The organism is Acinetobacter ihumii (assembly GCF_900625095.1).
Classification (GTDB): domain Bacteria; phylum Pseudomonadota; class Gammaproteobacteria; order Pseudomonadales; family Moraxellaceae; genus Acinetobacter; species Acinetobacter ihumii.
Map to the genome: position 1 here is coordinate 2,725,871 of NZ_LR130760.1, position 57,671 is coordinate 2,783,541.

The 57,671-nt window shown below is 39.4% G+C and carries 53 protein-coding genes, 1 rRNA gene and 4 pseudogenes (2 of these 58 running past the window's edge); 32 read left to right on the forward strand and 26 right to left on the reverse strand.

Annotated features, from left to right (window positions below; genetic code table 11):
- The 4 genes from tig to E0D95_RS12865 all read left to right on the forward strand — a co-directional run.
- Positions 1-1,222, forward strand: partial view of a trigger factor gene (gene tig, locus E0D95_RS12850; RefSeq protein WP_130804235.1) — the 3' portion only. Its footprint begins 113 nt before the window's first position; 1,222 of the gene's 1,335 nt are visible here — the last part of the coding sequence; the start codon falls outside the window, past its left edge; it ends in the stop codon at positions 1,220-1,222.
- Positions 1,223-1,417: 195 nt separating this feature from the next.
- Positions 1,418-2,023: an ATP-dependent Clp endopeptidase proteolytic subunit ClpP gene (gene clpP / locus E0D95_RS12855; protein ID WP_130804237.1), complete on the forward strand. Its 606-nt coding sequence runs from the start codon at positions 1,418-1,420 to the stop codon at positions 2,021-2,023.
- A 26-nt stretch (positions 2,024-2,049) separates the two neighbouring features.
- Positions 2,050-3,360 (forward strand): ATP-dependent Clp protease ATP-binding subunit ClpX, encoded by a 1,311-nt coding sequence (clpX, locus tag E0D95_RS12860; protein WP_130804239.1) that lies wholly within the window; start codon positions 2,050-2,052, stop codon positions 3,358-3,360.
- Between the two features lie 159 nt (positions 3,361-3,519).
- Entirely contained in the window at positions 3,520-4,233 is a 714-nt protein-coding gene (locus tag E0D95_RS12865) for a DUF2846 domain-containing protein (protein WP_130804241.1), read from the forward strand.
- A 177-nt stretch (positions 4,234-4,410) separates the two neighbouring features.
- On the opposite strand, the gene E0D95_RS12870 is transcribed toward E0D95_RS12865, so the two are convergent.
- Together E0D95_RS12870 and E0D95_RS12875 are read right to left on the reverse strand one after the other, a co-directional pair.
- On the reverse strand, positions 4,411-4,977 hold the full coding sequence (locus tag E0D95_RS12870; RefSeq protein WP_130804244.1) for a DUF2059 domain-containing protein: 567 nt from the start codon (positions 4,975-4,977) through the stop codon (positions 4,411-4,413).
- 163 nt (positions 4,978-5,140) lie between these two features.
- The gene (locus E0D95_RS12875) at positions 5,141-6,667 is read right to left on the reverse strand and encodes a fumarate hydratase (protein WP_130804246.1); all 1,527 of its coding nucleotides are present in this window, start codon (positions 6,665-6,667) and stop codon (positions 5,141-5,143) included.
- Between the two features lie 157 nt (positions 6,668-6,824).
- On the opposite strand from E0D95_RS12875, the gene E0D95_RS12880 reads away from it, so the two are divergent.
- The 3 genes from E0D95_RS12880 to E0D95_RS12890 all read left to right on the forward strand — a co-directional run bounded on the left by E0D95_RS12880 (position 6,825) and on the right by E0D95_RS12890 (position 8,706).
- Positions 6,825-7,439: a class I SAM-dependent methyltransferase gene (locus tag E0D95_RS12880; protein WP_130804248.1), complete on the forward strand. Its 615-nt coding sequence runs from the start codon at positions 6,825-6,827 to the stop codon at positions 7,437-7,439.
- 167 nt (positions 7,440-7,606) lie between these two features.
- A complete protein-coding gene (locus tag E0D95_RS12885; protein ID WP_130804250.1) occupies positions 7,607-8,248 on the forward strand; it encodes a hydrolase in 642 nt (213 codons plus the stop codon).
- Between the two features lie 209 nt (positions 8,249-8,457).
- Positions 8,458-8,706, forward strand: coding sequence for a DUF2789 family protein (locus tag E0D95_RS12890; RefSeq protein ID WP_130804252.1), 249 nt, complete (start codon positions 8,458-8,460; stop codon positions 8,704-8,706).
- A gap of 40 nt (positions 8,707-8,746) precedes the next feature.
- Here the strand turns inward: E0D95_RS12890 and E0D95_RS12895 are convergent, their stop codons facing one another.
- Both E0D95_RS12895 and E0D95_RS12900 read right to left on the reverse strand, forming a co-directional pair.
- On the reverse strand, positions 8,747-9,274 hold the full coding sequence (locus E0D95_RS12895; RefSeq protein ID WP_130804254.1) for a hypothetical protein: 528 nt from the start codon (positions 9,272-9,274) through the stop codon (positions 8,747-8,749).
- A gap of 106 nt (positions 9,275-9,380) precedes the next feature.
- Positions 9,381-9,992: a 2OG-Fe(II) oxygenase gene (locus tag E0D95_RS12900; protein WP_130804255.1), complete on the reverse strand. Its 612-nt coding sequence runs from the start codon at positions 9,990-9,992 to the stop codon at positions 9,381-9,383.
- A 140-nt stretch (positions 9,993-10,132) separates the two neighbouring features.
- Here E0D95_RS12900 and E0D95_RS12905 point away from each other — a divergent pair, with 140 nt between their 5' ends.
- From E0D95_RS12905 to rrf, 4 genes are all read left to right on the forward strand, one after another.
- A complete protein-coding gene (locus E0D95_RS12905) occupies positions 10,133-10,990 on the forward strand; it encodes a 23S rRNA (adenine(2030)-N(6))-methyltransferase RlmJ (protein ID WP_130804256.1) in 858 nt (285 codons plus the stop codon).
- Positions 10,991-11,025: 35 nt separating this feature from the next.
- On the forward strand, positions 11,026-11,859 hold the full coding sequence (gene pssA / locus E0D95_RS12910) for a CDP-diacylglycerol--serine O-phosphatidyltransferase (protein ID WP_130804257.1): 834 nt from the start codon (positions 11,026-11,028) through the stop codon (positions 11,857-11,859).
- A 24-nt stretch (positions 11,860-11,883) separates the two neighbouring features.
- Complete coding sequence (locus E0D95_RS12915) at positions 11,884-12,957, forward strand: DUF6670 family protein (protein WP_130804258.1); 1,074 nt, start codon at positions 11,884-11,886, stop codon at positions 12,955-12,957.
- Between the two features lie 213 nt (positions 12,958-13,170).
- Positions 13,171-13,285, forward strand: a 5S ribosomal RNA gene (rrf, locus tag E0D95_RS12920).
- Between the two features lie 137 nt (positions 13,286-13,422).
- Here the strand turns inward: rrf and E0D95_RS12925 are convergent.
- Positions 13,423-14,802: a dihydrolipoyl dehydrogenase gene (locus E0D95_RS12925; RefSeq protein ID WP_130804259.1), complete on the reverse strand. Its 1,380-nt coding sequence runs from the start codon at positions 14,800-14,802 to the stop codon at positions 13,423-13,425.
- A gap of 202 nt (positions 14,803-15,004) precedes the next feature.
- Here E0D95_RS12925 and E0D95_RS12930 point away from each other — a divergent pair, with 202 nt between their 5' ends.
- Positions 15,005-19,336, forward strand: a complete 4,332-nt coding sequence (locus tag E0D95_RS12930; protein WP_130804260.1) for a hypothetical protein — start codon at positions 15,005-15,007, stop codon at positions 19,334-19,336.
- A gap of 137 nt (positions 19,337-19,473) precedes the next feature.
- Here the strand turns inward: E0D95_RS12930 and E0D95_RS12935 are convergent, their stop codons facing one another.
- Positions 19,474-19,809 carry a protein tyrosine phosphatase family protein gene (locus E0D95_RS12935; protein WP_130804261.1) on the reverse strand — a complete coding sequence of 112 codons (336 nt, stop codon included), beginning with the start codon at positions 19,807-19,809 and terminating at the stop codon, positions 19,474-19,476.
- Between the two features lie 125 nt (positions 19,810-19,934).
- On the opposite strand from E0D95_RS12935, the gene E0D95_RS12940 reads away from it, so the two are divergent.
- From E0D95_RS12940 to E0D95_RS12955, 4 genes are all read left to right on the forward strand, one after another.
- The gene (locus E0D95_RS12940; RefSeq protein WP_130804262.1) at positions 19,935-20,831 is read left to right on the forward strand and encodes an alpha/beta hydrolase; all 897 of its coding nucleotides are present in this window, start codon (positions 19,935-19,937) and stop codon (positions 20,829-20,831) included.
- A 1-nt stretch (position 20,832) separates the two neighbouring features.
- Positions 20,833-21,270, forward strand: coding sequence for a thioredoxin TrxC (gene trxC / locus E0D95_RS12945; RefSeq protein WP_130804264.1), 438 nt, complete (start codon positions 20,833-20,835; stop codon positions 21,268-21,270).
- Position 21,271: 1 nt separating this feature from the next.
- On the forward strand, positions 21,272-21,685 hold the full coding sequence (locus tag E0D95_RS12950; RefSeq protein ID WP_130804266.1) for an acyl-CoA thioesterase: 414 nt from the start codon (positions 21,272-21,274) through the stop codon (positions 21,683-21,685).
- Positions 21,686-21,831: 146 nt separating this feature from the next.
- Entirely contained in the window at positions 21,832-22,311 is a 480-nt protein-coding gene (locus E0D95_RS12955) for a GAF domain-containing protein (RefSeq protein ID WP_130804268.1), read from the forward strand.
- 63 nt (positions 22,312-22,374) lie between these two features.
- Here the strand turns inward: E0D95_RS12955 and E0D95_RS12960 are convergent, their stop codons facing one another.
- Together E0D95_RS12960 and E0D95_RS12965 are read right to left on the reverse strand one after the other, a co-directional pair.
- Positions 22,375-22,869 carry a DUF4442 domain-containing protein gene (locus E0D95_RS12960; protein WP_130804270.1) on the reverse strand — a complete coding sequence of 165 codons (495 nt, stop codon included), beginning with the start codon at positions 22,867-22,869 and terminating at the stop codon, positions 22,375-22,377.
- Between the two features lie 33 nt (positions 22,870-22,902).
- Positions 22,903-23,391 carry a YajQ family cyclic di-GMP-binding protein gene (locus tag E0D95_RS12965; RefSeq protein ID WP_130804272.1) on the reverse strand — a complete coding sequence of 163 codons (489 nt, stop codon included), beginning with the start codon at positions 23,389-23,391 and terminating at the stop codon, positions 22,903-22,905.
- Between the two features lie 91 nt (positions 23,392-23,482).
- Between E0D95_RS12965 and E0D95_RS12970 the strand changes: the two genes are divergently transcribed.
- Positions 23,483-23,797: a rhodanese-like domain-containing protein gene (locus E0D95_RS12970; protein ID WP_130804274.1), complete on the forward strand. Its 315-nt coding sequence runs from the start codon at positions 23,483-23,485 to the stop codon at positions 23,795-23,797.
- Between the two features lie 77 nt (positions 23,798-23,874).
- Here the strand turns inward: E0D95_RS12970 and mnmC are convergent, their stop codons facing one another.
- The 4 genes from mnmC to E0D95_RS12990 are packed head-to-tail and all read right to left on the reverse strand — an operon-like array spanning position 23,875 to position 27,269.
- Positions 23,875-25,782 (reverse strand): bifunctional tRNA (5-methylaminomethyl-2-thiouridine)(34)-methyltransferase MnmC2/FAD-dependent 5-carboxymethylaminomethyl-2-thiouridine(34) oxidoreductase MnmC1, encoded by a 1,908-nt coding sequence (gene mnmC / locus E0D95_RS12975; RefSeq protein ID WP_130804276.1) that lies wholly within the window; start codon positions 25,780-25,782, stop codon positions 23,875-23,877.
- 36 nt (positions 25,783-25,818) lie between these two features.
- Positions 25,819-26,316, reverse strand: coding sequence for an SH3 domain-containing protein (locus tag E0D95_RS12980; RefSeq protein WP_130804278.1), 498 nt, complete (start codon positions 26,314-26,316; stop codon positions 25,819-25,821).
- A gap of 4 nt (positions 26,317-26,320) precedes the next feature.
- A complete protein-coding gene (locus E0D95_RS12985) occupies positions 26,321-26,623 on the reverse strand; it encodes a YciI family protein (protein WP_130804280.1) in 303 nt (100 codons plus the stop codon).
- A 31-nt stretch (positions 26,624-26,654) separates the two neighbouring features.
- Complete coding sequence (locus E0D95_RS12990) at positions 26,655-27,269, reverse strand: septation protein IspZ (RefSeq protein ID WP_130804282.1); 615 nt, start codon at positions 27,267-27,269, stop codon at positions 26,655-26,657.
- Positions 27,270-27,313: 44 nt separating this feature from the next.
- On the opposite strand from E0D95_RS12990, the gene E0D95_RS12995 reads away from it, so the two are divergent.
- Positions 27,314-28,165 (forward strand): PHP domain-containing protein, encoded by an 852-nt coding sequence (locus E0D95_RS12995; protein ID WP_130804284.1) that lies wholly within the window; start codon positions 27,314-27,316, stop codon positions 28,163-28,165.
- 4 nt (positions 28,166-28,169) lie between these two features.
- Here E0D95_RS12995 and E0D95_RS13000 read toward each other — a convergent pair whose 3' ends face one another.
- Positions 28,170-29,087, reverse strand: coding sequence for a LysR family transcriptional regulator (locus E0D95_RS13000; protein WP_130804286.1), 918 nt, complete (start codon positions 29,085-29,087; stop codon positions 28,170-28,172).
- A 103-nt stretch (positions 29,088-29,190) separates the two neighbouring features.
- On the opposite strand from E0D95_RS13000, the gene E0D95_RS13005 reads away from it, so the two are divergent.
- Positions 29,191-30,252: an aldo/keto reductase gene (locus tag E0D95_RS13005; RefSeq protein WP_130804288.1), complete on the forward strand. Its 1,062-nt coding sequence runs from the start codon at positions 29,191-29,193 to the stop codon at positions 30,250-30,252.
- 81 nt (positions 30,253-30,333) lie between these two features.
- Here E0D95_RS13005 and E0D95_RS13010 read toward each other — a convergent pair whose 3' ends face one another.
- Positions 30,334-31,245: a bestrophin family protein gene (locus E0D95_RS13010; RefSeq protein WP_130804290.1), complete on the reverse strand. Its 912-nt coding sequence runs from the start codon at positions 31,243-31,245 to the stop codon at positions 30,334-30,336.
- 75 nt (positions 31,246-31,320) lie between these two features.
- Complete coding sequence (radC, locus tag E0D95_RS13015; protein WP_130804292.1) at positions 31,321-32,022, reverse strand: RadC family protein; 702 nt, start codon at positions 32,020-32,022, stop codon at positions 31,321-31,323.
- A 112-nt stretch (positions 32,023-32,134) separates the two neighbouring features.
- Between radC and coaBC the strand changes: the two genes are divergently transcribed.
- Entirely contained in the window at positions 32,135-33,391 is a 1,257-nt protein-coding gene (coaBC, locus tag E0D95_RS13020) for a bifunctional phosphopantothenoylcysteine decarboxylase/phosphopantothenate--cysteine ligase CoaBC (protein WP_130804294.1), read from the forward strand.
- A gap of 40 nt (positions 33,392-33,431) precedes the next feature.
- On the opposite strand, the gene E0D95_RS13025 is transcribed toward coaBC, so the two are convergent.
- The 5 genes from E0D95_RS13025 to rsgA all read right to left on the reverse strand — a co-directional run bounded on the left by E0D95_RS13025 (position 33,432) and on the right by rsgA (position 36,438).
- Entirely contained in the window at positions 33,432-33,911 is a 480-nt protein-coding gene (locus E0D95_RS13025) for a DUF4184 family protein (protein WP_130804296.1), read from the reverse strand.
- A 203-nt stretch (positions 33,912-34,114) separates the two neighbouring features.
- A complete protein-coding gene (gene secB / locus E0D95_RS13030; RefSeq protein ID WP_130804298.1) occupies positions 34,115-34,573 on the reverse strand; it encodes a protein-export chaperone SecB in 459 nt (152 codons plus the stop codon).
- A 29-nt stretch (positions 34,574-34,602) separates the two neighbouring features.
- Entirely contained in the window at positions 34,603-34,860 is a 258-nt protein-coding gene (gene grxC, locus E0D95_RS13035) for a glutaredoxin 3 (RefSeq protein ID WP_130804301.1), read from the reverse strand.
- A 10-nt stretch (positions 34,861-34,870) separates the two neighbouring features.
- Positions 34,871-35,287, reverse strand: a complete 417-nt coding sequence (locus E0D95_RS13040; protein ID WP_120370930.1) for a rhodanese-like domain-containing protein — start codon at positions 35,285-35,287, stop codon at positions 34,871-34,873.
- 92 nt (positions 35,288-35,379) lie between these two features.
- Positions 35,380-36,438: a ribosome small subunit-dependent GTPase A gene (gene rsgA, locus E0D95_RS13045; RefSeq protein WP_130804303.1), complete on the reverse strand. Its 1,059-nt coding sequence runs from the start codon at positions 36,436-36,438 to the stop codon at positions 35,380-35,382.
- A gap of 121 nt (positions 36,439-36,559) precedes the next feature.
- On the opposite strand from rsgA, the gene orn reads away from it, so the two are divergent.
- The 12 genes and pseudogenes from orn to E0D95_RS15880 all read left to right on the forward strand — a co-directional run bounded on the left by orn (position 36,560) and on the right by E0D95_RS15880 (position 49,471).
- Positions 36,560-37,111, forward strand: coding sequence for an oligoribonuclease (orn, locus tag E0D95_RS13050; RefSeq protein ID WP_130804305.1), 552 nt, complete (start codon positions 36,560-36,562; stop codon positions 37,109-37,111).
- Positions 37,112-37,296: 185 nt separating this feature from the next.
- Positions 37,297-38,028, forward strand: a complete 732-nt coding sequence (locus tag E0D95_RS13055; protein WP_130804307.1) for a Bax inhibitor-1/YccA family protein — start codon at positions 37,297-37,299, stop codon at positions 38,026-38,028.
- A gap of 157 nt (positions 38,029-38,185) precedes the next feature.
- Positions 38,186-38,989 carry an enoyl-ACP reductase FabI gene (locus E0D95_RS13060; RefSeq protein WP_130804309.1) on the forward strand — a complete coding sequence of 268 codons (804 nt, stop codon included), beginning with the start codon at positions 38,186-38,188 and terminating at the stop codon, positions 38,987-38,989.
- A 180-nt stretch (positions 38,990-39,169) separates the two neighbouring features.
- Complete coding sequence (locus E0D95_RS13065; protein ID WP_130804311.1) at positions 39,170-41,923, forward strand: type VI secretion system Vgr family protein; 2,754 nt, start codon at positions 39,170-39,172, stop codon at positions 41,921-41,923.
- Position 41,924: 1 nt separating this feature from the next.
- Entirely contained in the window at positions 41,925-43,424 is a 1,500-nt protein-coding gene (locus E0D95_RS13070; protein WP_130804313.1) for a hypothetical protein, read from the forward strand.
- Positions 43,425-43,877, forward strand: coding sequence for a hypothetical protein (locus tag E0D95_RS13075; protein WP_130804315.1), 453 nt, complete (start codon positions 43,425-43,427; stop codon positions 43,875-43,877).
- 142 nt (positions 43,878-44,019) lie between these two features.
- A pseudogene (locus E0D95_RS13080) lies at positions 44,020-44,925 on the forward strand (tetratricopeptide repeat protein).
- Positions 44,926-45,081: 156 nt separating this feature from the next.
- A complete protein-coding gene (locus E0D95_RS13085; protein ID WP_130804317.1) occupies positions 45,082-45,975 on the forward strand; it encodes a tetratricopeptide repeat protein in 894 nt (297 codons plus the stop codon).
- A gap of 78 nt (positions 45,976-46,053) precedes the next feature.
- A pseudogene (locus tag E0D95_RS13090) lies at positions 46,054-47,130 on the forward strand (T6SS effector BTH_I2691 family protein); the annotation flags it as partial.
- 10 nt (positions 47,131-47,140) lie between these two features.
- Positions 47,141-47,877: pseudogene (locus tag E0D95_RS13095) on the forward strand (putative type VI secretion system effector).
- Positions 47,878-47,911: 34 nt separating this feature from the next.
- Positions 47,912-48,694: a putative type VI secretion system effector gene (locus E0D95_RS13100; RefSeq protein WP_130804319.1), complete on the forward strand. Its 783-nt coding sequence runs from the start codon at positions 47,912-47,914 to the stop codon at positions 48,692-48,694.
- A pseudogene (locus tag E0D95_RS15880) lies at positions 48,694-49,471 on the forward strand (putative type VI secretion system effector). The gene E0D95_RS13100 and the pseudogene E0D95_RS15880 overlap by 1 nt, the downstream one beginning before the upstream one ends.
- A gap of 32 nt (positions 49,472-49,503) precedes the next feature.
- On the opposite strand, the gene E0D95_RS13115 reads toward E0D95_RS15880, so the two are convergent.
- The 6 genes from E0D95_RS13115 to leuS form a co-directional block, all read right to left on the reverse strand.
- On the reverse strand, positions 49,504-50,898 hold the full coding sequence (locus E0D95_RS13115; RefSeq protein WP_130804325.1) for an efflux transporter outer membrane subunit: 1,395 nt from the start codon (positions 50,896-50,898) through the stop codon (positions 49,504-49,506).
- An 11-nt stretch (positions 50,899-50,909) separates the two neighbouring features.
- Positions 50,910-52,901, reverse strand: coding sequence for a MacB family efflux pump subunit (locus tag E0D95_RS13120; protein WP_130804327.1), 1,992 nt, complete (start codon positions 52,899-52,901; stop codon positions 50,910-50,912).
- Between the two features lie 2 nt (positions 52,902-52,903).
- Positions 52,904-54,253: a MacA family efflux pump subunit gene (locus E0D95_RS13125; protein WP_130804329.1), complete on the reverse strand. Its 1,350-nt coding sequence runs from the start codon at positions 54,251-54,253 to the stop codon at positions 52,904-52,906.
- A 102-nt stretch (positions 54,254-54,355) separates the two neighbouring features.
- Positions 54,356-55,345, reverse strand: a complete 990-nt coding sequence (gene holA / locus E0D95_RS13130; protein WP_130804331.1) for a DNA polymerase III subunit delta — start codon at positions 55,343-55,345, stop codon at positions 54,356-54,358.
- Positions 55,346-55,371: 26 nt separating this feature from the next.
- Complete coding sequence (gene lptE / locus E0D95_RS13135) at positions 55,372-55,896, reverse strand: LPS-assembly lipoprotein LptE (RefSeq protein ID WP_130804333.1); 525 nt, start codon at positions 55,894-55,896, stop codon at positions 55,372-55,374.
- 114 nt (positions 55,897-56,010) lie between these two features.
- Positions 56,011-57,671 carry the 3' portion of a leucine--tRNA ligase gene (gene leuS, locus E0D95_RS13140; RefSeq protein ID WP_130804335.1) on the reverse strand. It continues 979 nt past the right edge of the window, so the window shows 1,661 of its 2,640 coding nt (coding positions 980-2,640); the start codon falls outside the window, past its right edge — the gene reads right to left on this strand; the stop codon is at positions 56,011-56,013.

Consider the following 57,671-nt stretch of genomic DNA (forward strand, 5'->3'; position numbering starts at 1 on the left):
TGTGAAGATCAACGGCTTCCGTCCGGGTAAAGTGCCAATGTCACGTGTACGTTCTGACTTCGGTCCTGGTATTTATCAGGAAGTGGTGAACGACATTATCCGTGACAGCGTTTTTGAAGCAATTCAACAAGAAAAAATCAATGCTGTGGGCATGCCAAACATTGATAAAGTGGAACATAAAGATGATGCTTTAGTTTATGAAGCGACAGTTGAAGTGTATCCAGAAGTTGAAGTAAAAGCATTCAATGATTTGGAAGTTGAACGTAAATCAACTGAAATCAACGATGCAGATGTCGATCAAATGATCGAAAACTTGCAAAAACAACGTCAAACTTGGGCTGTGACCAAAGGTATGGCGAAAAAAGACATGCAAGTGACTTTCGACTTCGAAGGTTCAATTGACGGTGAAAAGTTTGAAGGCGGTTCTGCTGAAGACTTTAAACTGGTGCTGGGTTCTGGTCGCATGATCCCTGGTTTTGAAGATGGTATCATCGGCATGAAAGCGGGTGAAGAGAAAGTGATTGATGTGACTTTCCCTGAAGATTACCAAGCTGAAAACTTGGCTGGTAAACAAGCGCAATTCAAAATTACTGTGAAGCAAGTTGAAAAAGCCAAACTTCCAGAAATTGATGCTGAATTCCTTCAAATCTTTGGTTTGACTGAAGAAGATGGCGTTGAAAAGTTAAAAGCGGATGTTCGTAAGAACATGGAGCGCGAAGTACGTAACGGTTTACGTAACCAAGTGAAACAAGCGGCGTTTGATGCATTGGTTGCTGCTAATGAAATCGAAGTTCCTGCTGCGATGGTTGCTCAGGAAATTGACCGTCAACGTGAGCAAATGATTCAACAGTTCACGCAACAGTTTGGTGGTGCGGGTGCGCAATCATTTGACAAGAGCATGCTTCCAGATGAACTGTTCAAAGAGCAAGCTGAAAAGTCAGTCAAACTTGGCGTATTGGTCAGCAAAGTATTAGGCGATGCGAAACTTGAAGTCGATCAAACACGTGTTGATGCGTATATCGAAGATATGGCATCTTCATACGAAGATCCAACAGAAGTGATTGAATACTTCAAAAATGACAAACAGCAACGCGCTCAAATTGAAGCGGTTGTGTTAGAAGACCAAGTGGTTGATCACATTTTGGCTGCTGCAAAAGTGACTGATAAAGCAGTAACTTATGAAGAATTGTTAAAAGAACAACAAGCACGTCAAGCTCGTTAATCTTTAAACGGATCAGAAAAGGCGCGAAAGCGCCTTTTTTTATGAAGCTGTTCTTTTTCATATATTTCGACGAAAGTGAGCCTTCTATACAGAAATAAAACGATATTTTGAAAGGAATGCTTTTGCAATTTCAGTCATTATCCCTCATATTGTGGGAATGAGTTAAGTTACAAAAATTTAGGAATAAATAATCGTATGTATGTTCCAACAATTGAAAATGCTTTAGTTCCAGTGGTGGTTGAACAGTCTTCACGTGGTGAACGTTCTTTTGATATTTTCTCTCGGCTATTACGCGAACGGGTGATTTTTCTGACAGGTGAAGTTGAAGACAATATGGCGAATTTAATTGTCGCTCAGATGTTGTTTTTAGAAGCAGAGAACCCAGATAAAGATATTCATCTCTATATTAATTCACCGGGTGGTTCAGTCACTGCGGGTATGGCCATTTATGACACCATGCAGTTTATTAAGCCCGATGTGGTGACTTATTGTATGGGGCAGGCAGCGTCAATGGGCGCATTCTTGCTAAATGCAGGTGGCAAAGGCAAACGTTACTGTCTTGAAAATGCCCGTGTCATGATTCATCAGCCTTTGGGTGGTTTCCGTGGACAGGCCTCTGATATTGAAATCCACGCCCGTGAGATTTTATTTATTAAAGAGCGTTTAAACCGTCTAATGGCTGAACATAGTGGTCAGGACTATGAAAGAGTAGCACGTGATACTGATCGTGATAATTTCATGACAGCACAAGCGGCTAAAGAATATGGTTTAGTGGATCAGGTTTTATCAAAACGTCCCTAACAGTTAAGATTTAAGTTGGAGTAATTATGTCCGAACATCCTCAAGGACAAAAACATTGTTCATTTTGCGGTAAATCGCAGTCTGAAGTCGGGAAACTGATTGCAGGTGAGGACGCATATATCTGTAATGAGTGTGTGGACGTGTGTTTAGATCTTGTTCAAACCAGTCAGCAAGTCGAGGCTGGTGATTGGGCGAGTCGTGAATTACCAAAACCTCAGGAAATTCGTAAAGCACTGGATCAATATGTGATTGGTCAGGATATTGCGAAAAAAACCTTGTCAGTTGCCGTTTATAACCATTATAAACGCCTGAAAGTAGGTCAGTCTGGGCATAAGCCAAAACAAGACATTGAACTGGCTAAAAGTAATATTTTGCTGATTGGACCGACAGGTTCAGGTAAAACTTTACTGGCGCAGACATTGGCGCGTTTGCTTGATGTTCCTTTTGCGATGGCGGATGCTACCACACTCACTGAAGCAGGTTATGTTGGTGAAGATGTTGAAAACATTGTACAAAAGCTGTTGCAAAAAGCAGACTATGATGTAGAGAAAGCTCAAAAGGGCATTATTTATATCGACGAAATCGACAAGATTACTCGTAAGTCTGAAAATCCATCCATTACCCGTGACGTATCGGGTGAAGGCGTACAACAAGCGTTGTTAAAAATGATTGAAGGGACGGTTGCATCTATTCCGCCTCAAGGTGGACGGAAGCATCCACAGCAAGAGTTTATCCAGATTGATACTTCAAATATCCTATTTATTTGTGGTGGCGCATTTTCTGGACTGGAAAAGATTGTGCAGCAGCGTCAGGAAAAAGGCGGCATTGGTTTTACGGCTGAAGTCAAAAATAAAGATGAAAGCAAAAAACTGGCTGAATTATTCCGTCAGGTTGAGCCAACTGATTTGGTGAAATTTGGTCTTATTCCCGAGTTTATCGGACGTTTACCTGTAATTGCCACACTTGAAGAGCTGGATGAAGCCGCCCTCATGCAGATTTTGACTGAGCCAAAAAATGCATTGACTCGTCAATATCAATATTTGTTTAACATGGAAGATGTTGATCTGGTATTTGAAGATGCTGCTTTACGTGCCGTTGCTAAAAAAGCACTGGAACGGAATACGGGTGCACGTGGCTTGCGTTCAATTCTGGAAAATGTCTTGCTTGAAACAATGTATGATCTGCCAAGCCGTGATGATGTCGGTACAGTGGTCATCAATGAGGCTGTTATTACAGAAGGCGCACAGCCAACGTATCAAAAAGAACGTTTGCCCCAGCATGATCGCGAGTCTGTCGATCACGTTGATTTAAAAGTGATTGATTCTAAATCTGCCTGATGTTGTAGCACAGATTTTACATTTATCTGAAAAAGCATGATTTGCCTTGGCATTTCATGCTTTTTTATTTGCAAATGCATCATGAGGTGTTAATCTTGAGGCGAATACGCATAGTTTTGCGCTGTAAAATAAATCAAATAAAACGCCTTGAGGGACATCATGCGTTATTTATTATTATCACTGTGTTGTGTTGGGATGTTGGCAGCTTGTCATAGTACTGCGCAATTAAAACCTGAGCCTCAAGCACTCACTGCAACTTTACCTAAAGTAGATCTCGATAAAGAACCGGGTATATTGGATCAATATCACGTGGGTAAATTTTCTGTAGGTGGTTGGGTTAATCAAAAACTAGGTCAATATTTTCAGCCGATTCAACCACAAAACCCCCAAGCTGCTGTTGTTTATCTATATCGACCCGATTCACGCTGGAATCAGCAGGAAATTGCTGCAGCTAATCTTTTTATTAATGGCAAGCGTATTCCAAGTTTATTAAATAATCATTACTACTGGGTAGAGTTCCCACCAGGAACTTATCGAATTTCGACCAGTCGCCCTTTAACGATTCTTCATTTTCAGGAACCCAAATATATCAATATGACGGTGGAAGCGGGACAGAGCTACTATCTGAAATATGATGAAGAAAATCCAGCACGTAAAGAACTTTCGGGTCCTTTTTTAATCATGCAAGAAAAGATTGGGCGCAGTGAAATTGCGTTTACTCGTTTAAAATCTTCAAGTTATAATTTTGTTGCACAAGATACTTCGGGTAAGGTACGACATAAGCCACAAGAACTAAAACCAGCCAAATATGATGAAAAATCAGATGTGCTTTTGGTTAAACCTTTTAAAATTTGGAATCCAATGACGTGGTAAGCCAAAGCAGTTATTTTATTCGAATCAGTCAATTGAATAAACCATCATTTTTTCGGTCTAATAGCTTGAAATACACATAAAAATTTAAGGCTACGTTCGACAATGTAGCCTTTTTATTTCATCTTTTCCAAAGTAATGAATCATAATCGCTAAGATCAAGTATCACACTGCCTAAATTTAGTCAGCTGCTTTGTTTTTCTGCTTTTCGATAAGTAATGGTGCAATAATCGCCATCATTTTTTCCTGAAAATTTTCTCGCGTTTTATCATCGTTAAACATTTCCTGACCTAAGCGCATCATATAAGTGGAGAGTTCGCCCATCATCTTGGCATTTTTACGCGTAATGGATTGTCCTTCAGGGGTTTTCAGGAATTTAATACTGGCTTGTAATTCTTCCTCGGTATATGTTTTTAAGTAAATATCCTCAATCACTTGTTGGGTTTTGGGATTACTAATAATTTGAGTGCTGGAGTCTTTTAATAACTGGCTCAGCTGAGTCGCAGCCTGCTGCTCTTTGGCATTAAGCTGCTGCGAACCTGTGGTATTTAAAATAATTTGCTCGGCCTGTTTGTCATAATAGGGTCCAAGTTCAATGAGCGATTGGCGCAATAAATATTCAATTTGACTGACTTGCATCAGCTCTTTGACCGTGCTTAATTTTGCGGGGGAGGCAAAAATACCTGTGCTAATACAAGTTAAGCACAAACTAATGGAAAGACGTTTAATGATTTGCTGGGCGGTCATTGTAAAGCCTATACGCTACGCATCGAACTTAAGTTAAGTTGAAAACTGTTTTTAGATTAATCTATATGTAACATTATTTTTCAATAATCCGTTAGTGTTTTTACAGGCAGTCACAAAAAAGCACCCCGAAAGGTGCTTTAGTGTTTATAGAGAATAGGTCTGCTTAAACTGCTGTCGCATCGGTCACTGGAATTTTTCCAATTTTGGCTTGCCAGATTTTCGGTGCAATGGCATGAATGGAAGTCCCATTGACATCTACTGCCACTGAAACTGGCATATCTTCTACAACAAATTTGTAGATTGCTTCCATGCCCAAGTCAGCAAATGCCACAACTTCTGCTTCACGAACTGCTTTAGACACTAGATATGCTGCACCACCAACCGCCATAAGGTAAGTTGCTTGGTTGTCTTTAATCGCTTCAATCGCAGTTGGGCCACGATCTGCTTTACCAATCATGCCAAACAAACCAGTGTGCTCAAGGACTTTACGCGTAAACTTGTCCATACGAGTTGCAGTGGTTGGACCAGCAGGACCAACGACTTCATCACCGACTGGATCCACAGGACCGACGTAATAAATAAATTTACCTTTTAGATCAACAGGCAATTCTTCGCCATTGTCAATCATATCAACCATGCGTTTATGAGCAGCATCACGACCAGTATACATGGTACCACTAAGCAATAAGGTATCGCCCGGCTGCCAAGAATTCATTTCTTCTTGGGTAATGCTATCTAAATTCACACGCTTAGATTTAGACGCATCCCAAGTCACCGCAGGATAGTCTTCAAGTTTTGGTGCTTGAATATGAGCAACACCAGAACCATCCAATTGGAAATGTGCATGGCGAGTGGCAGCACAGTTAGGAATCATACCAACAGGTTTGCCAGCAGCATGACATGGATAATCTTTAATTTTAATATCCAAGACTGTGGTTAAGCCACCTAGACCTTGTGCGCCAATTCCAAGTGCATTGACTTTCTCAAAGATCTCGATACGAAGTTCTTCCATCTTGCTTTGCGGACCACGGCGAAGTAATTCGTCCATGTTGATTTCTTCCATCAATGCTTCTTTGGCAAGCATCATGGCTTTCTCGGCAGTACCACCGATCCCAATCCCGAGCATACCCGGTGGACACCAGCCAGCACCCATGGTTGGAACGGTTTTAAGTACCCAATCCACAATCGAGTCAGATGGGTTGAGCATCGCAAGTTTAGATTTATTTTCTGAACCACCACCTTTGGCAGCAACGGTAATATCCACTTTATTCCCCGGAACGAGTTTGTAGTGGATGATCGCAGGCGTATTGTCTTTGGTATTTTTACGACCAAAAGCTGGATCTGCTAAAACAGAGGCACGTAGTACGTTTGAGTTTTCTAAATAACCCTGACGAACACCTTCATTGATGGCATCATCCAAGCTCATGCTTAGATCGAATTTAACGTCTAAACCCACTTCAAGGAATACGTTGACAATCCCTGTATCCTGACAGATTGGGCGATGACCTTCTGCACACATACGCGAGTTAATAAGAATCTGAGCAATCGCATCTTTGGCAGCTTGGTTTTCTTCACGATCATAGGCACGACTCATGGCTTGAATAAAGTCTTGCGGGTGATAGTAAGAAATGAATTGAAGGGCATCCTTGACCGAAGTGATCAAGTCATCTTGTTTGATGATTGTGGTCATATCAAAAATCTCTTGAGCGGGCTGTTAGCTAGCGGCAGTGATTATATGACAAAATGAAGCTGCTGTGGGCGGTTTTGCCGAGATTTTGGCCAAAGGTCTAAGCTTTTTAAATGCTGTCCAATCATGCCTTAAAATGACGAAAAAGAGCGAAAAATAGATGAGTAAGACTGATTTAGCCCAGAATATCATTCAAATTTATCAAAAATATGGACGCGATTGGACACAACTGCGTGGTGATGATTTATATGAAAAAATTTGGCTGGATCGATTTTTGGCTTTTTTATCTGCTTCTGCAAGTGTATTAGACTTGGGCTGTGGTTCTGGTCGAACCATTGCTGCTTATTTGATTGCACGGGGGTGTCAAGTGACAGGCGTCGATCGTTCAGAGGTCATGCTGGATATGGCTCGAGAGCATTTTCCTGAGCAGACTTGGATCAATGCCGATATGCGTCAGTTCGATTCTGAACAAAAGTTTGACGGTATTTTGGCATGGGATAGCTTTTTTCATCTTAGGCCTGAGGATCAACGTGCGATGTTTGCAAGATTTTCAGCACATGCGAAATTTGGTACAGCGCTGATGTTTACCAGTGGACCACGTCATGGCGAGGCGATAGGGGAGATGTTTGGAGAACCACTGTATCATGCCAGTTTGGATGCTGAAGAATATCGAGCGTTATTGGCTGAATATGGCTTTGATGTGGTCAAAATGATCGTTGAAGATCCTGAATGTATGGGACATACGGTATGGTTGGCACGCAAAGTTATAGAATAGTATTGAATATAAAAAACGTTTTACCTGCATCTGTGATGCATAAAAATACAGTTTAATCTACATTACAAAATGAAAAACTATATCTTAGAAATAGTCATATTCTTTAAGTATTGCTGGGCATAACATGAAAAGGTTGTTTATCACCTATATCCAAAAGGAATAAAAAAATGACCAGTGAAGCTATTCGTGATCCGAAACAAGATCATCTATTAACACCTCAAAATTCAGCTTTTATTTGCATCGATTATCAACCTGTCCAAGTTAACTCGATTGCTTCGATGGATCGTCAACTTTTAATTAATAATATTGTTGGAAGTGCCAAGGCGGCTATCGTTTATGGTTTGCCAATTATCCATTCTACTGTCAATGTCAAAACAGGTTTAAATAAACCGCCTATTCCTCAACTGCGTAAAGTGTTGGCAGATTACCCAACCTATGACCGTACATCCATTAACTCTTGGGAAGATGTGGAGTTTAAAGAGGCAGTCAAAGCCACAGGTCGTAAAAAACTCATTATGACTGCGTTATGGACCGAAGCTTGCCTAACCTTTCCAGCATTGGATGCACTACAGGAAGGCTATGAAGTGTATGTGGTTGCAGACGCGGTAGGTGGAACCTCATTGGCGGCACATGAAGCAGCGTTGCGTCGTATTGAACAGGCAGGCGGCAAATTAATTAGCGTGGCGCAGTTATTCTGTGAATTGCAACGTGACTGGCAGCGTAAAGAAACGGTTCCTGATTTTATCAAATTGTTTATTGAAACCGGCGGTACCGCAGGAATTCAATTTTCTTATGATGCGAATGAATAATACTTGAATCATTTCGCTCAATCATCATGGGATATTTTTAGAAAACCGAGTGTGCAGATGAACTCGGTTTTCTTTTTTAATCTTGATCGCATAATCATGATTTAAAACAAAAAATAACATAAAGATAGATGCGCGCGGATGACAAAAAGGCTGAGAGTGGTTAACGTTAATATGAATTATCGCTAAATATGCATACATGGAGAATTATAATGTTTGAGCAACAACCGACATTCGAATTATTATTTGAACAACTTGGCTTAGATTCAGATCAAGCTGCGATTGAACAGTTTATTCGTGATCATCAATTAGCAGCTGAAGAATCATTATTTGATGCGCCTTTTTGGAGTAAAGGACAAAGTGATTTTCTAAAAAGTCATTGTGTGCAGGATGATGATTGGGCGATTGTGATTGATGAACTCAATCAACAACTGCATCTCGATAGTAATCCTAAAGCTTAAGCTTTAGGATTGTATCTTCTAATTAAATCAGATCTGGTCATTAATGCGTTTTCGAGCGGATCAAATTTCTAAACCAATCATGCTGATGTAAGCTTACAAAAGCCGAATGGTCTTGCATAAATTCCAAATCAAACTCGTTGCACTGGGTGTATTTTTCTAACCAATGACGTGTTAGCGCATATTCAGCTTTAACTGAAGAGGCATAAGCGAGAAAGAACAGGATATCGCCATGTTGTAAATGTGCCAATGGTTTTAAAATTTGCTGGGTAATCGTGGCAAATTTTGCTTCCCGATTGAGTTCATAATACATCATATAGGCTTTAGCCAATTGCAAAGACAAATCCACATAAAGTGACATCGGCATTTCATCGAATTCAATCCGCGATGTTTCTAAAATCGCAATCGCTTCATGTAGGAAATGTAAACGTTCCTGACGGTTACGGCTGATCTCGACCAGTTGTAAGCGTAAATTCCCACGTTCCAGTGCAAGTTCAGGTGTGTTGCCGGCAAGATAGTGTTGATCAGTCTCGCCGATGCGCTCAACAATCGTTTTGCTTGTATCTAGCATGTGGGTCATCCTCTTGGTTTATGGTCATTATATGAGGCTATTTCATTATTTTAAAAGTGGGTAAGGCTGAAACGCTGTGTTGCAGCTTTAATCCAGCATAAATCAACTACTCAGATGACCAGATAGAATTGCCACTACGTAGCCATGCGGTAATAGAAAGTCGCTGATGTTTGGAACTTAAGACTTCATGTAATAAATCACTTTGGAAAATCACTAAACGATTCGGCTCAGGCTCAATGGTGTGCCACTGATCATTTTTGTCTTGTAGGCGCAGTTGACCCCCCCAATCCGATTGCCATTCAGGATGCAAATAATAGACTGCCGAAATCATGCGGTCATTTTTTTGCTGAGGATTATCCCGATGTAAGGCATAAAACTCACCTGTATTGTAGCAGGCAAAATGTGCTTCAATACTTTGAATTCCAAGAAAGAATGCTCGATTAAATGCTTGGGAAAACTCTTGAAGTAAGTGAATATGTTGCTGTGCAATTGGAAATTTTTCATCAATCCATAGAATATGATCGCTACGAATTTTGCTGATCACACCATTTTGAATCGCAGCTTCACGAAACTGATTTAAATTTGACAGACATTCATCGAGAAGTTGTGTGGTGAATTTTTCAGAATGCGCTTGACGAACAATCGCAAAACCGTGTTGGTCTAAATCATCCAGAATGTGTTCAATGTCATGTTGAATTGGCTCAAAAAAATGCTGCATATTGCTTCTAAATCATCCCATAAATACATTAAAGAAAACGCATCAACTACGAGCTTTCTCTATTCTAAAACAACTCATGCACACGTAACTGCTTTTTTTCATGTTAAAATGCACGTTAATCTGAGGAATTAATGTAAAAAATGAATTACCGTCACCATTTTCATGCGGGCAACTTTGCTGATGTCATGAAGCATGTTCTGTTGCTTCAATTATTAACACGTTTAAATACGAAAGATAAGCCTTATCGCTATATTGATACGCATGGTGGTGCGGGAAAATATGATTTATCTCAGGCACCTGCGCAAAAATCTGGAGAGTTCTTAACTGGGATTCATCGTTTAATGCAACTCGGTGAGATGGAAAAAAGACAGGCACCTGAAGGCGTACAACAGTATTTAAAACTGGTTGAAGCGATTCGTAATGAAGAAGGCAAAGGGACTTATCCGGGTTCACCGTGGTTTGCTCTACAAGCGATGCGTGACATAGACAAAGCCACCGTGTTTGAAATGCAACGTGATGTTTTCCAGCAACTTCGTCAAAATATTCGTGATAAGCGCATGGGGTTGCATGAGCGTGATGCCTATGAGGGCTTGCTGGGTGTCATTCCTCCAAAAGAAAAACGCGGTTTGGTCATGATTGATCCACCTTATGAGTTAGAACGTAAGGATTTTCCGCAATTGGTAGAATTGCTGCAAAATGCCTATAAAAAATGGCCGACAGGTGTTTTTGCGGTATGGTATCCCATCAAAGATCGCGCCATGATTGAACGTTTTGAAAAGAAAATGTTTAAAACCGGCATTCGCCGTCAACTTATTTGTGAAATTTGTGTTTGGCCTGATGATACACCGGTCGGTTTAAATGGCTGTGGATTATTAGTGATTAATCCACCTTGGCAATTTTCAGAAGATGCCGATCAGGCCTTACAGTGGTTATTTCCACATTTACGTATGCAGGAAAATGGCGGTCATGCCGCAGTTCGCTGGCTTGTAGGTGAGTAACCCTCACTGTTCAAAGCATATTGAGATTAACAACAATGACAAACACGCAAAAGCCGAACCAAGATTCAACCCAGAATGATCATTCTTTTGATGGCATTACCTTTGAAGTGGTTGAAGAAGAACAGACACAAGAAGGTCAGAAAGTTAAACGTCGTGGCATTTATTTATGGCCAAATTTAATCACGACTGCTGCTTTACTTTCGGGGTTTTATTCCATTACCGCCAGTATGAATGGTGAATTTTTACAAGCGATTTATGCAATTTTTTTAGCAGCTTTGCTGGATGGACTTGATGGTCGTGTTGCACGAGCTATTGGTGCACAAAGTGCCTTTGGTGAACAGTATGACTCACTGTCTGACTTGCTTGCCTTTGGAGTTGCACCTGCCATTTTGATGTATAGCTGGAGTTTGCATGAGCTGGGACGCATCGGTTTAGCCTGCTGTTTTATTTATACTGCTTGTGCCGCATTTCGTTTGGCTCGTTTTAATGTGCAAATCGGCGTGGTCGATAAACGTTACTTTATTGGTATCGCCAGTCCATTGGCTGCGATTTTGGTCATTACCCTGATTTGGGTGAGTCGCGATTATCCTTTTGTGTTTGATATTCGGGATATTAAAGTGCAAATTGCCTATGCAATTTATATGGTGGTTGTGGCATTGCTGATGATCTCTAACATCAAATATTATTCATTTAAACAAATGGATCGTAAACGTGTACCATTTGTGGTGATGTTGCCTGTTGTGCTGATTTTTGCAGCAATTACTTACAATATTCCGATGGGGATTTTAATCGTATCCATTATTTATGCCATCTCTGGTTTTATAACCACCTTGTTCGCGCGTAAACAAAGTCCTACTATAAAGACATAATTCGCATGATTGATGAGGTTCAGTATGCAAATGTTGATGAGTTCGCTAGAACAGTCTACACGTCTGAACCTCAAACTCGACTCAACGTCTTTGCTTGCCTATCATCCGCCTCAAGGTCGCTTTAAACTGGTTTATCATGGCTTGATGTTGCCGAATTTGCCTGCACCACTGCATTTTTTAAATTTTATGGCACTTATGGGGCAGCCTAAAATTCCGCTATTTTATAATCCGAGTATTATTAAAGATAAAGCATCAAATACTGCTAGTGTCATGATTGCCATGAGTCCGCATCAGGTAGGCCATTTGAAAAGCTATCACCTTAATCAGCAGTGTCAAATTGCTCCCTATCATTATCTATTTGATCAGATAGATAGCCTCAAGGGCTTTTTTCCTGAATTTGAAATTCAGCGTCAAGACAGTGAGCTTGAAGTCCAATTAAAAATTTCTACCACGAATCATGCGACACATTTTACCGCATTAAAATGGAATTTATTTGAACATTGGTCATTGTTGTGTCAGTGCGAAGGCATCATTAAATATCAAAATCAACAATATGAAATAAGTGGGATGGGAAGTTTTGACTATGCGCGAGCAGCCAATATTCCTTATTTGCCTTTGGCTTTTTATACCCATCAATTAATCAATTTAGATGAAACCACTCAAGTCATTTTAAGTCAGGTACGTAATCAATGGAATCAAATTATTTATTCCAGATTTTACTTGCGCGATATGCATGGAGAACAACTTTTTGCTGATAAAAAAGTTTATTTTCATGTGCATCGGGTATTTCCAAAAATTACAACACCGAGTCGCCGTCAAATGTATCTTCCCCGAGAATTTTCTTGGTCAGTAAAGGAAAATGGAAAAGTTATTTTTGAAATAAAAGCGCAAAGTCGTGGAGATTTTAAATTTGGTTTAGGTGCGGGCTATTCGGGTAGTTTTCGCTATCGTGCTCGTTTTTACGATCAGGCGTTTGAGGGAGAAAGCGGTTATTGCGAATATATTGATATTCGTCCTTTAAATTGGCAGGAAAAAAATCACACGCACACTCTTACCGATGAATGGCTTCAAACTCAGCCGTGTTTACTGAAAAAATAAACAAATTCACCAAGTTTGTTTAAAATTTACCCGTATAGATAAAATTATTAAAAAAAGGTATTGCGTTTGAGTGAGGATGCAGTAGAATGCGCACCTATCGGCGGCGAGCTAGATAAAAACTTGTTGAAAAACAGTGTGTTGATTGGGTATTAGTGGTTTTACACTGAGATTTGATTGAGACGTTGGAAGAGTAAAAAGAGTTTTAAAAAGTTTGCTGGCGACAATAGCAAGAGTGAACCACCTGATCCCTTCCCGAACTCAGAAGTGAAACCTCTTCGCGCTGATGGTAGTGTGGCATTGGCCATGTGAGAGTAAGTCATCGCCAGCTTTTAAATTTAAAGCACCTCAACTCAAATGTTGGGGTGCTTTTTTTTTGTGATAAGAAAAATACAAAAAATAGAATAAGTCTTGGTATGGATGGTTAATCTACCAATCAAGCTTGAATGCTTGAGTCAGGGCTTTCGTTTAAACCGAAAGAAGTTGTCTACGTACATGTTTAAATGCACTACGTAGCCCTTCTTCTAAGGTGGGATGATAATAAGCCTGATCTAGGATTTCATCTAATGTAATGTTCTGGTTGATCATCCAGCAAAGTAAATGAGCTAAATGTTCTGCTGAATTGACAAATAATTCCGCACCAAGTAATTTTCGTGTTTTTCGGTCAATATAAACCTCTACACCGCCAATATTTTTGCCAAGTATTAAAGCACGACCTTGTTTTTCATAGGAAGAAAAACCTGTAATAAAATCAATATTTTTATCTTGAAGTTGTTTATAACTTTGTCCAGCAATTGCCATTTCTGGAGAACAAAAAACAACGCCTAAAGAAGTTAAACTTTTAACCTTTTTTACTTTAGGATAATTTAAACAGTTATCAACTAATTTTCGACCTTCATGCGCAGCTTCATGTTGTAGTGGGGTATCTGTATGGGCATCACCTGCAATAAAAATAGGTAAATTCGCTAATTGTTTTGTTTGTGGATGCACTGGAAGTTTGTTTAAATCAGAAAATAATGGATCAATATTATCTAGTTTTAAACTGTCTAATAAACTTGAGCGTCCCGTTGCATTCAGTAAATAATCAAAACTTTGTGTTTTTTCTTCTCTCTTATATTCAAAACTTAAATTGACTTGTTGGTCAACCAAATTTACAGAATTGGGCAATGTTTTGAAATAAATATTTAATTCTTTGGCAAGTTGTTGTTGTGCCATCAATTGTAAATTAGGACTTGTGAGAATACCCACACGTTGACTACGTGCAAATAGAGTTGTTTGTACGCCAAGTCTTGAGAATGCTTGAGCTAACTCAATTGCAATGACTCCGCTACCTATCACTGCTAAAGATGTAGGTAGTTTTTTTAGCTCAAATATTTCATCTGATGTAATAAGATGATCTTTTAACAGATCCTTCCAGTTTTGATTGATGACTGGTTTTGAGCCGACTGCAAGGATAAAAGATTTTGCCTGAAAATGCTTTCCATTGACTTTAACAGTATTCGCATTGATAAAAGTAGCTTTGCCAGACAGACGATGTTGTTTTGGCCAACTTTGTACATCTTTAATGGTTGCAGTGGTAAAACGATCTCTTAAGGCACGAACATGTGACATGATATGAGACGTATCAAATGATGATTCAGTTGTGATACCCACTTGATCAATATGTTGACTATCATATAATCGATTTGCAGATGAAATCAGCACTTTACTTGGCATACAACCAACTCTAGCGCAGGTGGTATCCCATGGACCGTCATTAATCACTAAAATGTTCTGGGTATGTTTAACGGCTTCTTTATATGCACTGATACCTGCGGTACCTGCACCGATAATAATAAGATCGTACATGTGAAATCCGATTAAATTTGTCTTTATATTAGAATATATAAAGAGAAATTTATAAAAAACCATTTGTTAAAATTGTTAATGAAAAGTTTTAGTAAATTGTGTCAGCTTTAGATTGATAAATTATGTTAATTTGAGTAAATTTTCGTATAATCGCCATGAGTTTAATTTTGGCATAAATATATTATAAAAGATGGAATAAACTATGACTTATTTAGCTAATTTGAAAAAATTAGGGGTAAAATCGACAATTCTTGCATCTTCTTTAGCATTAGTTGCTTGTGGTGGGGGGGGGAGTGACGGTTATTATGACAATGGCAATACTAATAACAATAGCGGAGGTAATAACTCCTCAACTGATAGCTCTACAGTAGCTGAAAGTATTGATATAAAGTTAAAAGATACAAATGGTACTGAAATTCAACAAGTAAATGATAATTCTATTGTCCAAATTGCGGTACAGGTTCTTAATGCAGATAAAGGCGGAATTGCAAATAAGCAGGTTAGGCTAGCAATTGCAGATAGCGATAAGCTAGGTGTTACGAGTAAAGCTTCTTTAGTTACTACTGCTGATAATGGTATTGCAGTATTTGAAGTCAGTGTTCCAACTATTACAGGTTCATCTGGCAAAGTACAGTTAACAGCTGTTGTTGACGGGACAACCATTAAGCAGAGTTATACGTTAAACATTAAGAAAACTAGTACAATAGTTAGTGATTATAATCTTAATATTCAACAAGGTGTGGTTTTAAATCTGCCAAAAGGTTCGGCGGATATTTCGGCAACAGTGACAGATAAAAATGGTGGTGTAAAAGCTGGGGAGTCAATCACCCTAACACTTCCAGTAGAAATGCAAGGCAAATTTTCTATTGCAACTGGTTCAAATGTAAGCACGGATAGTCAGGGCAAAGCAAAATTTACAATTGTTGCAAATTCGGACTTGAGTAATGACGATATTCAAAAATTTGTATCGACCTCACAGTCTTTGAGTTTTAAGCTTATTGATGAAAATAAAGCAGAAAAGACGGTATCAGGCTCTATTACTTTTAAAGATGTTTCTCAAATTGTACAAAAACTTGAGATCATCAAAGCAGATGCACCAATAGTTGCTCAGAATGGGACAACTACCATCAAGGTTCGTGCAAAAAACAGTAATGATGTTGCACTTGCTAATAAAAAAGTAAAGCTCGTATTTACGGATAAAAGCGATGCATATGGCGTGACTATTGATCAGCCTGAAGCATCAACTGATGCAAATGGCTATGCTGTATTTACATTGAAGTCAAATTCAAGTTATCCAGTTGCTTTAACTCAGCAAGGCATTAATTTAAAAGCAGTATATTCAGACAATTCTGAGATATTTGCGCAAGACACTGTGAGTGTGATTACCGCAGATACAAATGCAGCAGATCAACAAGCTTTGCAACGTTTAGAAATTGCATCTTCATATACGGTCAATGCACAGAATGATACTGTCACAATTAGAGTTAAAGGTATTAATAACAAGGGTGAAGCGGCAACTAAAGGAAAAGTTAAGATTAGCTTGAATGCCGAAGCTAATTCTAATGGCGTAACGTTTACAGGTGGCGATGGGACTGCTAATGCTGAACAGTCTTTTGATAGTAGCGGCTTTGTTACGTTTAAGTTGAAAACAAATGCAACTACTGATTCAGCTATTAATGCATTAGTTTCGGCTGGTATTATTGCAACATTTAAAACCGATAATGATATAAGTCAAAGTATTAAGATTGAAGTTAAAGCTAAAGCTCAGGCCGATGATGAAGTTAGGTATTTATCATTCGATCCTGTAAAAATATTTGATTACTCACAAAATCAAAATATTACGATTACAGTTCAAGCTAATGGAACAAAGGATGATGGCGGTCTGTCTGGACAAACCATTTCTTTAAAACGTATGGGGTTATCTGATCAACAGTTAGATGCCTTGGGATTGAAAGCGGATGGTTCACTAATACAGACAACTAATGCAGAAGGTTATGCAACCTTTAAGTTTAAATATACCTATGCTGGTACAGATCAACAAAAGCAATTAGCTTTGGCAGGGGTAAAACTGCTGGCTACAGCTGCAAATGGTAAAACACAAACTTTATCTTTAAACTTTAAAGAACCAACAGCATCATCAGAAATTGCACTTGAATCATTAAACATTGATACTGATGGTATTAAAACATTAGAAGTCAATAAAACAACAACATTGATAGTGAAAGTAAATGCGATTGGAACAGATGGTAAAGCATTTGCAAATAAAAGTATTGGTCTTGGCATAAATACTGCGCCTTTGCAAAATGGTGCTGTTATTGCAAATGCAACCCAAGTTACCGATACAAATGGACAAGCAACTTTTACCATCAATGTAACACCTAAAAATACGAAAGAAATAGAGAACTTGATTGCAAATGGATTGACGATTGTTGCTCAAGCCTCTGGTTCAACAATTTCTGCGACACGTTCTGTTCAATTAATCACCCCTCCAATCATCATTCCTGATTTGCAAACTCTTACTTTTACTTACGAACCAACAGTCTCTGTATTAGGTGGCGAAGTTCAGGTTAAAGTTGTTGCAAAAGATGCTAGTGGCAAAACCATTGCGAATACACCACTTGCAATTGCACTATCGAATTTAGTGGGTTCTCGAGTGTCTTTGTCAGATACGGCACTCACCACCAATAGTAAAGGTGAAGCAACATTCACAGTAAAAGTTGCTGAGGGACAATATGATGCTAACCTCATTAAAAATGGAATTGGTTTTGCTGTTGTTGGAACAAACCAAAATAATGGTGATCGTATTCAACAGACTGGAATTATACAAGTTGCAATTCCTAAAGATTCAGTAAATTTACGTTTAACTTCAGAAATTACTAGCCTGAGTTTGGGTAATTTGAATGTAGGTAAAACGTATCAAGTTAATGTTGCAGTTAAGGATGAATTAGGTGCAAATACTGGCTACCCAGTGAATTTATCTTTAAACCCTGAAGCAATTGATGCCGGAATCAAACTCAGTGCTGATTCAGTGGTGACTTCCGCGAATGGGATGGTGCCTATTACTGTAACGATTCCTAAAGATATTTCCAATCCTGCAAAGCAAACGCTGTTAGATAAAGGAATTCAAGTTAAGGGATATATCACCAATCCTAAAGGTGAAAAAATAGAAGCTACCATTAATTTTAAAGTTTATGAAATGGTAAACCAGAATAGTATTACAATCACGCCTGAAAAAACTAATTTAAATGTTAAAGGTGATAGATCTATTATTACTGTGACTTTATTAGATAGAAATAATCAACCATTTAGGGATCAATCTGTAACATTAGCGGCAAATAATTCGGCGGGAATAATTGTTGGTAATCCCGGTAGTAGCACCCCTTCAAATACAAGTGGTACGCCTCAGACCTTAAAAACCGATTCGAATGGTAATGCTTTCTTTTCTGTTGCCATAGATGGTCAGACAATCGACGCTGATTTATTGATTGCTAGTGGTATTGAATTAACTGCAACATATACTGATGAAGATGGAGAAATTGCAACACAGATTGCTCGTTTAAATGCGTTTAAACAGCCAACACAACCTGATGTAGATTTACCAGCACGATATTCATTGCGTATTTCATCAGCTAAACCGACGCTGAATGTGCGTAATGATACTTCAGATGTGACTGTGACACTGGTTGATCAAAATGGTGGTGGTGTATCTAATCAATATGTAACCCTAGGTATTGAAAATTTTGTTAATAATGGTGCAATTATTGTTGGTCCATCTGGTTTAACGACGGACGTCAATGGGCAGGCTGTTTTCAAAATCAAAGTTGATGAAACGGCACGGAATATAGGTTACAGTGCGACGAATTTTGCAACGGATGATCTGCGTTTAAATGCAAGTTTTAAAGAAGCTGGCTATACAAATGCGACTCAGGTTTCTTTGGTAGATATCGTTCAAGCGGTTGTACAGAACCCTATTGCCTCTATCGTGATAGGTGTAAATCCTACAGAAGTTGGTACTTCTAGTGATGGCGTATACTACACTCGTAATATGTCAGTCAGTGTGACTGATTTTGATGGTAAGCCTTTAGCTAAACAAGAAGTTGTTATGGATATTACTCCTACACTTTATGTTAAAGGAAAATATAGTTGGGATCTCGTGACTGATGCGTTAGGAAATCAGAAAGAGGATTGGGTAATTCATCCAAGTATGGTCTGTGTGGTAAATGCTTCTGGAACACCAATTACAAACAGTCAGGTAACAAATATTCCTGTTAAAGTTCCGACGTTCTTGGGCCAAGGAGCAACAGCAACCTATACGACGGATACAGATGGTAAGTTTGATTTTATTATCCGTTACCCTAAGATTTATGCGCAATGGTTAAATGTTCAGATAGGTGCCTCTTCGACTATCGCATCGCTTCCTAATCGAACTGTTTATAACTTGGGACTACCGCCATTGAAGTCGGATTATAGTACTGACGGTAGTTATGGACCGAATTTAACAAGTCCGTATGGTACAACTACCTCATGCCCATAAAATAATAAAAAACAGCGCTTCGGCGCTGTTTTTTTTACACTCCAGTTCCTACCATCACACTAGCTGTGGGGTGTACATTGATCGTACTACAACCACTGAATATCATACAAAAACCTAAGAGGCTCAGACATAAAACTTTAGTCATCCAATAAATCCATTTGTTTAGCCAATTGATACAGATTATTTGAACGATTACCTGTGCGACAGAACATTAAAATAGGTTTAGGTAATTCGTTATAGTGATTGGCAAAAGTGCGTACATCCAATTCTGAGATTTGACCCGCAACGACAGGCTGATAAACATAGTCTAATCCTGCATTGCGTGAAGCTTCTTCAATCTGTGCACTGGTCGGTTGATCTGAACCACCTTCCAGATCTGGTCGATTATTAATGATGGATTTAAAGCCTTTTTCGACCACTTGTTCGACATGTTCTGGGCCAATTTGACCTGCAAAACCAACATTATCCGTCATTTCGTCACTCCAAAATTTAAAAAAACGTTTATGCTGTATCATAGCATTAAGCACCACGCCACATTAAAGTGTGCTTTTAAAATTTATAACTCAAGATAACCAAAATATAACGCATTGGAGCGCGTATGCCTGCTTATACAGTTGAACCACTGTATGTTCCGATTGGTGAAGAAACGATAGCTGCTGATTTTTATCGTCCTAAAGCAGCTCGAAAGCCTGCTGTGATTGTTATGGCCCATGAATTTGCTGCCTTACGTCAGTTTAAACTTATTCAATATGCACAAAAGTTTGCTCAGGCTGGCTATGCGGTCGTGTTGTTTGATTATCGCTATTGGGGCGGCAGTACAGGAAAGCCTAGAGAACTGATTTCGCTAAAAGATCAGCTTGAAGATTGGAAAACGGTTATTCAATATATGGGTAATTGTAAATGGGTCGATCAGCGACGTATTGTGCTTTGGGGCACAGGCTTAAGTGGCGGCTATGTGCTGAATCTTGCAAGCGAAGTTAAAAATATTTCTTCGATCATGGTACAAGTGCCTTTTGTCGACGGTGCTGAAACAGCTAAAATTTACCCGATTCAACAACTCCCTAAAGCACTTAAATTATCTAGTCAGGATTATATGGGCTCAAAAGTCGGTTTAAATCCAAAAACTTTGCCCGTCGTTGCACAACAACAGCTTTCCTTTTTTCCCACTCCTGATAGCTATCAAGGTTATTTATCCATTGTAGATCCTGATTATTACTGGAGTGGTGAGGTACCTGCTCGCGCCCTATTCCAACTCATTCGTTATCGCCCGATTCAAAATGTACGTGATATTAGCATTCCCGTATTATTTATTGTGGCAAAACAGGATAGTTTGGTTCCAATCGATTCTAGTCGTGAAGCCGCGACCAATATCGCCCCCTTTGTGACCTATCATGAGTGGGATATGTATCATTTTGATGTTTATCATGGAAAATGGTTTGAAAAAGCGGTCGCAACCCAATTAGAATTTTTACATCAATATACTGGAGTGGCGTAATATGATTATCGTTTGTTCAAGTTGTGGTGCTAAAAATCGGGTTCCAGAAGAAAAATTAAATGCTGATCCTAAATGTGGTCAATGTCAAACTGCACTGATTCCACTCGCGCCGATTGAGTTGAATGAGCAAAATTTTAGTCATTATGTCAGCAATAGTGATTTACCGATTTTGATTGATTTATGGGCGGATTGGTGTGGTCCATGTAAAATGATGGCACCGCATTTCGCGCAGGTTGCAGCGAATAATCCGCATGTGATTTTTGCTAAAATTGATACGGAAGCTTCACCACGTTTAAGTCAGGCTTTTCATGTTCGTAGTATTCCGACACTGGTTTTGATGAATAAAACCAACGAAATTGGTAGAATAAGTGGCGCGCTTCGATCCAGCGAATTACAACAGTGGCTGGATCAGCAATTACAAGCCCAAGCCCGGAGTTAATGTGTCAGAATTTTTCAAAAAACCTGAAGGAACCTTATCCCTTCAAACCATTGCAATGCCTGCCGATACCAACTGGAGTGGTGATGTTTTTGGCGGTTGGATTGTCTCACAAATGGATTTGGCTGGCGCAATTCATGCAGAACGTTTTAGTAAAGGGCGTTGTGCAACTATTTCAATTAATCAGATGACTTTTCTGGTGCCTGTTAAAGTCGGTGACGTGATTAGTTGTTATACCAAAATTTTAAAAGTAGGCAATACATCCATCCAGATTCAGATTGAAGTTTGGGATAGTCATGATGAGTCACGTCAGGCGAAACAAGTGACGGAAGGCATTTTTACCTTTGTAGCTGTGGATGTAAAAGGCAATAAACGTCAAATACCTGACGAAGTGAAGCAGAAGTTTTTGACTGCTTAAATGCTTTTTATCATAAGAAGTCCAGCATAAATGCTGGATTTTTTTCGAATATATAAGCAAAAATGATGCAAAGATTTACTTTTCACATAAATGGATAAAACACCTGTTGTCTGATCCGATACAATACTACGATTTGGATCAGGCTTATGGCAGAAGAATTAACTATTCATCAGGGTGATAAAGCTGGGCAATATCAGGCTCTCATTCCTCAAATTGAAGCAATTGTTGCGGATGAAAATGATGTAATTGCTAATCTTGGCAATATCTGTGCGGCACTAAAGCAACAATTTAATTGGTTTTGGATCGGATTTTATCTGGTTAAAGGCAATGAATTAGTACTGGGACCATTTCAGGGGCCAATTGCCTGTACACGTATTGCAAAAGGGCGTGGGGTGTGCGGAAGCGCATGGCAACAACAGCAAGTTATACTGGTGCTAGATGTAGATCAGTTTGAGGGGCATATTGCGTGTAGTTCTGACTCAAAATCTGAAATTGTATTACCGATTATGCAGCAGGGGGAGTGCGTGGCAGTGTTGGACATTGACAGTGATACACTCAATAGTTTTGATGAAATCGATGCTCATTATTTAAAGCAAGTCGTGGCGATTGTAGAAGGTTTTATTTAGTTGTTCACGAAATAAAATAAAGCCCAAACTTTTGCTTGGGCTTTAACCATTAAATTTAATGGGTTATTTTGCACGTTTAGGCAACCATGCCCATAACATTTCACAATGAATCGGTTCATTTGAACCATCATCAATGACGGTCACAGGAATCAATAATTCGCCCTTGTCGTTATCGGCAATAAATTTTTGTTGTTCAGGTGATAATGTTGCGGTTGCAGTCAAACCACCTTGTACCACTTTTAAATAATCGACATGGAGCGATTTGATCAGCAAAATTCGATTATCTGGCACATGTAGACCTGTTAAAAAACCTGTTGCAGTTTCAGCAAGCAACGCCATTGCAGCAGCATGCACACCTTTAATGTGGTTTTGCATATTGCGTTGATTTTCCAGACGGACTACCACATGATTTTGATCAACTTCCAGATATCGAATATTGGCTGTCCCCACCATCGGGACAATACGACCGAAAGCTTTACTCCAGAGCGTACTACGAATACTTTTCGGAAACTTTGACGTGGCTTTCACCAGTTTGGATAAACGATTGGCCTGTGACATAGTGCATCCTGTGTAAAAATAACGGTGCTGAAATTAATCTTTAAAGTTATTAAACTGTAATGGAAGTCCGAATTGCTGTTCCTTTAGAAAAGCCATGACCTGTTGTAAGGTGTCACGTTTTTTATCGGTTACACGAATTTTATCTCCCTGAATAGAAGATTGCGCTTTAATGCCACTTTCTTTAATGGCTTTATTAATTTTTTTTGCGGTATCAGAGTCAAGCCCATCTTTAAGTTTTACTACTTGTACTACGTTTTTTCCAGAAGCTGTGGCTTTTTGCGGATCTAATGCCTGTACGTCAATTTTACGTTTATAAAAGTGATTTTCCAGCATGTTATAAACCTGTTCGCACTGAAAATCACTTTCAGTACTGATTTTAATCTCTTTGGATTTTTCATTGAGCTCAATGGAAACATCTTGTCCACGGAAATCGAAACGTGTTGCGATCTCTTTTTGGGTATTTTGAACGGCGTGATTAACCTCAAATAACTCTAATTCAGAAACAATATCGAAAGAAGGCATAGCTTAGACCTTTGCAAAGTGAAAGAATATCTGAGATGCTAGGGATGTTTTCTTCATTTGCCAAGTGTTGTTTACATCAAAGGAGTGCACAATGATCCGTAAACAAGAAATTACGACATTTGAGTTCCCAGAAAATGCCATTATCTGGGATGTCCGTGACGCAAAATCATATGCTGAAGGGCATGTTAAAGGCGCAATAAATCAACCCATTCATGATTTAAATGCCGATAGTTTGACTCAGGTGGCTGCGGATCAGCCGATTTATATTTTATGTGGTGGTGGCAGCAAAGCACCACGCGCGGCAGAATTGCTTGACGGTCTCGATACTGAACGCGAATATGTCATTCTCATGGGTGGAACCCGCGCTGCCAAAGATGCTGGTTTGCCTTTAGAACAGGGCAGTTAATAAAAAAGCACCCTCGGGTGCTTTTTTATGAATCATCTGTTTGCAAGCATCGAAATAAAAGACAGATTAGGCCATCATCAGCAAGAATCAGATGACTCACTTGGCAAAGTGGGAGCTGTTTTAAAGTAAGGTTTTTTAGCTTTTAATTTTTTGATGAAGCGACGAGGACTGAGCTTTTGTAATAAAGTGGTCGGTATTGGACAGGCTTCATCTAACATCAATGCTGCCAAAACTTCACTACACAGCGGCGCAAATAAAAATCCTTTCGACCCCAAACCAGCAAAAGTAAAAATTTTAGCGTTTTCCTGAATGTTCCCAAGTAAAGGAAAATAATCAGCACTTTGCGCACGTACTGAGGCACGTCCTTGCCAGACAGCCGGATTAGGCAATTGCGCTGCGTATTTAGGAAATACGCTGTGGATTAAATCAAAGTTATGCACATGATCTTCTGCGAGAACTTGGTCATCCTCTCGATTTGGATAAAAAGAAGCACCTAAAATCAAATGTTCATGATCAAGCTGCATACAATAACCGCCATAACTATAGGCTTGATCAAAGGCTAAAGCATGTTCACGATTATTTAGCCAACTGACCTGACCACGAATCGGTTTGAGCAAAGGATACTGTTCAAACAAATCCTGACTGGCTTTGGCACAACATACCACGACTTGATCGACCTGCATTAAATTAGCTTGATCCTGCATCAGTTGAACCATCGAGTCCGTTTCGATCAATTGCGTGACTTTGCTGATTTTAAGCTCAATATTTGGATGTTTCAGGATTTGATCACGTAGTTGATGGGGTGAAACTGCGCCAGCTTGAGTTAGTTTTAAACTGGAAAAAGTTGAGGAAATTTCACTTTGCTCAGGCGTTTGTGTTTGTAATAATCCTGTTGGGTATTGTTCAGCTAAACCCAGTAAATCTTCTGGATTTTTTTGTGCCAGTTGATTGATGTGAAGGGGACGAAACGCTTGGAATTGGGGATAGAAATTTAAAGCATATTGCCATGTCAGGGTCATTAAATGTTCATGTGCTTGTCCAATTGGACACAATTTGGGATTGAGTAAAGCTAAAGGATTCCCAGATGCGCCTGAAAGCGGCTTGTCTTGCTCATAAATTGTAATTTGATGCCCACGTTGAGCCAGTGTCCATGCCACAGTTAAACCTGCGATTCCCGCCCCAATAATCGCAATGTGCTGCTGTTTGAATGGTGATACGGTGTGCTGATGGTCTAATTCATTTTCTTGCTCGGATGCTTGCCAGATCGCTTTGAGCATTTCGCGTTTATGACCAAAACCTTTGGGTCTGGAAATGGTCATGCCATGTTGTTTAAGGCCGCGTTTAAGTACGCCCGCAACACTGAATGATGCAAAGGTCGTCCCAATCTTTGAAAGCCGTACAATATGATTTAAAACATGTTCTTCCCAGAGTTCTGGATTGCAAGACGGCGCAAATCCATCTAAAAACCACGCATCGACGGCTTTGGTTTTTTCAATAACAGGAAATACATCATGTGCATCACCAAGCCATAAGTCCAGACTAAAACGTTCTTCGGGAAAATTTAAACGATGACAACCAGCAATTGGAATGGGATATTGTGCAATCAGTTGATCTGCTAGAGGTTTGAGTTCAGGCCATGCATTTAATGCACGAATCAAATCGGTTTTGTTTAAAGGAAACTTTTCAACGCTAATCGCATGTAAATGACTCTGGTTATCGGGTCGAACCTGCTGCCAGAGTTGCCACAAAGTTAAAATATTTAAGCCAGTACCAAACCCCGTTTCACCCACACAGAAATATTGAAAAGGCTGTAATTGATTTAAACGTGTGCTGAGATCATTGCCATTTAAAAACACATGTCTGGTTTCAAGTAAGCCATTGGCTTTGGAAAAATAAACATCGCCGAACTGTCTGGAAATCGGAATATCGATCCCATCGATAGATTCCCAATCTAGTTCAGCCGTTTGAATGCCAGCACTTGTCACTTGAAAAACCTTTAAAATCGTTTTAAAGGGTGAATTTTACCACTGACGGCGACGTTTGGTGTGAATATAACTGGCAATCAAAAATCCAATGAAAACACCGACGCCCATGGTGGCGCCACCATAAAGGAACATTTGTGCACTACGTTCACTTTGTAAGACTTGAACCTGAACCAGCAAATTATCATTTTTGAGTTGTAATTCCTGATTTTGAGTCAATGCATCCAGATTGGCTTGTTCCAGTTGTTTCAGTCGGCCTTCCTGATCTTTGACCAAAGCCTTAATTTTATTATCTTGCTCAGCTTTGGCTTTGGCAATTTGTTCGGCTGTCAGTGGTTTAGCTTGAGCATTGGGATCAACAACAGCACCATTAGTGGCAGGCACAGCTTTGGCAGGTGCATTAGTCGTCGCTGCTGCGGTGACAGGTGCTGTCGCAGGTGTAGTCGCTGCTACTGTGGTGCTCGGTGCAGGTTCCACCGCCCAAACGGTTGAACAGAGTAATGATAAACCAATAAGCACTTTTGAGATGGTGGACATAATTTTACTCTTTCGGGAAGGCTTTATTGAAAGGCTTCACTTCAATGTTTGCATAAACGCCTTCGAGTAGAAAAGGTTCATCTTTGAGCCATGCATTGAGAGCTTCGCGGCTGTCAAAATCAACGATCAGGGTACTGCCGTAAAAACCTGCTTGCGGATTGGCAGGATCTTTGGGCATGGCACCAGCGACAATCAGACGACCTTCATCGTCCAGCTTTTGTAGGCGTTCCAGATGTTGAGGACGGACAGCTAAACGTTTTTCTACCGTTCCGTCGTGGTCGGTACAGGTGACGACAAATAATGGCATGGTGCAATCTCAGTGGTTCGTTTTAAGCAGGTTAAGCATCTGGTGATTTAAAGTATTTACGCAACACAATAAACTGAATAATGATAAAGGAAAACATCACAATCATGTCACCAAAAGCGGTAAATTCACCCCAATATTTGCCCTGCATAAAAATAAAAGCAAAAAAGAAATGCAGCAATGACATCACCACAAACATGCCTGCCCAAGCAAAGTTCAGATTTTTCCAGCCATTTGCATTGAGTTCAAAAATAGGCCCAAATAAACGTTGAATCAGCGGTTTCTTATCTTTACTGAACATAGGTGAAAGTAAAAATGCCCCTGCAAAAATCAGATTGAGAATCACCGCTTTTAAGCGAATATAAAAATCATCACTGAGCATGAGGGTAATACCACCGAAAATCACGGTCATAAACAGCACAATCCACTGTTGTTTTTCCAGACGAAATTTTTGGGTGATGAACAAACCACCATAGATGATCAGCATGGCAATGATCAGACCTGTGGTCGCCACCAAAATATTATTATTATCGACTCCCCCTGCGGAACCGATCAACTGTAACAGTGGATGCTGAGTATCTTTGGGGTCGACGGTTTTATATAAATAAAAGAAAATAATGAGGGGCACAAAGTCTAAAAGTGCTTTCATGTTAGAGTATCTAAACTGGATCAACGAAGTGGCATAGTATAAAGATGCAAGGCATAGATTTACATACACACAGCAATATTTCTGATGGAACTTTGTCACCAGATGCATTGGTCACATTGGCAGTCGAGTGTGGACTGCATACGCTGGCCTTGACTGATCATGACACCATGGATGGCGTCGATTTAATTCGAAAATCCGCTCAAGCATATGATATTAAGATCATTTCTGGCGTAGAAATTTCGAGTCAATGGTCGCGACCTGCTACAAAAAAAACTTATGGGGTGCATATTGTGGCACTGGATATGCAACAACCTGAACCCTTACTGGATGCGCTTGAGATACAAAAAAAGATCCGTGCAGAACGTGCCAAACAAATTTGCCAGTTACTTCAAGGCTGTATTGGGCAGGATATCTATCAAGATGTGTTGGCTTTAGTGGATGGTGAGCCTGATCGTATTACTCGAACTCATATTGCCAAAACCCTAGTGAACAAGGGTATTGTTTCACGTCCACAACAAGCTTTTGATCGGTTTTTAAAAGAAGGAAAACGTGCTTTTGTAAAGTTTGATGGTCTGAGTTTGGCAGAGACGATTCAGATTATTCACCAGAGTCAGGGCTATGCAGTATTGGCGCATCCGACCCGTTATGATTTATCGGCAACCAATGTTCGTTATTTGATCGAATTGTTTGCGCAACTTCAAGGCGATGCGGTTGAATTACCGCCAAGTAGTGAGGCTTTATCGACACGGCATATGGTCGATCGTATGGTTGAACAGTTCAATTTAAAAGTCTCAATTGGCAGTGATTTCCACGGGGATAATATGCCATGGATTAAACTGGGGAATACGCCTGTGCCTAAAGCAGGGCAGCAGGGAATTTGGAACGCGTTTAGATAACAGTTTAATCTGTTTTATCGTCATACCATGGGTATTTAGTTTGAAAGTAATGGTTTAAGTATTCTAAGAAGAATTGGACTTTGGATGGAACAAGCTTGCGATTTGGCCATACTGCATAAATCGAAGTAGATTCGACTGGATAATTTTGAAGAACCTGAACCAGTCTACCTGAGGCTAAATCATCCGCGATATGCCAGATCGAGTGATTGGATATGCCTAATCCAGATAAAGATGCTTGTCTGAGCGCTTCACCAGAATTTGTTGTAAAATATCCATTGACACGGATTTTTTGATATTCAGCATTTTCATCAAGCAAATGCCAATGATCAGTTAAACCATTTTCATGTTGTTGTAAAAGACATCGATGCGTTGCCAATTCAGATGGGGTCTGAGGAAAACCGTATTTTTGCAGATAATCTGGAGATGCACACAATAAGCGTTTATTTAAGCTTAATGGTTTTGCAATGAAGCTTGAGTCTTTCAACTGCCCAATTCTAATCGCCAAATCCATGCCATATTTAATGAGGTCAATATTTTGGTCATTTAAATCCAGATAAATTTTTAGTTCAGGATGTAAAAGAGAAAACTCAGCAATAATGGCCGTTAAAATCTTTGTTCCAAAAGTTGAAGATGTGGTGATTCTGAGCGTTCCATTGAGTGTATGGTCTTGGAATTTTAAAGACTGTTGTACGTTTAAAAACTCAGAAATCCAGTGACGACCATGCTCAATAAGTATTTTACCTTCTTCTGTCAGATTTAATTTTCTTGTCGTTCGATGAAATAAACGTAGCTGTAGATTGTTCTCTAATCGCTGAATCCTTTGGCTGGCGACAGATACCGAAATATTGGCCTCCTGTGCAGCTTTACTGATTGAGCCAAGATCTGCAACCCGAATAAAAAATTGAAAATCTTCTGTATTCATTATCAGTAAAATCAGAAAAGTATTTCTTGATTATCATGGTTTTTTTGAAAATAGCATAGCGATATTGTGTACTTCATGAGATAAACAATCTTGGAGTAAAGAAATGAAATATCATTTTTTAGGAAACTCGGGTTTAAAAGTTTCTGAACTGGGTTTTGGTGCAGGAACTTTAGGTGGAAAAGGGCAACTTTTTTCTGCTTGGGGACAACCCAGTCAAACCGAAGCTAATCGTATGATCCAGATGTGTTTGGATGCAGGAATTAATTTCTTTGATACTGCCGATGTATATTCCGATGGTGAGTCTGAAAAAATGTTGGGTAAGGCATTAACCTTACATAGAAAAAATACAATTATTTCCACTAAAGTCGGTATTCGAAACTCAGATGAATTGAATAAGGCTGGTTTTAGTCGCAGCTATTTGCAATATGCTGTTGAGCAATCTTTAAAGCGCTTGGGAACAGATTATATTGATGTCTTGCAGCTCCATCAATTTGATAGCTTTACTTCACTGCATCAATTGATGAAAACACTGGATGAATTGGTACGTAGTGGAAAGGTACGTTATATTGGCGTTTCAAATTTTTCAGGTTGGCAATTAATGAAGGCACAAGCTATTGCTGATCAGTATGGTTATGAAAAGTTTGTGGTCAATCAGGTTTACTATTCATTGATTGGTCGGGATTATGAATGGGAGTTAATGCCCTTAAATGATGATCAACACATCGGTGCTGTGGTCTGGAGTCCATTAGGTTGGGGGCGTTTAACAGGAAAATTTGATCGACAACACCCGATTCCTGCTGAAAGTCGTTTGCATGATACTGCTCAATTTGCACCGCCTGTCAATGAAGATCATTTATATCAAGTGATTGATGCTTTGAAAGAAATTTCAGAAGAAACAGGTTATACCATTCCTCAAATTTCTTTGAACTGGTTATTGCAGCGACCAACGATATCAAGTGTCTTAATTGGTGCGCGAAATGAAAAACAACTGAAAGATAACCTCGCTGCCAAAGATATTCAGTTATCTACTGAACATATGCAAAGATTAAATCAGGTCAGTGCGATTTATCCAGTTTATCCTTATTATCCGTATTGGAACGGACAATTTTCAGAACGCTTTAAAGCACTGGTTGATTCTCAATTTGTGAATAACCTATCTGGATAATTGATTAATAAATGAGCAAATAAAGATCATATTTAACAAATTTTGAATTCTTATGCTGATAGCGTTTTATTTAATTTAACATTAAAGCAAATTATGGTCCTGTGCCTGAATGGGTGGTGGAGTCGGTCGACCTAAAGTGCCCAATAATTCAATTTCAATCAAGCGTACCATCGAGTCGAGTGGTAGATCATTACTTTGTGTACCAAACGGCTCCTCAATTTCAGAACTAAGGGCGTCTAGTCCCAAAAAGGTATAGGTCAATATTCCAACTAACAGCGGTGTACCTAAACCTAAAATTGGTCCTACGCTAAAAGGCAACATAAAACAAAAAAAGAACACCGTGCGATTCAACAACACGGAATAAGCAAAGGGAATCGGGGTATTGGCAATTCGGTCGCAACCCGTCTGAACCAGACTCAGTTCGGTGACATAACGGTTTAACTGGGTGTATATAATGTCACTAATTTCGCCTTCTTTGAGTGATTGCATCAACTCCCATTGAATCAGGCTTAAGGTGTATTGTGGTGCATTATGTTGTTGATAAAGTTGAGTCAATGCCTGTTGGCTCATGCCTGTGGTTTCTGTCAGCTCCGTTGGATGCGCCGTTTGATGACGTAAGCGATCACGTAATACATTGGCAAATACAATGACATGCTGAATAATTCGTTCACGTCGCCCTTGAGGAAGAAGACGACAGTCCCGATCAAAATGCCGTGCATTAGCAATTAACGCGCCCCAGAGTTTACGACCCTCCCACCAACGGTCATAACAGGCATTATTTTTAAAGCCTAAGAATATCGAAAGTACCACACCAATTAAGGTAAAACCCACCAATGGTAATTCTGGAAAATGATAAATCTGGGTATATTCAAGCCCGCCCACAATTGCAGAAAGCAGCATGACTACCCCTAGCGCAGGTAAAATTTTAGGTAAAATCGTTCCGCGCCAAGAAAACAGTAGCTTTATGATATCAGTTTGGTCGCGTACAATCATGATTCAACAGGCATTGATTTTTTTTATGATCTTTACCACTTGGTCAAGCTTTGTCAATACAATTGCAACATGATTTTATACATTGAGCAGTTGTTGTTCAGCAAATGAAAAGGTGGCATGTCTCGCTATAATAATATGATCAATCAGTTTGATTTCGACCGATTCACAAGCGCGCTTTAACTGTTCTGTAATCTCAATATCCTGAGGAGACGGTTGAACATCTCCAAAAGGATGATTATGGGCAATCACAATAAAACTGGCATGCTGTTGAATGGCATAGCGCAAAGTTTGCTTGATTGAGATACTACAAAAATTAGTTGAACCAAAAAACAACTTTTTGAAATGTAATTTACCTAACTGACTGTCTAAACACAAAACTGCAAACACTTCCTGAGTTTCACCTTGTAACTCATAACGTAGATAATCCTGTACCAGTTGCGATGAGTCCAAATTTAAGCGGTCTTGCTGAAAATGATGACTCAGATAGCGTCGACCTAGTTCTTTGACGGCCATTAATTGTGAATATTTAGTCGCGCCCAGACCATGAAACTGGCAAAGTTCCTCCTGAGAGGCATCAAACACAGCATTAAGGCTTCCAAAATGCTGAATCAGTAGTCGGGCTAACTCAACTGCGGAATGTTGTCTGGAACCTGAGCGAAGAAAAATCGCCAATAATTCGGCATCAGATAAGCTGCTTGCCCCTTGCTCCAATAATCGTTCACGAGGTCGTTCCTGTTGAGGCCATGCTTTAATCGATTGTTTAATAGATTGATTCATTATAAGGTCACTTATTACGATTATTTTAATTTTGATTTCATAGCCAATCACTTGGGTATGTGCGTATTTAATGCTATTGTGAGCGCCACTGCAACACATAGGTCATCTATTTGTGAGCTTCGATTTAAGTGTTATTCCTCATAAAAACATTATTCTAGCTGTGACTGGCGGCATTGCGGCTTATAAAAGTGCGATTATTGTTCGTCGTCTCAAAGACTATGGTTTTAATGTGCGCGTGGTCATGACGCATGGCGCGCAGGCATTTATCACTCCACTCACTTTTCAGGCACTTTCAGGCAATCCAGTGCATACCGAATTGCTGGATCCTGAAGCCGAAGCGGGAATGGGGCATATTGAGCTGGCGCGTTGGGCAGATTTGGTTCTGGTCGCACCTGCAAGCTGCGATACGCTGGCAAAATTTGCGCATGGTTTAGCAGACGATTTACTCAGTACTTTGTATCTAGCGACGAAAGCCCCTGTTTGGGTTGCACCCGCCATGAATCAGCAAATGTGGGCAGCAAAAGCGACGCAGCGTAATTTGCAGATGTTGGTTGAAGATGGCGTGCATGTGATTATGCCTGATGCAGGTTCGCAAGCCTGTGGAGATGTAGGTTTAGGACGTATGCCTGAACCTGAACAACTGGCGTATCAAGTCCGTGAATATTTCCATAAAGCGCAACGCGCCATTGCAGAAAAATTTGGTTTATTGGCTGGCAAGCATGTCGTGATTACTGCTGGCCCTACACGCGAAGCGATTGATCCAGTGCGTTATATTTCTAATCACAGTACAGGGAAAATGGGCTTCTCGCTTGCCGCAGCCTGTTATGCAGCAGGTGCTAAAGTCACCCTAATTGCAGGCCCTGTAACCTTAGATACACCAAACGGTGTAAAACGGGTCAATGTTGCTTCAGCCGTGCAAATGCTGGATGCGAGTCTGCAAACCTTGAATGAAGGTTGTGATATTTTTATCGCAACGGCTGCGGTGGCAGATTATCGTGTGGCACAGGTGGCGGAACAAAAAATTAAAAAATCAGGTGATGAACTTGATGTTTCTCTGGTGAAGAATCCTGATATTGTTGCGACCATTGCACAGCAACAGCAGCGTCCATTTATGGTGGGATTTGCTGCGGAAACTCAAAATGTTGAGGAATATGCAGCAGGAAAACTGGTGGCGAAAAAACTGGATATGATTGCTTGTAACGATGTATCACGTAAAGACATTGGTTTTGCTTCTGATGAAAATGCCATGACGGTATTTTTTGCGCAAAGTTACCATATGAAAAAGCGTGAACTTGAAAAAGCCTCTAAACAAGAAATTTCGCAGCAATTGGTCGAAGCAATTGCGGATGCATTAAAGCGTAAAATTTAACTTGGTGGAATATAAAGGGTATATATCCTAATGCCCTTTATTATTTTCTAATTTTTGCAACATAGAACCATAACAATGTTCCAAATATGCCGCTGAATAGGCAGCCATAAAAAATCATAGAATAGGAAATCATATCCAAGAACGGGTTTTGCAAAATCCACGGATAGAAAAGGAACACATCATGATGCATAAAAGCATCTAGAAAAATATGACTAAAGCTGCCGATATAGGCACTAATAGCAGCCGTTTGCCATGAAACTTGCCAGTCTTTATATTTTATACTTTTCAATATGCATTGGCTGATCGGTTTGCCAATTAAGAAGGCAATTGTTCCAATCAGGCTTGCACCTAGTAGGTTATGGGTATGGATGTGTAAATATTGCCAACTATAGATCAGTCCTAATAGTGGCTCAATATCCATTAATACTTGTGTACCTGCAAAAATCATAAAGCTAAAGCGTTGTTGTCCTATCGTTTTACAACAAACACCCACACCCAAATGTAAAGGAGTAAATGGCATGGTGGTTTCACTTTTTTATTATCGTAAAAACAATTATAGCTATTTTAAGAATATTGGGGACTTTTCAGTTTCGTAAATTATGAATGTTAACCAATCAAAATGATCGAATAGCTTTATAGTGAATATATGTAAATGACATATGATCCAATAAAAATCAGACAATAAAAAAACCACCGAAATCGGTGGTTTTTATCGACCTAAGCTTAAGCCTGACCTTCAGCAACTGAAGCTTGAGCACGTTGCATATTGGCTTCAAATTCAGCATCAAAGTTAATCGGTGTTAATAGCAATTGAGGGAAACTGCCTTTAGTAACCATATCATTCACTGCTTCGCGCAAGAATGGGAACAGAATGTTTGGACAGTAAGCGCCTAAAATGTATGGAAGACGTTCTTCTTCAATGTTTTCAATCAGAAAAATACCTGCTTGAGTAACATCTACTATAAATGCGGTCTCACCATCATTATTAGCCTGAACCACAACTTTTAATGAAACCTCAAAGTGTGTTGGATCAACTTTCTCAGCAGCAGACGAAAGATTGATATTCAACTCTGGTTGCCATTGCTTAGTAAATACATGCGCCCCAGGAACTTCAAATGAAATGTCTTTGGTATAAAGACGTTCTAAAGCGAGTTGTGGTTGAGTTTGTTGTTCTTCACTCATTCTTTTTTCCTTAACAATTTAAGCGAGTTTTAGCCCAGTAACGGGTCGAGTTTACCATCACGCTCTAAAGCATAAAGCTGGTCAAAACCACCAATAAACTGGTCATTAATAAAAATTTGAGGCACGGTACGATGATTGGTGCGTTGCATCAATTCGACACGTACTTCAGGTGCTTCATTGGATAAATTAATTTCTTTATACTCAACACCTTTACGCTCAAGAAGCTGTTTTGCACGGACACAATATGGACACATTGTGGTCGAATAAATTGTGATATTTGCAGACATAAATTTCTCCTTAAGCTTTGGCTTTGCTTTTGACCAGAGGTAGACCTTGCGCTTTCCAGTTACTAATTCCGCCATCAAGACGATAACTGTCAGCATGACCGACTTTCTGTAGCGCACTACCTGCAACCTGACCTAAATTACAAATGAATACCAATGGACGATCACTTGATTTTAACTCATCAACATGGCTGGTCAGTTGGCTATACGGGATATTACGGCTACCGCTGATATGACCTTCACGAAAATCACCCGCATCACGTAAATCAATCAACTGGGCATTTTTAGCTTTCACCAATATCCCAAGGGATTGTGGGGAAATCTTGCGACCATTGCGTTGTCCTTCAAATACAAAGAACAGTACGATTAAAACAGCAAGAATTCCAAACAAAAAGGGGTGATTCCCCATAAACTCTAACCAGCGTTCCACAAGTCACCTAATTCAGCTCAAAATTGACATCGAGTATAGCTCATATACATGGTGATCAAAATCACCAGTTCAAGGGTAATGTTGCGAGAAAATTAACTTTTTTGTTGCGCATCCTGAATTTCTTCATTTAAACGCAAATAACTGTCCAGTCGGCGCGGTAAAATTTCACCTGCTGCAACCGCAGCTTTCAGAGCGCACTGTTTTTCATGAGTATGGGTGCAATTACGAAATTGGCAATGACCCAAATGTGCTGCAATTTCAGGAAATCCCTCACGAATTTTATCGGCATTTAAATGCCAAAGTCCAAATTCACGAATCCCTGGAGAGTCGATCAATGCACCATTTTGCCCGAAACGAATCAAACGGGTTGAAGTCGTGGTGTGTTGTCCCAACGCTGAGTTTTCCGAAATGACATTGGTCTTTTGCTCTGCATCTGGCACGATGGCATTAATCAAAGAACTTTTTCCAACACCAGATTGCCCGACAAAAGCCACTGTTTCGCCATCAAGCCGTTCGCGTAAAGTCGACAGATCACCTTTGGCCTGACAGATCAAACTTTCATAACCTAGCGCATTGTATTCATCCAGCAAGGTTAAAATTGGGTCATGCTCTTGAAGCAAATCAGATTTATTGAGTACCAAAAGCGCAGGAATCTTGGCATCTGCACAGGCCACCAAATAGCGATCAATCAGGCTAGGAGCAGGTTCGGGTAATGGTGCAAATACAATCACAATCAGACTAATATTGGCCGCGACAGGTTTGACTTTATGATAACGATCTGGACGCGTCAGTAAGGATTGTCGCGGATGAATCGCAGTGATAATGCCTAAACCCGTATTGGGGTCAGCTTGCCATTTTACGCGATCACCCGTAACCAGCAATTCAAGATTGGTTCGGGTATGACAACGCCAAACACTGCCAATTTCAATAGGTTTCCAGAACGGTTCAGGTTCCCCTTCAGCGATGACAGGTTTTTCGGGATGAGGCTCTGGAACAGATAAAGCTTGTACCTCAAGCTGGCGACCATAATGTTGCACGACCAAGCCTTCCAGATCATTCGAGGTATCGATCTCTTCTTGCCGTGCCTTATGCTGTTTGTCGATGCGGCGTTGCTGCTGCTCGGTCAGACGTCGTTTACGAATTAAAGCCATTCATTCCTAAAACCCATTGTTTGAGGTGGCAAAAATAGCATGAACTGGGGATGCAATTACAGCCAAGATGTAATTAATTTGCTACTATTGATGTTTTTCAAGCTTTTAAGATTTCATATTCATGAGCAGCACATTAGATACACGGTTAATCTGGATTGACCTTGAAATGACTGGTTTAGATACAGACAATGACCAGATTATTGAAGTTGCAACCATTATTACAGATGATCATTTAAATATTTTGGCAGAAGGACCTGTTTTAGCAATTCATCAGCCAGACCGTATTTTAAATGCCATGGATGAATGGAACACACGCCAACATGGTCAGTCTGGCTTGATTGAGCGAGTACGTCGTAGCAAATTAAAAGCTCAGGATGCCGAACAGCAAACGCTTGAATTTCTAAAAAAATGGGTTAATCCAAAAAGCTCGCCGATGTGTGGCAACTCAATTTGTCAGGATCGCCGTTTTTTGCATCGTCTTATGCCTGAGCTAGAACAATTTTTCCATTATCGTAATCTGGATGTTTCAAGTGTAAAAGAACTGGCTAAACGCTGGCGTCCAGAAATCATGAGTGGCTTGAAAAAAAATGCGTCGCATTTGGCGATGGATGATATTCGTGATTCGATTGCTGAACTCAAATATTATCGTGAATACTTCTTTATTAAGAGCTAATTGTTAAGAACTAAGTTATTCACAACAACGCAGCTATGATTGATTCTTGATGCATCAAAAAGAGGTGAACTCCATCTCTTTTTGCTTAAATACTGTTACAAAAACAAATTTTTGCGATATTGGTTTTTTATAAAACGCCCTTACAATGTTTATATGATTAATTTTATTAAAACAATGAGATAAGTATGCAAAGTAATAACCCTATATTAACTCGGGTTGAAACCTACAGCGACTTTAGTCAATCAATGACAGTGGCTGGTGCAGTACAAAAATCGATTGGTTTAACGCTTGTTGCTGCCATTACCGGTTTAGCCGTATTTTTTTACTGTGCTTTTAGCCTGAATTTTGCGCTTGCTTCTGCTGCAACTTGGGTTGGGGCCATTGGTGGTCTTATTCTTGCGCTAGTGGCGACTTTTAAACCCAATACTGCACCGACTTTAGCCATTCCTTATGCTTTATTTGAGGGTGCTTTTTTGGGTGGTATTTCGTTTATGTTTCAGGCGAAATTTCCAGGCGCACCTTTACAGGCTTTATTGGCGACCTTTGTCACGACATTGGTGATGTTTGGCTTGTATAAGTTTCACATTATTCGCGCGACTGAAAAGTTTAAAGCAGTGGTGATGTCTGCAACCATCGCAATTGCCATTGTGTTTGTGGTGCAATTGGTCATGAGATTGGCATTTGGCTCGAGCGTTCCGTATATTTTTGAAAGTAACTGGTTAGGCATCGGCTTTGCAGCTTTCGTTGCAGTCATTGCCTCACTGAATTTAATTCTGGATTTTGACTTAATTGAATCTGCCGCTGCCCAACACGCACCGAAAGCGTTCGAATGGGTGTGTGGTATCGCGTTATTGTCGACCTTGGTGTGGATGTATATTTCATTCTTGCGCTTGATTGGTATTCTGTCGAATGACTAAACGCTTCATTGAAATTTAATCTCGTGAACAAATCGCTCTATATGGGGCGATTTTTTTATGAAGTTTTTTAGCAAGATGTAAAAAAGGTGCATTATGCAATTTCTTAAAGGTCAGAAGCTTGGCATTATGCATATAAATTTTTTCAGGTGAATAAACCATGGCACAAGGATTATTAGCGGGTAAACGTTTTTTGATTGCTGGTATTGCAAGTAAACTATCAATCGCGTTTGGTATTGCGCAAGCATTGCATCGTGAAGGTGCTGAGTTGGCATTTACCTATCCAAATGAAAAATTAAAAAAACGTGTTGATGAATTTGCTGCACAATTCGGTTCATCACTGGTATTTCCTTGTGATGTCGCTGTGGATGCTGAAATTGACCATACTTTTGTAGAATTAGCCAAGCATTGGGATGGTCTGGATGGCGTGGTGCATTCGATTGGTTTTGCACCAGCACACACACTAGATGGTGATTTTACCGATGTCACTGACCGCGAAGGTTTCCGTATTGCCCATGACATCAGTGCCTATAGTTTTGTCGCCATGGCTCGCGCTGCAAAGCCTTTGTTGCAATCACGTCAGGGTTGTCTATTAACTTTGACTTATCAAGGCTCTGAACGCGTGATGCCAAACTATAACGTCATGGGCATGGCAAAAGCGTCACTTGAAGCGGGCGTACGTTATTTAGCTTCAAGCTTGGGTGCAGACGGGATTCGTGTCAATGCGATTTCGGCAGGTCCAATTCGTACTTTGGCAGCATCAGGAATTAAATCATTCCGTAAAATGTTGGATGCCAATGAAAAAATTTCTCCATTAAAACGTAATGTCACCATTGAAGAAGTGGGCAATGCTGCATTATTTCTGTGTTCACCGTGGGCTTCAGGGATTACGGGTGAAATTATGTATGTGGATGCTGGCTTTAATACAGTGGGCATGAGCGCATCGATGATGGATGATGAATAGAATAATCCAGCATAACAACCTTAAAAAAAATGATGCTATGGCATCATTTTTATTATCCAAGCATTCAACTTAAGTTTAATTCAAATAAGTTAATTACGAAAAGATAAACAAGAGTAAATAGACAGATTTGTCTGAATTAATTAAAATTCCGTTTCAGTATAAGTTTTATTGATAACAAAAATGCAGGTTTATTTGGCGAGTATATTAGAACGTTTAGGTCTTAGTCCGCAGTATCGTGCCATCCATATCCAGTTTTCCGATGCGAGTCTTAATGCGCAAATTTTCTTACAACGCATCGATGGACAGCATCAACTGAACCTAGGCAGTCAGGCAGAACTACTGTGCTTTTCTACCCATGCTGATATTTCACTAAAACAATTTATTGGCTGTCAAGTTGCAGTTGATCAGGTCACCGACACTGGTCAATTATTTAGAACCACAGGCATTATTACAGCAGCTCAACAAGGTCAAAGTGATGGCGCACTGACTATTTATACACTGACCTTACAAGACCCAACGGTACTTTGGTACAAACGCCGTAATAGCCGTGTCTTTATGAACAAAAGTGTTCCAGAGATCACTGAAATCCTATTTAAAGAGTGGCAGAGCAAAAGTCCACTGTTTGCCGCTAGTTTAAGCCTTGATCTCTCAGGCTTAAATCGAGAATACGACATCCGTCCCTTTAGTATGCAGTCTAATGAGACCGACTACGACTACCTGACCCGACTCTGGCGTAGCGAAGGTATTAACTGGCTGATCGATGAAGCACAACTCAATGTCGCAACAATCACAAGCCCCATACAAGCCCAGATCCTACGACTCATAGATGATAACCAACACTATCAGGTTCTGCCACGCACACATATCCGCTATCAGCGTAGCAATGCCACTGAAAACTATGACAGCATCACCCAATTGATAGCCGAACGTAGTTTGCAACCCACAGCGGTTCACTTACAACGCTGGCAAGCAGATGCATTACAACAAGAAGAAGGTAGTGGCAGTGTACAAAACAAACAACAACACAGTCAGCACTACGACAATGCCAGCCTTAATCTGGAAGATGCATGGCAGGTCAGTCCAGCGTGGATTACAGACTTAAATGGCGAAGATCAAGCAACTGCTTCAGGACATGCACAACTCGAACAACTCAACCAGAACCTGAATGACTACCATCACCAACAAAGCAAACACTTCAAGGCCATCAGCACAGTCCGGGATGCACAAGTAGGCTACTGGTTTGAACTGGATGGACACCCAGAAATAGATCGCCATACTGGCTCAGATAAAGAATTTCTGATACTGAGCAAACACTACTCTAATCAAAACAACTTGCCTAAAGAGTTGGCGCAACAATTACAACAACTATTGCCCCAGCAACAACATTATCCAGAGCAACGCCATGCCAGCGAATTAACCTTAATACGCCGTAGCATCAAAACTGTTCCTGAATATAATCCCTTACACCATCGCCCTGAAACCCATCCACAGCGAGCAAAAGTGGTAGGACCACAGGATCAGGCCATTCATGTGGATGAATGGGGGCGTATTAAAGTCTGCTTTTTATTTACCCGAAATGAAGATCACAGTCATGATGGTGGTGCAGGTAGTAATGACAGCGATACCGATTCAGCATGGGTCGATGTGCTAACCCCTTGGGCGGGCGAAGGCTATGGCGCTCGATTCTTACCCCGTATCGGTGAAATTGTTGTTATCGACTTCTTTGACGGCAACATTGACCGACCTTTTGTGACGGGACGAATTCACGAAGCTGAACGACATCCGACCAAATTTGATATTAAAGGGCAACTCCCTGATACCAAACATTTGAGTGGTATTCGTTCCGAAGAAATACAAGGCAGTGGCTACAACCAGTTACGCTTTGATGATACGACTGGTCAGATCAGCAGCCAACTACACAGTAGCCATGGTGCAACCCAGTTAAATCTGGGGAATCTGAGCTATCCCAAACAACAACTGCAAAGTGAAGGACGAGGCGAAGGCTTTGAACTGAGAACAGATCAATGGGGAGCATTACGCGCAGGTGAGGGACTCTACCTCACTACACATAAACAGCAACAAGCACAAGGTCAGCATCTAGACACTAAGGAAACCATCCAGCAGATTGAAGGTAACTTAAATAATGCCAAAGCCTTAAGTGAAGTTGCCAAAAACCAGCAGACTGATCCACTGGAAGTACTGGATAACCTTAAAAGCTTTTTAGAACAGATCGAACAACAAGATCAAGACAAAGCTGCGGCATTTAAACAAGCCTTAATGATTTTGAGCGCACCTAGTAGTATTGCCTTGAGTAGTCATGAAGATATTCACCTAAGTGCAGATGGGCAGATCAGTCACAATGCAGGCGATAGCATTAACTTAAGTACTCAAAAAAGCCTGATTGGTCATGCCAGTGAAAAGCTTAGTCTGTTTGCAGCACAGCAGGGAGCAAGATTATATGCAGGCAAGGGTAAGGTTGAGATACAGGCACAGTCCGATGGTGCTGACCTGATTGCACGTAAGGGGGTGCAGATTATTTCGACAGAAGACACGGTTTATATTACCAGTCCGACAGAGATTAATCTAACCGCAGGTGGTTCACAGTTAAAAATTAATGGTTCAGGTATTTTTCCAACGACAGGTGGTAAGTTTGAGGTGAAGGCTGGGCAGCATTTGTTTGAGGGGGGGGCTAGTGCCCATGCGACTATTCCGCTAATGCCTAAACTTGGACAATATAAAATACAGTTTGAATTGAGGGATACTGAAACTCAAGAGTTACTACCTTTCACTTCTTACATGTTAATGAATGATCAAGGACAAGTAGGCCATGGAAAAACAGATGTGAATGGTTTGACTAAGGCATTTGTCACTGATAAGCAAGAGAATTACTATCTACATGCAATCAATGACACAATAAAGAAATTGGATAACTAAAATGGCAAAGTATCCTCAACCTAAGATTACACAAGCAGTATTAACGAATGTTCCAAAACATATTTCTTTGCCGCGTTTGAAATATGTGATTACAGCAAAAACAACGGAAGCAAAAACTACTTATGTATCTAAACTGACATCTTTTAATAAGTTTATGAGAACTCATAAAATTGAGGTTAATTATGATACTGCTGTTGTTCAAGTTGATATTTTCTTAGATGGTAAATGGTATCAGGGAGCAATCCTCCCACATTTAGCACAATCTGAAAGTGGAAAGTTTACACAAATTAAGTTTAAACACCATCAAGCGCAAAGTTCTCCTATAGAAGAAAATAAAATCCAGAAAGTTTATATAAAGGAAGGCGTCGAGGTTGGTTGGTTGTTGATTAGAGAAAATGAGACTGTCGATGCGTTGTTAAAACGTATTTATGCATACCCGCCTACCACAAAAGAGTATTCAATTTTTAAAAATAATAATGCCCATTTGCCAGAGTTATCAAGCAATGGACCAATGACATTACTTAAGCCTTGTCAGGTGGTTATTTTGTCGAATAAATATGGGAATGATCCTAAGCTGAGTGAATATAAAAAATTAGCAAGTAGTGTTGAAGAAAAATTAAAACTTTTGAAAAAAATAGATAATTTTGATGAGAAGTTCCTCGCGCAAAATTATGAGATGCTGTACGGCTATTGGGAAATGGCAAATGAGATGGTATTAGCAAATGAGGTAGCAAAAGATAAGGTTGCCGAATTTAAAAAAGTATATTGTGATGCTGATAGAGAAGACACAACATTAGAGCAACTGGAAGACAAGGCAGGGGCAATAGTTGGTTATCGAGAGGAAAAAGATAAGGCTTCACGAACATTAAAAGCTAATGAAATTAAAGAAATTAAAGAGAATGCTATTAAAAAGGCAAATAATATTGCCAGGAAAATTGATCAAGCATATGCTTATGAGGAAAAAATTAAATCGCCGTTAGCAAGAGCTATAAATAGAGAAAAATTTAGGCAAAAATATATAAGTTTATTTAATGAGCTTGATACTGTAGCAAAGCAAGACTTTCATGCAGTAAAACAAGTAAATTATTCTCCCGCATTAAAGAGATTTTTAAAAACTGATATTTTGTTAAGAGATGATGCTTTTAAGGGGGGGCTTAAAGCTTTTGATCAAAAAATATTAGATTTAGGGAAAATCAGTGCTGGTTTGAAAGATGCTAAGCGTTTAGTTATTGGTTTAGGTATAGCCGTTGGGGCTGTACAGATTTTAGAAGCGTATGCAACAGGTGATAAAGAGCTTGCAAAAAAAGTGACATATGTTGAAACAGCAAAATTTGCTGGTGGAGTGGTTGGTGGAGCTGTTGCATCGGCTGGTGCTGTTTTGATTGTTGGTAGTACTGGAGGAGGAGCAATAGTTGTAATTACTCTTGCTGCTTACTTTGGTGGTAAATACACTGGTGATATTACAAAAGATATAGTAGCGAATAAAGTGGGTATCTGTTAAATGCAATTTTTGAATGCGTTAAATTATGGTGAAAAAATATTCTTTTTATCATTGGTATTTAATATAATTTTATTACTGTTTTATTATTTTTTTTCCAAAAAAATGATTATTGATAATAAGGGATATATTGGTGAGCTCTTATTTGATGATAGAAAATATATAGGAGAATTTAGTTTGGAGGAAATTTTTATATTTACTTCTAGTTTTGCAAGAGTTTTTATTTCATATATTATCGAAATCAAAATTCTTAAAAAAGAAAAAATGTTTTTTTTTAAAGAAGGAGAAAGTAGCCCTACTTATCTTTATCCAAATTTAAATTTTAATAATGCTATTAGATTAATTGAAAATTTCCCTAAATGGATGATTTTTAATGTTTTTTTCTTTTTATATTGTTTGCTCTATATTTTTTCTTTAATTTTCTTTAGAGAGGTTTTAGGTTTGGGGAAATATTAAAATTTAAGTCATGAAGTGAGATATTACAGAATCATGTGCTAAGTGTGCCATCTTATTAAGTAATGGTTAATAAGCTATTGAAAATTAATTAATACTTGATTGTGTTGAAATAGTAGTTTGTTATTAAATTGGGGAGTTAATGATGAAATTTCGTATCTTATTAATGATTTTTGTTGTTCTTACATCAGCATGTAGTGAAGGCGGGCAGAATAATAAATCTGGAATTTTAACCAAAGACTATAAAGAAATTTCTGACTTTAAGACAAAAGATGATTTAGAAAAAACGGCAAGAGCGAATGATCCTGAAGCATTATTCGTGTTAGGTTCCATGTATGCTACTGGTTAAGGTGTTGAATTTAATCAGAAAAAAACTTTGGAATTATTTGAAAAATCTGCCAAATTAGGTTCTTCTAATGCAATGTTACAGCTAGGCTTGATTTATCGGAATGGTAATGATGTTGTAGAAAAAGATGATCAAAAAGCTTTGATGTGGTTTAAAGAGGGAGCTAAAAGTGGAAATCCTTCTGCAATTCATAATGTGGGTTTGGCTTATTATAAAGGTTTAAGTGTTAAAGAAGATAGAGCTACAGCATTTAAATATTTTATTCAATCAGCTCAATCAGGTCTATTACAGTCTCAAACTATTGTGGCATCTCAATTATATAATGGTGATGGCATCGATAAAAATTTGAAGGAATCATTTAAGTGGTCATTAAAGGCAGCAGAGCAAGGTGATGTAGAATCACAAAATGATGTAGGACTTTCGTATGAGTTAGGAGAAGGGGTTCAAAAAGATCCAATTAAAGCACTCACTTGGTTTAAACGTGCAGCAGAAAATGGGCAGATCGAAGCTCAATATAATACTGCACTTAAATATTATAATGGTGCGGGTATTGAACAAGATTTAGATGAGGCCCTTAAATATGCAGAAATGGCTGCTAATAATGGAAGTAATTCTGCTATAAAATTAATTTATTCTATTTATTCCGATGAAAGTGGTTTAAAGTATAATCCAGAAAAGGCACAATATTGGAAGTCTAAAATTTAATATTTTTATCTTGTTAAAAAGAAAACCCATTAAACTTAATGGGTTTGAAATTTATCTTTTTCTTAAAAGTATAATTTTGGCGGGAGTGGATATGAGTTGCTATCACTTCGGAGTTTTTAAATGTATTAGTTAAGATGAAATAAAAGGTTATTATTAATGAAGCTTAGATTGATTTTTATTGCCTTAATAGTTTTTACATCTGCTTGTAGTGAGGGTAGTAATCAGACATTAGATTCTCAAGTATCAAATTCTGGGTTTTCATCCCAAAAATATTTAGAGAAAGTTGCCCAAAAAGGTGACCCTAGAGCTTTATTTATACTCGCATCTAGCTACGCAACTAATAGTGATAGCTTTGATGATCAAAAAAAAGCATTTCATTTATTTGAACAGGCTGCAAACCTTGGTAATGATGAGGCTATGTTGCAACTTGGTTTATTATATCAAGATGGATCAAGTTACATAAAAGAGACTGATGATCAAAAAGCTTTATTTTGGTACAAAAAATCAGCAGAAAAAAATAATATGGTTGCTTTACATAATGTTGGTGTTGCTTACTATGATGGAGTGGGTATTACTGAGGATAAGGGTAAAGCATATCAATATTTCCAAAAGGCAGCAGAATTAGGGTTTTTACAATCTCAGAAAATTATAGCGTACCAATTACATACTGGTACTGGGGTGAATAAAGATTTAGAAAAGTCATTCTATTGGTCTATGAAGGCAGCTGAGCAAGGAGATATTAAATCGCAAAATAATGTAGCGCTTAATTATGAAAAAGGTGAAGGGGTTGTAAGAGATCCTATTCAAGCAATGAACTGGTTTATAAAGTCGGCTAATAATGGTAACCCTGAAGCACAATATAATGCTGCTCTTAAATATTATACTGGAAATGGTACTGATCAGGATTTAAGTAAATCTATTGAATATGCAGAGAAAGCGGCAATGCATAAAAATACAGCTGCAATACAGCTCTTAGTTGATATTTATTCGGATGTAAAAAGTCCAAAATATAATACTGAAAAAGAAAACTATTGGAAGTCTAAACTTTAGTTTTAACAGATTGACTGTCATATCTATAGGCTTATTTAGTTAAGCCTATTTTTTAGATATTGATTTACTGCGAAAATCTCTCTAACTTGGGATCAGACCCAATCTAGTTTAAAAGGTTTAATTGTTGCTTTTGTCAGTGCTGATCAACTTTGGGAGCAATGGTTAGCTGATCCAAACAATAAAGTTAATAATCTAAAATGGTATAACCCAGCTAAATCTTTGCTCTGGATTTCAGAAATTACCAGAAGTGTGACTAAGTGGAGTCTGCAATATAACGTAAATCCATTGATTGCAAAAAATCTTGCGCGCGTCTCATTTATAGCTTATGCGCATAGCTCACTATTAACAGACAAAGTGCCGAAATGGTCATTGCTCTATAATATTGACTTGAAAATGACGAATGCAGCTAGTCAGTTGAATGCGACTGAAATCCAAAAACTTTGGAAAAATGCAGGGCAGAATACCGTGGCACAAAAAATTAAAGAAATTCTGAGTAAGTCTTCAACAAGTGTAGCAATTAGGATTTCCAGTATCGTTGCCTTGTTTGAATTAATAAATTTTGGAGTTCAATCTAATAAGTTTATTGGCGACAAAGATTGGGAAAATGGATTCCAATTAATATCAGGGGTATTAGCATCTTCAGCGGCAGTATTGGATATTGCTGGTGGGGGGATGGAAGCTTTAAGTTCTCAGGAGAAGGCAAATAAAATTCGCTTGTATGGTGCAAGACTGGCTGTTTCAGCAGCTACTATATCTTTTTGTATAGATGCATTTGCCTTGTATAAGGAAAAAGAAGGTGATAAAGATAAAATTCTTATGGCATTTCTATTCACAAAGGCAACTGTATCTTTAGTAATGGTTGAAGTCGATTTTGGCTTATTACTAAATTTACCGATATTAAAAAATTCATGGATAGTGACGTCAGCTAATAAAATAGCTTTTACAAAAATGCTTTTAGGTGCAAATTTTATTCGTATTGCAGCATATTGTAATTGGATTGGTATTGTTTGCTTTGAATATTTGTTTAAGACATATGTGCTAGACGATGATTTAAAAAAGTGGTGTGAAAAATCAATATTTGGTAAGGATTCAAGTAAATTTAAGCTATTTAAAGATGAAGAAGTGGCTTTTAGTAAAGCTATTGTGAGCGTTTAAAATGTTTGAGATGTTAAAATTTGAAGGTCGCATTCAAAGATTAGAGATTTATGATGACTCTTTAAGTGCATTTGGAAAGTCTTGCGATACTCAAATTGCAGCTTCAGCAATTCTAAACGGTGTAGCAGAAAGTGTTTCATTATCCGCACAAACGGTATTTCTAGCATCGCAAAGCAGTTTGCATGTGCAGTCTGTTGTAATGGAAATAGATGGAAAAATCTGCATAGGAAAATTTCATCGTGCGCTATTAGTTGAAAATGAATATATTATTTGTGTGGCTAGGCAGTTAGAAAAAAACTTCTATGAGCTTTATTCTATATTGAGTCCTAAAACAGGCTTACTTCATATGCAGGTTGGGATGGGAGCTTCTGTTAAAGCTAATCTGACTTCTATAGCTAAAGGTAGAAATGTTTGGTACGCGATAACAATTTTTTTGGGATCTTTAATTTATTTTTGGGCAAGAGGTTTTAGTCAGGTTGATATATTAATTTTTTTAGGAGTAGCTATTTTATTTTATTTTTTATTATTAAAAATGCTTCAAATTCATTAAAACATTTTTCAGAAAAATCAGAGCAGATTTTTGATTTGTATGGATTTAAAGATCCTCAAGAGGTTTTTTTATTACCAAGTCGCTACTTGAGTAAAAAAGATCATTTGTTACTTGAGTCTGTATATGAATACCGTAAGGTCATTAAAGAAGATCCATACCCAGAAAGCTATATAGAGCAAAAAGAACGGAATATATAACTAGCTAAAATTAAGGTTATTTAAGGTAAATCATTTGAAACTAAACTTAAAGCTTGTTCAAGGCCCGATCCATTCTTTAGAAAAAGCCAAATTCAAAATACCCGTAAATCAAAATGTGGGGGGAATTGCTGCTGGGACTGCTTTTGCAGGTGTGCTGGCTGAAAGTAGTTCGTTGCTTACCAGTGCTCCTATACTAGTGTTGGCAGGTAAAGCTAAAGATGGCATTACGTTTACAGGGGAAATAGAAGGACATTCTTTACTGGGGCAATTTACGACGGCTCGTTTTAACGAAAATGATGAGCTTATTGCTGTAATTAATGACAAGCCTGTAGATGGACGTTATCAGGTCTATGCCATTCTTGATCCTAAATCTGGTTTGCTTTATATGATCTATGAAATGGGCCGTTCAATAAAAATGGGTTATAAAGCCATTATCAAGCAGATATTTTATTTTTCTTTAATTTCATGGATTTTTATTTCTTTTATATTTTTACTTTTTTTTATATTTGATTTTTCTTACAGTTTAGAAACTTTCTTTAAGTTAATTTCGTTCATCTTAATTATGTTGGTTATATCGATTGTTTTTTCTACTTTTGTTAATTATTTTGCGTTTCGTAAATCATATGAAAATTTTGGAACATTATCAGAGCAAATATTTGAGAAACTAGGTTTTGAATGTCCGGAAGAACAGGATTTTTATAATGAATTTTTAACTGATGATGGTGTTCAGATTAGTGTAATGAAATATCGTAATAAGTTAAAAGGTCAAGATCCTTATCCAGAAGATTATTTTGATAAGAAAAAAGTTAATGAATGATGACTGGTCTACAATTAAATCTAAAAAAGGTAGAAGGCCCAATCCATTCTTTAGAAAAAGCCAAATCTAAAATACTCGTAAATCAAAATGTGGGTGGAATTGCCGCTGGGACTGCTTTTGCTGGTGTACTGGCTGAAAGTAGTTCGTTACTTACCAGTGCCCCTATCCTAGTGTTGGCAGGTAAAGCTAAAGATGGCATCACGTTTACGGGGGAAACAGAAGGACATTCTTTATTGGGGCAATTTACGACCGCACGTTTTAACGAAAATGATGAACTGATCGCTGTAATTAATGACAAGCCTGTAGATGGACGTCATCAAGTTTATGCAATTATTGATCCTAAATCAGGCTTATTGTATATGATCTATGAAATGGGGCGTTCAGTAAAAATGGGTTATAAAGCCATTATTATGCAGACTTACTATTTTACATTGTTGTCATGGGGTTTCCTCTTTATTTTTATTTTATTTTATTTTTAACTTTTCCTATTCCATGAATACAATTTTATATTTTCTAGAGATTGTGGGGATTTCTTTATTTGTTTCTGTAGCAATTTCTGGTTTTGTTAATTATTTTGGCTATAGAAAGTCATATAAAAATTTTGGAGAATTATCAGAGCAGATATTTGAAAAACTAGGTTTTGATAATCCTAAAGAGCAGGATTTTTACAATGATTATTTAATTAATGATGGAATCAACATCAGTGTTATGGATTATAGAAAAAATTTAAAAGGTCAAGATCCCTATCCAGAAGATTATTTTAATCAGAAAAAATAAGCCACCGAAGTGGCTTCTTTACTTTAAGGCAATTACTGTACTGGTGAACCACCCAAGGCTTGCATCAAAGTGACATAAGCATTGTATTGGCTCTGTTTGGTGTTGACTAAGCTCAAACGGGCAGAACGTGTGGTTTCCTGTTGATCTAGCACATTTTTCAATGCCACTGCACCATTACGATAACGAACATCAGTTAAGCGTTCGGCTTTTTCAGCCAATTCCAGATTACGTTGTTGTAATTGGACTTGTTGGTTGAGTTGCGTCCGTGCCGAAAGTGCATTTTCTACATCGGCAAACGCTTGGTATAAAGTTTGACGATACTGAATAATCGCTTTTTCATAATCAAGCTGACTAATTGCAATATTCTTCTTCATATCATTATATTGCAAGAAAGGTAGGCTCAGATTTGCACCTAAGGTCAGTAAAGGATTTTTTACTAATTCGGTTAAAGAGGTGCTGCTTGCGCCTAAACTACTCGTTAAACTTATTGATGGATAATAACTGGCTGTAGTCGCATCTTTGGTTGCCAAACTTTCACGTAAACGGAGTTCAGAAGCTCTTAAATCAGGTCGACGCGATAAAATATCGGCAGGTAATCCCGCTGCAATTTGTGGTAAGTTGACTTGTGGCAGCCGTTGTGGCTCTTGAATATTTAATTGCTGTACAGGAATGTGCAATAACACCGCGATCGCAGTACGGGTCTCTACTAGACTTTGCTGAATTTGACTTAAATTGGCTTTTTGACTTTGAACTGATTGTTCAGCCTGAGTCAAATCCAGACCAGAAACTGCACCTGCTCGATATTGGCTATTGACGAGACTATATAATTTCTCAGAACTTGCCAGACTTTGTTTTGCTGTTGCAAGACTTTCATTGAGATAAGCCAATTGCCAATACAGTTTTGCGGTGGTTCCAATCAAGGTTTGAGCAGTGGCTTGTAAGTCTTGTTCAGTGGCGAGTGCTTCCCATTTAGAGGCTTCGGTTTGACGTGCTAATTTACCAAATAAATCTAATTCATAGCTAACCCCTGCACTTAAAGATAAACCTTGTGAGTTATCATTTCCCGAATTCAGGTCAATTCGATGCCCCGCAGAAACGCCAGAGCTTACTCTTGGCTCTTGTTGATCAGCAGCTAATCCTGCTCTTAAACGTGCTTGCTGGATGGCAATACCTGCAACCGCCAAGTCGGTATTTTTGGCAATGACTTGATCGACCAGTTGGTTCAGTTGTTGATCACCAAATAATGTCCACCAGCGATCTGCATAACGGTCAAAGTTTGAATTTTGAGTATTTTGATCATATTTAAACTGTTGCGGCGTTTGTACCGTTGGTGTTTGGTACGGTGTTTTAACCATAGCAGCACAACCCACTAAAGTGAATGAAGACAGCAGGAGTGCGCATACGTTTGTTAATTTAGATGATGGCATAATGCTTCCTTTTATTCTCTGGATAGTGCGGCAACAGGGTCAAGTTTTGCGGCATTTTTAGCAGGTAAAAATCCAAACACAACGCCAATCAGGGTAGAGCAGACAAATGCAGCGATAATGGAGGTCGTCGAGTACGCGACAGCAAAGTTACCCGCAGCGACTTTATTAATCAGTTGGCCTAAGCCCAATGACAATAGCACACCGAGCACGCCACCAATTAAGCACACCAAAATCGCTTCAATTAAAAACTGCTGCAAAATATCGCTTTGACGTGCGCCAACCGCCATACGCACCCCAATTTCCTGGGTACGTTCAGTAACCGATACCAACATAATATTCATCACACCAATACCGCCAACGACCAATGAAATCACCGCAATCGCCGATACCAATAAGGTCATGGTACTGGTGGTTTTTTCAATGGTTTGACGAATGCTGTCACTGTTCATGGTGAAAATATCTTGTTGACCATGTCTTAAGGTCAATAAATTCACAATGGCATTTTCCGCTGCGCTGGTCGAGTATTGATCATTAATCCGTACAATGATGTTACGCACATTGGCTTGACCGAGCATACGACTCATAACCGTAGTATAGGGCATATACACATTTAAGGTGTCATCTGAGCCCATTGCGCTGGCTTGTGGTTCTACAATCCCGATAATACGTGCAGGTACGCTGCCCAATAACACCACTTGACCAATCGGATTGGTGCCATCAGCAAAAAATTGTTTTTGGGTATTGCTGTCAATCACCACATCTTGTGTGCGGTCACGGACACTACGTGAATCAAAGCTTTGTCCATCTTTAAAGTTTAAACCTTTGACATCAAAGTAGTCGTTACCAACACCGTTAATGGTGGCATTGGCTTCATTTTCCTGATAACGAATGGTTTTGGATGTGCTGACCATTGGCGTTACAGCACTGACATACGGTTGTGTAGCTAAAGCATCCGCATCCGCAGGAACCAGTGTTTTAAAGTTCGCCGTTTTAGAGTTATCACCAAACCCACGCCCCTGAAACACAGTGATGGTATTGGTGCCTAGACTGCTAATATTTTCCAGAATTTGCTTTTGTGAACCATTGCCCAACGCCACAACAGTAACCACCGAAGCAATCCCAATGATAATGCCGAGCATGGTTAAAAAAGTACGCATACGATGCGCATTCATTGACAGTAGCGCCATTTGGAATGCTTCTGAAAGCCGATCCAGTGCAGAACGTAAAGCGGAAACACTTTTGCCTTTGGCTTGCTTGTTGGCAAGGGCAGGTGCTGCATCAGGATCTGTATTCAGTTCGGTTTCATATTCAGGCGTATTGGCGCGATCTGCAATAATTTGTCCATCACTGATTTCAATAATTCGTGTGGCATTTTTGGCCACTTGCATGTCGTGCGTGACAATAATGACAGTATGACCCGCAGCATTGAGTTCGCGTAAAATCCGCATGACTTCAACGCCACTATGCGAATCAAGCGCACCTGTGGGTTCATCGGCAAGAATAACGTCACCGCCATTCATCAGTGCACGCGCAATCGAAACCCGTTGCTGTTGACCGCCAGATAATTGACTTGGACGGTTTTGGGTTTTACTGCCTAAGCCGAGTTCAGTCAGTAAAGCTGTTGCGCGCTGTTTACGTTCTGTGGGATTGACACCTGCATAAACGGCAGGAACTTCAACATTACCTTCGGCAGTCAAATCACCGAGTAAATGATAACGCTGGAAAATAAAGCCAAAATATTCACGGCGTAATTTTGCCAAATCATCGGGTTCTAGTTGACCTGTTTCCTGACCATTGACTTTATAACTACCACTGGTCGGTCGATCCAGACAACCCAGAATATTCATCAGGGTTGATTTACCCGAACCTGATTGACCGACGATGGCCACTAACTCACCTTCATAAATGGTGAGATTAATGTCTTTTAAAATTTGAATGGTACTATCGCCAGCAGGGAACTCTCGTACCAGATTGCTGACTTCAAGCAAAGCGTTTTGAGTCATGCTTACATTCCCATTGGTCCACGACGACGGTTCCCACTATTGGCAGATGCAGCTGAGGTATCAGCACTATCGGCAATAACAACTTGATCCCCTTGTTTTAAACCTGCAATCACTTGGGCATTAACACGGTTATTAATGCCAATCAGCACTTGCTTCGGTTGAGCCGAACCATCTGCTTGTAACACGCGAACCACACTTAAGCTGGCTTTACCATTTTCAATCGCTTGTTTCTGTTCAGCGCTCAGGTTTAAACGTTCCAGACGAGGTGCATTTTTATCTCGTTCAGGTTTTTGTTCGGCTGTAGGGGCAGAACTTCCAGCAGATGGGCGATGTCCAGAACGATTTTGTGCACCAGCTGGACGGCTAGATAATGCAGAAGATGGAACCAGTAAGGCATTTTTGACTGAATCCAATACGATATAGACTTGGGCAGTCATATCAATACGTAATTTGCCATCTTCATTCGGCACATCAAATAAGGCATTGTAATAAATGGCGGTGCTGGTGCTACTGCTTGATGAACTCGATGAATTGCTTGATTCCGTTGCAATAGAATCTGGTGCAGGTTCAATCTGACGTAAAGTCGCATAACGCTTTTTATCGTCGCCAAGTGTGGTGAAATAGACCTGTTGGCCTTTTTCGACCTTCATGATGTCGGCTTCACTGACCTGCGCCTTGATGGTCATATTTTGTAATTTTGCAATTTTGACAATGGTTGGTGCAGACTGATTGGCGTTAACGGTTTGACCTTCTTCAGTCACGATCGCCACCACAGTACCATCTGTTGGTGCAACAATCTGGGTATAACCAATGTTGGTCTGTGCAGTTGAACGCGTCACTTTAGCCGATTCAATCTGGGCATTTAGCGCTTTAATTTGTGCCTGTGCTGTTTTATACGCAGCCTCAGCCGACTCTAATTCTGCTTTTGAGGTTGCATCTTGTGCATACATCTGTTGCTGGCGACGATATTCAAGTTGTTTTTCATTCAGGTTCGCTTCTTGCTGTAAACGCTGTGCCTCTAGGTTTTTAATATTGGCATCGGCAGTTTTTAAACTATTTTCCTGAGTAGTGGAGTCAATCTGTGCAATGAGTTGCCCTTGCTTTACTTCATCTCCCAATTGCACATACATTTTTTTAACCTGCCCTGATACCTGTGCACCCACACTAATTAAGCGTGTTGCGTCCAGTGTTCCTGTCGCCAGTACCGTATTTTCCAGATCGCCACGTGAAACTGTTTCAGTAATATACTGGGGTTGTTGTTGCTTGGGTTTAAAAAAAGTCCATGCAAGTGCAGCAAGAATTGCAACGCAAATTACAGCAATAATGACTTTGGAGGTTTTTATTTTTGGCATGTTGAGATCGCGAGTTCGGCATAAAGTGAAAATAGTATAAAAGTGAAATAAGGATAAAACGTGAATATTTTTATTTATTTAATGCAATATTGCAGAATGATTTTAATGTGAAAATAAGCTGGTTCCACACAGTTCAGCAATCGCTTGTTGAATCAGATGTTCAGGATTTTCATTAGACATGCCTTTAATTGCAGCATCAATCTGTAGCAGCAAAGTTGGCCAACTTAAAAACTGTTGGGGGTTTAAACGACGTAGGGCTTGTTGATAATGACCTACTTTGGTTTTCCAAATGCCAAGTTGTAATGCATTTTGTGGTTGTTCAAATAATTGCATCAACAGCCGCATTTCTTTGCTTAGGGTCCACAGAATTAAGCTATGGGGTTCACCTGAGGCCACCAGATACTGAAAAATTTTAATCGACTGCGCCAGATTGCCTTCCAGTAAAGCATCACTTAAATCATAAGTGGTGTAGCGGGATTGGTCTTGTAAGCAAGCGTAAAGCTGTTCAATCTGAATCAGGGCTTGATCTGGGAAAGTATCATTAACTCGCATTAAGCTATTTTTTGCAGCCAATAAATTATGTTCATGATGCTGCATCAGCCATGCCCACGCATCTTGATCCAGTTGAATCCCCAACTTTTCAGCTTCAATATTTAAAATACGCTGACGATCCTGAGGATATGCTGCCGTTAAAGCCACCACAACACCATTGGCTTCAACCGTCTGAAAAAATGCTGACTTTAAGCTAGAACTATCCTGTTTGGGTAAAACAATCAGCAACAGATTAGATTCATTATGTTGTAAATAACTTTTGAGTTGCTTTAATCCGTTGGCATCAGGTTTGATATTGCCATGTACTTCAATGGCAAGCTGTTGTGAAAATAGAGAAAGACTATTGAGTGCATTAAACACCGTTTTCCAGTCATTCACATTCGCAATGTCATAACGCTGACGTTCAATATCCTGCTGTTGCCAGCTTTTGCGAAAATGATCCAGTAAATTTTGCTCAAGCAAAGGTTCCTGCCCGTGCAAAATCCATGCGCCACGCGCTTCTGAAGCACGCTTTAACGCTTGTAGATAATCCAGTTTCATAACAACGGCTTGAGATTAAAATACATCTAAGGCGTTGTATTTTGTGTCGTGGCTTTAGGAAGACGATTGGCAGAAATTTGACGAGCAATCTGTTGGGCAATGTCATCAATCACAATACGATCCAGATAACTTTCTTCCTGATTTTCAGTGTTCACTGTTGCCAGATCATACTGATAGCTACGCGCTGCGGTTAAGGTACGTGGAGCGGTTATAGCATTTCCTTGCTGATCTTCAATCTGGAAGGTTACGGTCAATCGTAATAAAACTTCAGTGAGTTTTCCATTGAGGAGCTGACGACGCGGCGTATATTCAAGCACACGTAAGACGTAGGCATCATTGGCATTGCTGAGTTGTACGCCACTGGCAGCCAAATAAACACTGAGCTGTTTTTCCAGTTCGTCAGTGTTGTCAGGAAAAGCCAGATTAAGTTTTTGATAAACCAGAGGTGCGGAGCGAGGATCAGTTCCTTTTAAATGAAAGCCACAACCCACCAGACCTGCACTTAAGCCTAAAGTGAGGATCACTGTTGCTATACGTTGAGCCAAATGCATGCTTTATCCTCATGGTATTCCAAATGATTTGGAATCTTTAATTTTTAAAATTCACGATATTTTAAAATCAAAGCCCATTGAATGACAACGGGCTTTGTTTGGGTTTTGTTCCAATCACACGACCAAATTCACCAATTTATTGGGTACTACAATTTCTTTTTTACTTGGGCCGGTCAGGAATTGTTGAACTTCTGGTAAAGCTTTAGCTTGTGCCAAAAGCTCATCTTTTGAAATATCAATGGAAACTTCCAACTTACCACGTAATTTACCATTCACCTGTACCACAATGGTTTGGGTATTACGCGTCAATGCGGATTCATCCACCACTGGGAAAGTGACTTGAACTAAATCCACACCAAACTGAGTCAATAAAGTCTGACTTAAATGTGGTGCAAATGGTGCAAGCAAAATCAGCAGGGTTGTAATCGCTTCACGTAACACCGCAACATCATTATCATTTTGTGCTTCAAATTTGTTGCTGGCATTGAGGAGTTCCATCAATGCTGCAATAGCGGTATTAAATGCATGACGACGTTCAATGTCGTCACCGACTTTCTGAATGGTTTCATGGGTTTTACGACGTAAATCTTGCGCATCTTTTGATAAATTTGCAGTGTCGATAGCCGTTGCTGGATTGCCTTTTTCAAGGAAACTGGCCACTAAACGCCAAACACGTTTTAAGAAACGATTTGCACCTTCAACACCGGCATCTGACCATTCCAAAGACTGATCGGGTGGTGCAGCAAACATCATAAACACACGTGCGGTATCTGCGCCGTATTGGTCAATGATGGCTTGTGGATCAATTCCGTTATTTTTCGACTTGGACATTTTTTCTTGTCCGCCGATCACCACGTCCTGACCATCGCCTGAATATTTTGCAGACAGGATTCGACCTTTTTCATCTTTTTCTAACACGATGTCAGCAGGATTGAACCAAGTTTTCTTCCCATTTTCTGCTTCACGATAGAACGTATCAGCCAACACCATGCCTTGCGTCAGCAAATTGGTAAAGGGTTCATTGCCTTGTACCACACCTTCATCACGCATCAATTTATGGAAGAAACGTGCATACAGTAAATGTAAGATTGCATGTTCTACACCACCGATATATTGGTTCACAGGAAGCCAGCTTTGTGCCGCTTCAGGTTTGACCATTCCCCCTGTAAAATCAGGTGAGGCATAACGTGCGTAATACCAAGATGACTCTACAAAAGTATCTAGCGTATCGGTTTCACGACGTGCATCACCACCACAGCTTGGACATTTGGTTTGGTAAAACTCAGGCATTTTGTTCAATGGATTACCTGAACCATCTGGAACCACATCAGTTGGCAGTACCACAGGTAATTGATCTTCTGGAACAGGTACTTGACCGCACTTTTCACAGTTGATCATTGGAATTGGACAACCCCAGTAACGCTGACGAGAAACGCCCCAGTCACGTAAACGGAATTGAACCTTCGCGTTTGCCAAAGCGTGCGGTTCTAATTTTGCAAGGAAAGCATCAAATGCCGCCTGAAAATCTAAACCATTAAATTCACCAGAATTAACCAATTTACCTTCTTTAGAGCCGTACCATTCTTGCCACTCAGTTGCTGAATATTCAGCATCATCAGCACCTTTGGCATCAATCACTTGTTTGATTGGCAAATTAAACTTATTGGCAAATTCAAAATCACGCTCGTCATGTGCAGGGACTGCCATTACAGCGCCAGAACCGTATGACATCAAGACATAGTTGGCAATCCAGACAGGCAAATCTTCACCAGTCA

Bases quoted from the DNA above. Each gene is read 5' to 3' on its own strand.
- clpP (WP_130804237.1), top strand. From the start codon at position 1,418: ATGTATGTTCCAACAATTGAAAATGCTTTAGTTCCAGTGGTGGTTGAA.
- clpX (WP_130804239.1), top strand. From the start codon at position 2,050: ATGTCCGAACATCCTCAAGGACAAAAACATTGTTCATTTTGCGGTAAA.
- E0D95_RS12865 (WP_130804241.1), top strand. From the start codon at position 3,520: ATGCGTTATTTATTATTATCACTGTGTTGTGTTGGGATGTTGGCAGCT.
- E0D95_RS12870 (WP_130804244.1), bottom strand. From the start codon at position 4,977: ATGACCGCCCAGCAAATCATTAAACGTCTTTCCATTAGTTTGTGCTTA.
- E0D95_RS12875 (WP_130804246.1), bottom strand. From the start codon at position 6,667: ATGACCACAATCATCAAACAAGATGACTTGATCACTTCGGTCAAGGAT.
- E0D95_RS12880 (WP_130804248.1), top strand. From the start codon at position 6,825: ATGAGTAAGACTGATTTAGCCCAGAATATCATTCAAATTTATCAAAAA.
- E0D95_RS12885 (WP_130804250.1), top strand. From the start codon at position 7,607: ATGACCAGTGAAGCTATTCGTGATCCGAAACAAGATCATCTATTAACA.
- E0D95_RS12890 (WP_130804252.1), top strand. From the start codon at position 8,458: ATGTTTGAGCAACAACCGACATTCGAATTATTATTTGAACAACTTGGC.
- E0D95_RS12895 (WP_130804254.1), bottom strand. From the start codon at position 9,274: ATGCTAGATACAAGCAAAACGATTGTTGAGCGCATCGGCGAGACTGAT.
- E0D95_RS12900 (WP_130804255.1), bottom strand. From the start codon at position 9,992: ATGCAGCATTTTTTTGAGCCAATTCAACATGACATTGAACACATTCTG.
- E0D95_RS12905 (WP_130804256.1), top strand. From the start codon at position 10,133: ATGAATTACCGTCACCATTTTCATGCGGGCAACTTTGCTGATGTCATG.
- pssA (WP_130804257.1), top strand. From the start codon at position 11,026: ATGACAAACACGCAAAAGCCGAACCAAGATTCAACCCAGAATGATCAT.
- E0D95_RS12915 (WP_130804258.1), top strand. From the start codon at position 11,884: ATGCAAATGTTGATGAGTTCGCTAGAACAGTCTACACGTCTGAACCTC.
- E0D95_RS12925 (WP_130804259.1), bottom strand. From the start codon at position 14,802: ATGTACGATCTTATTATTATCGGTGCAGGTACCGCAGGTATCAGTGCA.
- E0D95_RS12930 (WP_130804260.1), top strand. From the start codon at position 15,005: ATGACTTATTTAGCTAATTTGAAAAAATTAGGGGTAAAATCGACAATT.
- E0D95_RS12935 (WP_130804261.1), bottom strand. From the start codon at position 19,809: ATGACGGATAATGTTGGTTTTGCAGGTCAAATTGGCCCAGAACATGTC.
- E0D95_RS12940 (WP_130804262.1), top strand. From the start codon at position 19,935: ATGCCTGCTTATACAGTTGAACCACTGTATGTTCCGATTGGTGAAGAA.
- trxC (WP_130804264.1), top strand. From the start codon at position 20,833: ATGATTATCGTTTGTTCAAGTTGTGGTGCTAAAAATCGGGTTCCAGAA.
- E0D95_RS12955 (WP_130804268.1), top strand. From the start codon at position 21,832: ATGGCAGAAGAATTAACTATTCATCAGGGTGATAAAGCTGGGCAATAT.
- E0D95_RS12960 (WP_130804270.1), bottom strand. From the start codon at position 22,869: ATGTCACAGGCCAATCGTTTATCCAAACTGGTGAAAGCCACGTCAAAG.
- E0D95_RS12965 (WP_130804272.1), bottom strand. From the start codon at position 23,391: ATGCCTTCTTTCGATATTGTTTCTGAATTAGAGTTATTTGAGGTTAAT.
- E0D95_RS12970 (WP_130804274.1), top strand. From the start codon at position 23,483: ATGATCCGTAAACAAGAAATTACGACATTTGAGTTCCCAGAAAATGCC.
- E0D95_RS12980 (WP_130804278.1), bottom strand. From the start codon at position 26,316: ATGTCCACCATCTCAAAAGTGCTTATTGGTTTATCATTACTCTGTTCA.
- E0D95_RS12985 (WP_130804280.1), bottom strand. From the start codon at position 26,623: ATGCCATTATTTGTCGTCACCTGTACCGACCACGACGGAACGGTAGAA.
- E0D95_RS12990 (WP_130804282.1), bottom strand. From the start codon at position 27,269: ATGAAAGCACTTTTAGACTTTGTGCCCCTCATTATTTTCTTTTATTTA.
- E0D95_RS12995 (WP_130804284.1), top strand. From the start codon at position 27,314: ATGCAAGGCATAGATTTACATACACACAGCAATATTTCTGATGGAACT.
- E0D95_RS13000 (WP_130804286.1), bottom strand. From the start codon at position 29,087: ATGAATACAGAAGATTTTCAATTTTTTATTCGGGTTGCAGATCTTGGC.
- E0D95_RS13005 (WP_130804288.1), top strand. From the start codon at position 29,191: ATGAAATATCATTTTTTAGGAAACTCGGGTTTAAAAGTTTCTGAACTG.
- E0D95_RS13010 (WP_130804290.1), bottom strand. From the start codon at position 31,245: ATGATTGTACGCGACCAAACTGATATCATAAAGCTACTGTTTTCTTGG.
- radC (WP_130804292.1), bottom strand. From the start codon at position 32,022: ATGAATCAATCTATTAAACAATCGATTAAAGCATGGCCTCAACAGGAA.
- E0D95_RS13025 (WP_130804296.1), bottom strand. From the start codon at position 33,911: ATGCCATTTACTCCTTTACATTTGGGTGTGGGTGTTTGTTGTAAAACG.
- secB (WP_130804298.1), bottom strand. From the start codon at position 34,573: ATGAGTGAAGAACAACAAACTCAACCACAACTCGCTTTAGAACGTCTT.
- grxC (WP_130804301.1), bottom strand. From the start codon at position 34,860: ATGTCTGCAAATATCACAATTTATTCGACCACAATGTGTCCATATTGT.
- rsgA (WP_130804303.1), bottom strand. From the start codon at position 36,438: ATGGCTTTAATTCGTAAACGACGTCTGACCGAGCAGCAGCAACGCCGC.
- orn (WP_130804305.1), top strand. From the start codon at position 36,560: ATGAGCAGCACATTAGATACACGGTTAATCTGGATTGACCTTGAAATG.
- E0D95_RS13055 (WP_130804307.1), top strand. From the start codon at position 37,297: ATGCAAAGTAATAACCCTATATTAACTCGGGTTGAAACCTACAGCGAC.
- E0D95_RS13060 (WP_130804309.1), top strand. From the start codon at position 38,186: ATGGCACAAGGATTATTAGCGGGTAAACGTTTTTTGATTGCTGGTATT.
- E0D95_RS13065 (WP_130804311.1), top strand. From the start codon at position 39,170: ATGCAGGTTTATTTGGCGAGTATATTAGAACGTTTAGGTCTTAGTCCG.
- E0D95_RS13070 (WP_130804313.1), top strand. From the start codon at position 41,925: ATGGCAAAGTATCCTCAACCTAAGATTACACAAGCAGTATTAACGAAT.
- E0D95_RS13075 (WP_130804315.1), top strand. From the start codon at position 43,425: ATGCAATTTTTGAATGCGTTAAATTATGGTGAAAAAATATTCTTTTTA.
- E0D95_RS13085 (WP_130804317.1), top strand. From the start codon at position 45,082: ATGAAGCTTAGATTGATTTTTATTGCCTTAATAGTTTTTACATCTGCT.
- E0D95_RS13115 (WP_130804325.1), bottom strand. From the start codon at position 50,898: ATGCCATCATCTAAATTAACAAACGTATGCGCACTCCTGCTGTCTTCA.
- E0D95_RS13120 (WP_130804327.1), bottom strand. From the start codon at position 52,901: ATGACTCAAAACGCTTTGCTTGAAGTCAGCAATCTGGTACGAGAGTTC.
- E0D95_RS13125 (WP_130804329.1), bottom strand. From the start codon at position 54,253: ATGCCAAAAATAAAAACCTCCAAAGTCATTATTGCTGTAATTTGCGTT.
- holA (WP_130804331.1), bottom strand. From the start codon at position 55,345: ATGAAACTGGATTATCTACAAGCGTTAAAGCGTGCTTCAGAAGCGCGT.
- lptE (WP_130804333.1), bottom strand. From the start codon at position 55,896: ATGCATTTGGCTCAACGTATAGCAACAGTGATCCTCACTTTAGGCTTA.